Raw genomic sequence first — 52,125 nt, forward strand, 5'->3', positions numbered from 1 at the left:
AGGAACCGTGTTCCGCATCGCCGTCGACTGCTACCCCGGCGAGCCCGAGCGCAGCAACGCCCTGTACCGCGCCCACCCGTTGACCTGGGACGAACTGGACCTCGCCGCGCACTGTGGCACCGAACCGATGACCTGGACGGTCAAGCACGACCGCGATGCCTTCAAGGAGGTCTGGCTGGAGTTCGCCAACCCACGGGCCCGCTTCCCTCTCTACCCCAGCCAGGCCGCGGAGATCACTTACTCCTACAGCGTCAGCTCCGAGAAGTGGGGCCCCGGCCCGGGGCCGTGCGCCTGTGCGCCCCCGGAACACAACGCTGCGCTGACAGCACGGTGTTGTCAGCGTGGTGCTGTGTCGGGAAGGTAAGGAGCATGACGAACACCGACAAGCCGCTTCGTCCGCCCCGGCCGGTCCCGTACGTGATGGACGAGGACCAGGCCGGGCTGCTCGCCCGACTCTCCGAGGACTACGCCGACGCCCTCCCTGGGGTTCGGGACCGTACGCCGGAGGCATCGGTGCCCGTGCTGCTGCACACGGTCCACGCCCACCAGTTCCGCCGCCTGCTGGCGTCTGACCCGCGCTGGCGGGAGACCGCCGACGTCACGGAGGTGCCCGAGGACCGCGCGGAGGACATCGCCGCCGCGCTCGCGCTGCTCCAGGTCGCCCGCGCCGACCTGGAGGGCCTGGAGGGTGCCTTGCTGCTCGTGGCCCGCTCGACCAGCACCCGCACCGGCAAGCCCCTGCTGACGTTCAAGAAGATCGCCGCCGCGCTCGGCGTCGAGTCCGAACAGGCCGCTCAGGGCCGCTACCGGCGCAAGGTGGGCAATCTCAACGGCTCCGACTCCGGTATCGACGGCACCCCGTAGGGGCTGGCGGTCGGCTCAGGAGCCGGCCTCGCGCGGGGTGTTGCCGTACGCGGACCGCATTCTGCACGCGTGGCAGTACGCGCCGCCGGTTCTGGATGCTTCCGGGCTCGAGGAGTACACCCGGCTCAGCGGGCTCTCGGCCGACGAGGCCCGGGACTGGGTCTGGCGGGAGGCGGTCAGGGAGTGGGAGGGCGAGCAGCTCACCGACGATGAGCACGCCGAATTCAATGAGGTTGAACGCCCCATGAGCCTAGCTAGCCGCGACGATCATAGTCGCCGCGGTCACCGGGGAGACCTGGTATTGAGGTGGCTGCTAGGGGGCCCACCTGCGCAGCCGCGCGGCGCCCGTCCGCTGGGTGACGCAGGGGTGTGGGGACGCGTTCCAACAGCTCCCAGAGCGATCGACCGGAGGCCCACTGGGTGAGCACGTCCCGGCCGACCAGGTGGACACCGAGCCTCTTGGCCGAAAGGACGGCATTTCTGGTGAACCTGCCGTTGGTCACTACCATCGCGAACGTGGCCTTGTGCACCTCGCTGGCCGTGCCCTTCAGTTCCCGGACGACCCGGACATCGATCGCCTCGCCCTTCGTTCCGTCTCGGCGGTGTTTGCACTGCACAGCCCAGATCCGGCTGTCGAGATCAACGGCACGGACGTCGCACACGTCGTCGTTGGCTCCGCCGACGCGCTCTGCCGTGAGGCCGTCGCGTCGTAGCAGGTCCCGTATGGCGAACTCGAACTCCGCGTGATCCAAGTCGTCGAGGTCGTCGAGTGACATCTCGGCCCGCGGTTGGCCCGCACGGGCGGCATCCCACTCGTCGCGGTCGACGTGCCGCCGGGCCCACACGGCGAACGTGAGGAGCACCGGCACGCCGGCAACGTCGACCACCGTCCCATACGGCGAGGGCCACCAGCCCGTCCACCGCCCCGCGAGTAGGGCGAAGAGGCACCCGGTGAGCGCGACCAGGCACCATCCCGAGCCCCGGTACACCGCCCGCCACGCCAGCATTCGGACGTGGCGGACCCGGTCAACGGTCCCACGTTGCTTCACTTCAGCCTGGCGGTCTGAGCGAACACGGTGGCTATGGGATGTGAAGGTGGCTGAACTGGTAGAGCGAGTGCCGGTCTGTGGCGGGTCCTGGCTTGAGCTGGCGGCCATCAAGACTGCAGGCCGCCCCTTCGAGTATCGGCGCCATCGGGCCTGCTCCCGAGCCTGGCCGCCGACGCGCTGCGCCATGGCGATCCCCCTTCCGGTGGTGGACAACGACAGCAACATCCCACGGGGAATGACAGCACGCGCCACTGACCTGGGTGGCACAAAGTCGGAGCCCGACCGCCGGATTCTGCCAGTCGCTGACGCATGGGAAACGCGCCGCATGCCCAACCCAGCCACTGCCGCCGGTTCGTCGCTGGCCGGTACCCGCCTTGGCTGTGGATCCTTCAGTTCCACGTCTGCCGCTGCCGTCGGCTTCGTAGGCTGGACCAGCCCGTGGTCGTTCGCTGTCCGCGTCCTGGATACGAGAGGGATTGCCCATGACACCCCCTGAGCTCTCCACAGCGGAGACGCCTCCCCAGACGATCTGGGAGTGCTGTCTGGTATGGGCGGACTTGCTGATCAACCTCCATGTGGATGCGCTGGAGCAGTCCCGCCAAGACCGGCTCTCCGAGGAGGACACCGCCCTGTTCGCTGGCGTGGATCGCCCCCTGGTGTCGCTTCTGATCGCGGCGGCATTGCACGAGCGCGTCCGTCGGCTGGAGCTGTCCTTCACCGACGCCGTGTTCGTGCCGATCGCGGCTCCCCAGGAGGAGGGCGTCAGTGGCACGTTGCGACGATCGCCGTACAACGCGCTCGTCCTCAGTCCTGATCTCGAAAACCAAGGGCGTCCGTCCCGCGTGCTGTTGTTGAAGAACGCGCTCGCTTCCCATCCGGACGACCGACTGCTGTGGGATCGCGTCCGTACGGCTGCCTTGACCGTCGTGGATGCCATCGCGGCAAGCACTCGGGCGCGGCACACCGGCCCGCGCCACCCGGCCGCTTGCGCCGATGGCCCGTACTGGGAGCGTGGCATCACGATCGGGGATGTGCTCCTCGGGGAACAGGATCGGCGCCAGCTCGAAGGGCTCGCCGAGATTTGGGGTGATGAGCACTGAGCGGTGGCAACAGGCTCTGCGGATTCCGGGCTGCCTGCTGGGATGATCGTGTGCTCGCCGTGCGGGTGGTCGGGGTGTTCACAGGGGGATGCGGTTCAGCGAGTGCGGGCCGAGGAGGTGTTCGAGGCCGAGCGTCAGGGCGGGTTCTCGGCGGTCGCCGAGCACGCTGGCTGTGTGTTCGGTGCGCAGGTGGCGCCACAGCCGGGCTACGGGGTCGTCGGGGGCCTTGAGGTCGTGGCCGAGTGCCTGGAGCCGTGCGCCCCAGCGTTGCGGGACTTCCGCTGGTTCTTCGGCGGGGTTGTCGGCATTGTGCGGAGACCAGAGGGTGAGTACTTCGTTCTTCTCGATCTGGTCGACGCTGGTGTTGGCTTCGTGGGCAAGGATGTACAGGGCGAGTGTCAGGGCGGCGCAGCCGTCCGAGAGGCGGCCGTCTCCGACGCGGTAGTCCTCGTAACGGCTGGCTACCTTCAGGGTGCGGCCCCAGGCCGCCTGCCACAGGTGTGGGCCGCCTTCTTGCTGCCAGGTCCTCAGACGGGCGCCGACCGGCTCGCGGGAGGGCGCCCACCTGTCGCTTTCCTCCTTCAGGTCGTCCAGGAGGGAGCGCACGGTATCGGCCAGTCGCCGGCCGTCGTCGCTGTCGTGGACGGCTGGCGTGGACAGGGCGTCCTGGGCTTTGAGGAGGAGAAGGGTGAGCGCGCGTCCGCCGTGGCGGTCGGGCAGCCGTGGCTGAAGTGCCGCCGTGAGGGCCTGCGTCAGGTCTTCGGCGGCGGGGTCGATGGCCTCGGCCAGTGCGACGTCCTCGTCGTCCGGTCCCCGGTACCAGCTGTTGGCTCGCGACCGGTGGTTGTCTTCCTGGTACTTGGCGAGTTGGGGGATGAGGTGGCGGGCGGCGTAGGCGGGGTCAGCCTCGCAGAGGATGAGGCGCTTGAGCACTCGCCGTCCCAGGTCGTCGGGCCGGCTGTCGGTCGGCGACATCACCGTGACGCCGCAGCCGCAGTGCAGGGTAAGGGGATCGCCCCAGCGCCCTTCGACAAGGAACGGGCCGTGGCTGCCGCAGGCCGGACAGGCCAACGCCTCCAGCCCCGTCGTGTGCTCGTAGTCCGGATGGGAGATCGTGGAGTCCTCGGCGATGGCGTCGTTGAAGCGATCGATGTCGGCGTCGTACCGCTCCCACACGATCCGGTCGACGTTGATCTGCCAGATGTGGTCGGCGGGGAACCCCGCCGGGGCGCCCTCGACGGGCTCCTCCTCGCGGATGCCGATGCGGGGCAGGGCCACGCGCCGCCCCTCGGCTGTGGTGGGTGCGGCGACGGGGGCTCGTGTGCTGTCGGTCAGGGCTGGGATCCGGTGGGCGAGCGTGCACGCGTGGTCGGTCTCGCGCAGGCCGTGGGGACAGTTCTCGACGTGGAGCATGATCGTGTGCCGGGCGTAGGAGCACAGGTCGGAGAGGAATTGCGGCTCGCTGCGGGCGAGGCGTTTGACGGGACCGGTGATGCTGTCGTTCTCCGGGGGTGCCGCGAACGCCTTCAGGATGTCGCCGACCTCGGGCGGCTCTTGGAGTAGAGGCAGTGCGCGGGCGAAGACGAGATCTTGGAGCTGTTCCGCAGGGACGTCGTCCTGGCGGGCCTGGTGGTGGAGCACGGCACCGAGCAGCAGCGCCAGGGCGGGGATTCCGTTGCCCGGCAGTCTGGCTTCCCGCTGTCGTCCGGACGACCACTTCCGCCAGGTCTCGGAGAAGTGCCGCCCGTCCATCGGCGCGGCCGCGAAGCACCACTCCACCAGGAGCGCGCTGATCGCGCAGCACAGCTCGGCCAGCGTTTGTGATTCATCGCGCCCGAACGTGTTGGCCACCTTCAGCTGGCCGACGAGCATCTCGATGGCATCCCGGGCCGCCGCCCTCCGCTGCGCGGTCGTCAGCTGCTCGCACACCGCGGTCAGGGGTTCGGCCGCGGTAGCGGCCCGCACCAGGTGCTTGAGCTCCGGCATGGCCGGACCGGACCGGTCGTCATCATCCGTGAAGAACCCGGGGAGCTCGCCGCGGTGGAGCCGCAGCGCGGCCAGGCGGGCGACTTCCACCAGGCGCGCCACACTGGCCGGGGCATCGGCGATCTCGTCCAGGAACCGGTCCACGCATTCCGTGCAGTCCCTGATCGCCGCCGCTGCCAGGGCGCCGAGCAGCGGTTCGTTGACCGCGTGCCCATCGGTGGTGGTGGGACCACCAGGCAGTGGCACCGCCCCATGCTCGTGAGCTGCCATTGCAGGCCCCCTCTGGCTCATCTCAACATCCCCCGGTCACACAGAGCTTGCTGTCGGTACGGAGTGGGTTACGGGTGTCAGCCTTTCACAGCAGCCACGCCGGCATTCCTTCCCCGCTCCTCACGCCGTCTGCTCCGGCCCGGAGCCCAGAGCCCTTCCATCTGGCGGTTCCGCGTGGTCAGCACTGCCCGGCGCGCGCCCGCGGTAGCGCAGCAGCAGCCAGGAACCCACCAGGAGCGCCCCGGAGAAACCGAGCAAGGCTGCTCCCTGGCCGAGGATCAGGCCCATCCGCTCGCTGACCGGCAGAGCATCACCACCGGATGCCTGCGGGAGAAGCAGGTGGGTGATCAGCGCCATGGCCGCAGCAGCGACAATGGCCGTGCAGATGAGTGGTGTCGTCGCCAGCCTCAGTCTCGCTCGGGCCCGGCGGTAGGAACGCGCCCGCTCTATCCACTGCCGTTCAACACCAGCCCGCTGCTTGGCGAGCTGGCGGGCTTCCTGGATCGCTTCGCGTTTGGCGAGGTGCTGCTCGTGGATCTCGCGGAGGTTCCTGGGTTCGCGCTGTGCGGGCAGGAGCGCGAGAGCCAGATCCATCGCCTCCAGGGCCGCGTCGTGCTCGCCGCACAGGGACAGCCCGGAAGCGAGCCGGAAGACGAAGAGGTGGTTCTCGGGCCACTGGGTGGCCGCCTCGCGGGCACGGTCACGCAGAAGCTCGGCCTGGCCGTCGAACGGCACGGCGGCAGCGAGTGCGTGCAGGCACACATCGGTCGTCGGCATGGAGCGCGGACCGGAGTACCAGGCGTGATTGAGCAGATCGGTGGCGTACTCCACGGTGAGGCTGCGGCTGCCGAAGGCCGCGAACGCCCGCAGTGCGGTGAAGACCGGCTCGGCGCGGCGCGGGCCGGCCGCCAGCACGAGCGGCGAGGACTCGAGGAAGTGGTGCAGGTCGTCGAAACGGAGGCCCGCGCGGAGTTTCCCGGCGTGATACAGGGCGGCGAAGGAGGCGACGTCGGCCGAGCCACCGAGCTCAAGGCGGGCCTCGGCGATCTCGGCTGCGGATTCCACGCTGTCGCGGGTGATGACGGCGTAGCCCAGCGCCCAGGACTGCTCCACCTGCGCCCGGTGTGCGTGCCCGGTACCGTCCTCTGCTTCGCGCAGGTGTCTGTCGAGCCAGGCGGCGCACGCCGCGGCGGTGCGGACGGAGGGCTGACGAAGGAGCCGCACTCGCCAGTACCGGTCGGCGCAGAGTAGATACGGGTCAGCGGCGAAGTCCGCCGACCTGACGTCGAAGGGCGGTTCCTTCCCGGCGTCCAGCAACAGATGGGCCACGTCCGTGCACACACGGTCCAGCTCGCGCCAGTCCCCCGTGGCGACCTGGCTGAGGGGCGCGATCAGCCCGTTACCTTCCATACTCTGCTGCTTATCACAGGTGGGACGTGGAGCAGGCGGAGTTTAGGTAATCCTGGGCCCTCACCCGCGCGCTGCGGAGCGCTTCGCCGTCGTGGGCGGACCAGCCCCTCCCACTCCCGCCCGCCGGCGCGCCCTGTCGTGCGGCTTCGCCCTGGTCGACCTGATGTACAAGACGCCGTGGGAGATTCCAGGCGGCGCGGTGGAGGAGAACGAGAGCCCTTGCGAGGGCGCGGGCCGGTAAGCGAAGGAGGAACTCGGCGTCGTCCGCCTGCTGGGACAGCTGCTGGCCGTGGACTGGTCGGGCCCGGCCGGGACGTAGTGAGGGCATCGCGCACGTCTACGACGGCAGGCTGCTGGCGCCGCAGGACATCGCGGGCATCCAGCTGCCGTCTGCTTGATGATCTGGGCGGGTTGGAGTTCGTCGAGCTGGCACGGGTGGGCGAAGGGCTGATCGAGCTGCTGGCCCGCCGGGTTCAGGTGGCGGTGGCCGCCCGCCGCGAGGGGCGGACGGCGGAACTGCACAACGGCGTCCCCATCGATAGACATCGGTGTGGGCGCGGCCCACCCGGAGGCACGCAGCAGCGGCGGTTTCGTAACATGTTCGCCGAGGCGTCACCTAAGGCCTCCGGGGGCGTTGGCCGCTCAGGCTCAGGCTCAGGCTCAGGCTCAGGCTCAGGCTCAGGCTCAGGGGCGGAAGAGCGGAAGTGCTGGCTCACCGACCTGTGCGCGCAGCACAACCTGGTTCTCTGGTGGGCCGCCGAAGTAGGCCTGGTTCGTGACCAAGATCGAGTGGCCGGGGGTGAACGCTACGCTGGCTGGGGCGTCGAACGGGATATCCGCGGGCTGGCACGACGGATGGCTGGCGCTCTCGTCCGTACTGATCCGTTCGATCTCACGACCGTGCTTGTCCAGTACCAGCAGGGAGTTGTGGTTGGGGAGGGCAAGGGCGGCATACACCCGGCCAGACCGGCCGATAGCGAACCCGTCGATTCCTTCTCCTGGCTCGTCACCCTCCCAGAACAGCCCGAGCCGGCCGGGGCCCCCGTCCGGCTGGATAGGCAGTGTGTAGATACGGCCAGTGCCCTCGAAGATGTCCTCCGGATCGCTGACGTTGTGCAAGGACTGAGCGAACATCAGCGTGCGACCGTGGTCGACGAACCGGATGCCGTTCGGGCCAAAGACCGATTCCAACCGAGGGTCGGTGAACCACACCTCCGCTGCGCCACCGCCGGGCGGTATCCGCCAGATCAGCCCCTGCTCGATGTCCGTCACGTACAGCGTTCCGTTCGGGGCGAACGCCAGGTCGTCAGCGAACGCCGGACGATCCCCGGAGGTCGCTGAGCAGTTGGTCACTGGTCGACCAGCGGCGCAAGGGGGTACGTCGGCGAAGGTGGCGTAGCTGCGCTGGCGGCCGGTGCGCGGGTCGAGCGTTACGACGCGTGCGGGGTTCCGGTCCAGCAGATAGAGCAGCCCTTCACCGTCCAGGGCCATGCCGACCAGACCTTGGCCCTGCGGGGCTTGGCCTCGGATGACGTAGGTGTGCTTGAGTCGACCATGCCGGTCATAGGCGAAGACGCGTGACGGGCTGTGGGGTCCGCCGTCTATGGCCTGATGCGTGCCGACGTAGACGGTGCCGTCACGCTCAACCGCGATGCCTTCCGGATGGCCCGGGTACGGCACGGCGGCGAAGACGTCGACTGGGGTGCGGCTGTGCGAGGGCGAGCCGTGGGCGGCCAGCACCGGGACCGTCAAGGCAAGGAGTAGGGCTCCGGCGAGTGCGAGAAGGCGGGCGACGGGGCGTGGCAAAGTCATGAGCAGCCTCAAACATGTGTTCGGTTCTTCCGTTCACCGTAAGGCGATGTACGCGGCGCCCAGGGGCGGGGCGTGCCGACGAATGACGGCACTGGAGTTGACGGCCCACTGCTGGCGGGCTGCGGCAAGGCGCTGAACCCCGAAGATTCACCCCGAGAAACCGGGTGCCGCCGCTGTGCATGTTTCGCTACGGTTGCCTGCTGTGCCGCAGCTGACTGTGCCCGTGGTGAATGTGTGCCGGTCGTATCTCCGGGCGATCGAGGAGTATCAACGCGAGGGCGGTTACCCGGACTTCGACGATCTCGATGTGGGTGAGCCGAAAGCCTTCGCGGACTACGTCGCCCGGCTCCGGGACGACCCCCGCCGGAAGGTTGAGCCGTGGATGGCGCCGATGACGCTGTTGTGGTGGGTCGAGGGAGCTGAGTATCTGGGTCGGGTCTCGATCTGGCACTGGCTGGCCGGACCGCTGGCCGAGGCGGGGCATATCGGCTACGACGTGCGCCCTTCCGCTCGCGGACGGGGCCTCGCGACGCCGATGCTGGCCGCGGCGCTGCCCCATGCCACCCGGCTTGGCATTGATCCGGCCCTGGTGACGCCGCGCGTCACCAACGTGGCCAGCCGGAGAGTGATCGAGAACAACGGCGGACAGCTCGTGGAGGAACGGGAGGGCCGACTGTACTTCCACCTTCCTACCGCGGGCGGCAGTTGACGGCTGGCCCGGTCTGGTTGGCGAGCGCACTCTCTTGTGCCGCCCAACTCGGAATCAGCCCGGCGCCGATGCCCCGTGCACGCCTGTAGTACCGCCAGGCGGCGCGTGATCGAAGAACACTGGCGCATTCTGGCTGCGCGGCGATCGGTTGCGCTTCCGGTTTCCGGCCACCGGCGGCGGCCTGCATGACTTGGGCCCGCAGGACTACGGCTTCTGTCGCGTGCCTCGCCACCTCTTGGTTCTCACGAGGGCAGGTGGTGGTCCTGGTACCAGGTGAAGTCCAGATCCGCGCCGGGCAGGCTGCTGCTGCGGCGGGCCAGTAGGACCGGGTGGGTGGCGGTGCGTTTCGTGGGCGGGAACGTGCTGCCTCGTTCGTCCTTGACGCGGGACAGGCGCTCCTGCTGGGAGTGGCCGGCGAGGACTTCGCCGGCGAGGCGGCACCAGAGCTGCCAGTGCTGGTTGCTGGCGGCCTCCAGACGCGTGATGTCGGACAGCCGTAGCCGCCCTCCGTCGTTCCCCAACCCGAGCGGGCGGACACCGCGCAGCCGTGCTGCTCGGTCGCCCTCCAACTCGGCCATGGCCGCTTCGAGCGACAGCTTCCCGAAGTCGTGCTGTTCCTCCTGCCAGGCGGCCTCGTGGAGCGCCAGCGCGAGGACCACCTGGGTCATGTGGGCGTCCAGGGCGGATCCACCGGCCGGCGGATACAGGTGCTCGTAGATCTCTCCGTCGTGCGGCAGGCTCCACGCCAGCAGGCCGCGGGCCCAGCCCATCGCGACGACCAGGGGCGGGGTGTGCTGACGAACGACGGCGCTGGAGTTGATGGCCCACCAGGTGTAGGGGTCGTCGATCTCGGGATCCGGAGTGGGGTCGTCCTGAAGTGCCCTGCTGTCTCCGTCCATGTCCGGCACCAGAATGACCGCCACCCGGTGCCGGTCCGGTGTGGTCATCGTCTCGCCGTGGAGTTTGAGGTGATGCATCTGCCGGATCTGGGATGCCGAGAAGACGTCGTCGGCGAGCCACGCTCGCCCGCAGGCGTCGGCAGGGGGACAGATGGCGACCGTCACGTCATCCAGCGCTTCCAGGGTCAGTCCTGTCGAGGTGCCGCATTCCGGGCAGGCCACTGTCCGCTGCCACTCCTCACCGGCGAACGGATCATAAGCAGGGCGCTGAAGGGATCCGGTGACGGTCAGGCATACCCTGCCCCAGCCGGTCCGCTGCCGGTGGTCGCGCTCGGCAGCCTCAGCCATCGTCGGTCCGGGACGTATGGGTCGCGGCCACGTCCGCCCCGAGGCATCGAAATGCTCTGGCGGCCATCAGCTACGTGTCCCTTCGCTCGTTCCGTCATCCCGTGCGTGCCGAGCCGGACGGTCGGCGACCCGCCAGACAGCCAGGAGGGTCCTGGCTTGGTCCGCGGGGAGCAGGGCAGTGACGCGGTCACCGAGTCGGGGCTGGACCGCACCGGTGGTGTGCTGATTCAGGATGTACTTCAGCAACTCCGCAGGGGCTCCCTCGGCCGGCAGCAAGGCTCCGAGCGCTCTGTCAAGGTGCCGGGCCGCGATGTCCCGCGCGAGCCCAGCGATCTGCCATCGCACGAGGATCGCGTCAGCGCCGTTCTGCATGGCCTGCAGCTCCTCCAGTGTGCTGTCGGGGGCGGCGGCCATCGAGGCGGCCCGGTCCAGCATCTCCTGCTGTGGGCCCGGGAGCTCCTCCGCGAGGCGGTCGAGGACCGGAGTCAGCGGGACTCGGTAGAGACACGCCCCGTCGGGTGCATCGTGGCCCTCGGCATGGGCCACGTCACCCAGGGCCGCGGCCACCATCGCTCGGACCAGCGGCTCGCGCTCCGCGGGAGTGTCGGTCCAGTCTTCGGGGTGGTGTTCGCGGTGCCAGCGCACGAGGTCGGTCGCCCACGCGGTGCACGCCGTCCACACGTCGTCGAACACTTGCAAGGCGGCGGGCGTAGGAGAGCTCATCGGCAGGCCCCGCAGGCATCGGTCGCGGCCACGGCGAAGGAGATCATCGCGCCCCTGTCCTGGTCAAAGGCTCCCGGCACTCTGATCCCCTCCCCAAGCAGCTGGTCCGCGTTGGGAGACTAGCGGAACGAGCGGTCGGTCGGACGGTTCGGTCATCGGTTTCCTCCGTCAGCCGATGCGGCCAGAGGTCTGGCAGGGGTGAGGGGGCCGGGCCCAGTCGATGGGCGAGAGCGGTTCATGGCGTCAGCGCATACCGGGTTCGCCCGCTCTCTACGCCTCCAAGCTCCCGGCGGACCGGTGTCGATGGCCTGCGGTGACCGGGATATTCCGCGTCGGTCCCCCAGCGGCCGTCGTCACGGCATTCGCGCGACGCCTCCGAAGTCGTCGATCTCGACGGATTCGTTCGTGAGAGGCGACAGTTCGGGGCGCCAGCGGGTGATGGATACCAGGCCGGGGTCCAGCAGGTCCAGCCCCTCGAAGAAGCGGTGGAGTTGCTGCGGGCTTCGGTTGATCCGCGGGTTGTCGCTGGAGGAGTTCCACTGGTGGATCATCGCGCGCATGGCCTCAGGGTTGATGACCTCGGTGTCGTCGCACAGCACCAGGTAGCTGCCGGACGGGAGTGCGTTCATCAGGCGGTCCACGATGGTGTAAGCGGTGTCGTCGGTGATGTGGGCCGTGATGCCCAGCAGCATCAGCGCGATCGGGCGGGTGAAGTCCAGAGTCTTCGAGGCCTCGGTCAGGATGGTGTCCGGGTGGTGGATGTCCGCGTCGATGTAGTCGGTGGCGCCCTGGGGGGCGGAAGCCAGCAGGGCCCGGGCGTGCGCGAGGACAAGCGGGTCGTTGTCGACGTAGACGACGCGGGATTCCGGTGCCTCCCGCTGGGCGAGCTCGTGGGTGTTGTCGACTGCCGGGAGACCCGTGCCGATGTCGAGGAACTGCCGGATGCCCACCTCACGGGTCAGGAAGCGCACGGCGCGGGCCAGGAAGTACCGCTGCTCGCGGGCGATGGTGATGATCCCGGGATTCTGCCCGCTGATGATGTCGCCGACCTCCCGGTCGGCGGAATAGTTCTCCTTGCCGCCGAGCCAGTAGTTCCATATTCGTGCCGAGTGGGGCACGGTGGTGTCGATCCCGGACATGGCGTCTTCCCTGTTCGCGTCCATGCTTGTCCTCCTCGATGTGCCTGATGGTTCGGCCAGCAGTCTGACGGGTGGGCCGTGCCATGAGGACCCGGTCCGCGGTGGTTCAGTTGTAGAGGGTGACCTTCCCGGTGGTGGGGCCTGGTGTTCCATCAGCGTCACACCGGACCTCCGGCGGCGGGCAGTTCGGTGATGGGGCCGGGCGCCGGGGTGGGGATGCCCCAGTATTGGGCGGCGGTGCCGGCGGCGAGGGCAGCCTGCTGGAAGCCCTGGTCGCCCCAGCCGAGCAGGGCGGCGGCCTGGTCCGGGCTGGCCAGGAGCCGGGCGAAGGTCCGGCCGGTCGCCGGATCGACCGCGGCCGGGCCGATCTCGGTCACCGGGGCGGCCAGCCGGAGCCGGGCGCACGGGCCGATCCCCCCGTAGATCTCTCCCGTCTCGTCGTAGACCCAGCCCAGCCCGGTCGGTGCGCCGATGCGCAGTGCCGCCTCTTCGTATGCCTCCCGTTCCAACGCGGCCTCGGGCGAGGTGTCCGTGGCCTCGATCCTGCCGCCCGGCAGCATCGCCAGCGGCTCGTCCGGATCGACGACGAGCACCACACGGCCATCGGGCACGAACAGCCAGCCCCAGGCGTGGGGCACCGGCAGGTCGGCCGGGACCCGCCCCGGGTGCCAGGGCCGCATCGTCCGGGGCCGGGTGTGCACGCCGTGGCGCTCGAGCGCCGGCAGCGTTCCGTGGTGGCGGCTCTCGGCCAGATACGCGGTGCCGCTGCCGCCCAGCCGGGCTCGCAGCGCCGCCAGCATGAGCCGGGCGTCGGCCGGCAGCAGCCGGGAGGCGGCCGTGGCGGAGTCCACGAAGGCGTACTCGGACAGCTCGTCCTTCGGGAGCTGGATGGCGTCGATGTCCTGCTCGGTCAGCACACCGGCGTCGAAGACGTGGCGGCTCTCGCCCGGGAAGAAGGGCACCATTCCCGCCGGGATGGCCGGGTGGCCCGGCCCGAGCCAGCAGACCGCGAGGAGCGCGCCCGGCCCGCGGTCCAGGCGCAGTTCCTCACGCACCTCCCGGTGGCACGCCTCGTGCGGGCTCTCGCCCGGCTCGGCGGCGCCGCCCGGCAGCAGCCAGCGGCCGTCGCTGTGGTAGGTCGGCTTGACCAGCAGGACCCGGCCGAGGCTGTCGGTGAACAGCGCCGCGGCGCTCAGCCACGCCGCGTGCCGGGATCGCGCGTACTCGGCATCCGGCATCCGCGGCATTCCCTCTGGAGCGGCTGTCGGGCCGGGGAGGACTTCGTCCATCGAACGCACTCTCTTTCGTCAGTGGTCGGAGCGGGGAAGGGGCTGGTCACGGCGGCGCGGGTCAGCCGTCCGTGCCCTGTGCGGCACGGAGGCGGCTGTGTCACGATGCGGTCGGCGGGCTGTGGCGGGGTGGTGAACCGCGGGGATTCACCCCGGGGCGGGGGTGCCGACGGCGTGGGGGCTACGGCTGTCGCCCCAGGGGGACTTCGTGTACGCGCCGGAAGGTGTAGGCGTTGCGCGCGGGATCCTGGCGCTCCCAGACGAGCCATACCGAGGAGACGGTGGCCGAGGTGCGGATCCCCGGCCGGATGCCTCTGCCGAGTTCGGGGCGAGCTTGTCGGAGCGGGCCGCGAGCTCGGGGGTGTCCGTGTCCTGGAAACCGTATCCGCAGGACATGTGGCACCAGAAGTCGCGCTGTTCGGGAGGGAGGCTCATGCCTGCGTCGGTCAGGCCCGTGCGCACCCGGCGGTAGAGCTCCGCCGGGCCGGTCTCCGGCCAGATCTCGACGATCCCGGCGGAGCCGGAGGCCCTGGCGGGCCCGATCTCGATGTCGAAGGGCTCCATGCCGGCGAGTTCGCTGCGCAGGGCGGCGGCCGCGGTCGCCATCTGCTCTTCGTCGACCCGCGCGCCGGTCGCGTTGAGCTGGTTGACGGACTGGATGGTCATGTGGAGGTCGTCGTCGGTGATCGGGGTGATCACGTCCGGGTAGCGGGAGACGATCTCCCGCACGCGGCCGAAGTAGTCGAGGACCTGCGGGTCGCCCTGTGGCAGCCACAGGACGTGCGGGCGGACCCAGTCCTCGGCCGGTCCGCCTTCGCGGCCCCACAGCCGTCCGGGGTTCATGAACTTCCGCATCAGCTGTTCGCCTCTCGGCAGATGGCCTGGGGGGTGAACTCGGCGACGACCGGGAGGTGATCGGACGCCTCCTGCGCGGCGGCGCTGCGGTGGGTGGTGTAGCGGGTGAGCGCGGGCGCGACGGGCCGGGTGGCGAGGATGAGGTCGATGCGGCGCGGTCCCCAGGGGTCGGGGTCTCCCTGTCCGTCGTCCCAGTGGCCGACCGTGGGCTGCCAGGGCGCGTTGAGGTGGGCGGCGGCGTCGGCCATGTAGCCGCGGCGCAGCAGAGCGTGGGTCGGGGCCCGGTCCGCCCGTTGCCTTCCGCCGATCGAGGCGGCCGGTACCTGGAATTCGAGGTCGTCGTGGTGCTGGTCGAGGTAGGGCTCGTCGTCGTAGTACCGGCGCCCGCCGTGGCCGTCGTCGACTTCGGCGGCGGAGATGGAGTTGAAGTCGCCGACGCAGAAGCCGGGCTTGACTCCGCCGGTCTGGCGGAAGATGCCCTTGAGCCGGAGCGCCTCGTCGGCGCGGGCGTTCGGGCGGAACGGGTCACCGTGGTAGCTGGCGATGAGCAGCGGCTCTCGGGCCCCGACGTCGAAACGGCCGGTCGCGCAGCCGTGCCAGAAGTCCGGTGCTCCGTAGGGGCGGTAGCTGTCGGCGACGAGGTCGACGGTGCTGGGGTTCCACATGATCGCCGTCCACCAGGGCCGGTGCCAGTTCGCCGCCATGGCGACGCCGTGCGGCTGCCCGCTGGTGGCACCGGTGGCGGCCGTCAGGCCGCACTCCTCGGCGAGGTCCTGGACGACCCTCGCGGCGCGGTCCTCCCACAGCTTCCTGGGGGTGGTGCGTTCATCGACGAGCAGTTCCTGCAGTGCGAGGATGTCCGGGCTGATCTCCTGGATCGTCGTGATCCTGGCGCGCCACGCGGCGCTGCCGCGGGCGTCGGGGCTGAGCTTGTAGGCGTTCAGGTTCGCTATGCGCATTCGTGTCTCCAGCTGTGCGCGGAAGGGAATCAGGAGGGCGCGGGCTCGCCCGCACCCCAGGGTCGGCGGCCGCGGTCCGGTCAGGGAGGGGTGCCGTCGAGGGCCAGTTCGGTGATCGGCCGGCGTGCGGCCCGGGGAAGGTTCAGGTCGGCGCGGGCGCGGTGGACGGCGTCGAGCTGCCGGGCTGCGTCGGGGCCCCAGTCGACGAGTTCGGCCACTTGCTCGGGGGTGGCCAGGACCGCGGTGCCGGGGCTCGTGCCGGGTGAGGCTGCGGGCACGGGGGCGTGGCTGGCGATCACCGCTGCCATCCGCACGTGTGCCTCGCGCGCGGCGCCGTGGGCTGTGGTGTCCAGGTGGCCGAGGTAGGGCGGGAAGACCGGGTCGAGCACGGTGATCCGGGCCTGGGCGAGGGCCTGGCGGATCAGTGTGGCCGCTGGGTCCCCGTGGTCCTCGTGCTCCAGCGGGCCGCCGGGCAGGGACAGCGCTCCGGTTTCCCGGTCCATCAAGGCCACGACGCGCCCGTCGGGGGCGAACAGCCAGCCCCGGCACTGCGTGATCGGCACGCCGGCCGGGACGGGCACGGGGTGCCAGGTCCACCGCTCGGGAGTGCGTGGCCGGCTCAGCGCCTCCAGTCGGTCCAGCAGGGTGGGCGCCGTCGGGTAGCCGTCTTCCAGGATGGCGGCGCCGGCTCCGTTGATGCGTGCGCGCAGTGCCGCGAGGGTACGGCGGGCGCTGCGTCCTCCCATGTGACGGGCCAGGGCGGCCGGTTCGGCCCAGTGGGTGCGGGTGATCTCGTGGTCGGGCCGGATCGAGCGGATCTGGTCCTCGGAGAGGGTGCCGCCGTCCATCACCTGTACGATCTGGGCGGGGATGCGCACCGCCGGATCGTGCTCCGAGGCGCGGGGAGGATTCCAGTCGATCGCCAGGCAGCGTCGGAACTCCAGCTCGAGGCCGATCTCCTCGCGGACCTCGCGAGCCGCTGCGGCCGATGGCGACTCGCCGGCCTCGACCGCGCCGCCGGGCAGCAGGCTGGTGGTGCGGTAATCCGGATCCACTATGAGGGCTCGGCCGTGCGCGTCGGTGAACAGTGCGTTCGCGGCGAGCCAGATCGCCGCGCGCGAGGCCGCGTACGCGGCTGGGGCCCGGAATGTGCTGGGCGCGGGCCGGCTGGCCGCGTCGTCGGGGTGGGAGCATCCGTTGCCGCTCACACCACGCTCCTGACGGCCAGGGCGGCGATGGCCTTGTCGTCGGACAGCTTGTAGCGGGGCCATCGCAGGCCCTTGGGGTCGCTGAGCTCGGCGTCGTGCACCATCCGCACGACCTGTTCGGGGCCGCGGGTGCGGCACTGCTGGGCCAGTTCGGCCCAGGACAGCAGTCCGTACTCCTCGACGGCCGCGCTCACCCCGTCGGTCATCACCAGGACGTCTTCCAGGTCCGCCGCCGGCCAGGACCGGACCACGGCCTGCCGTGCGGCTTCGGGAACGGCCTCGGCGACCCAGTAGGCGCCCGGAACGTCGCGGTTGACGTGCCGCAGCTGGTGCTCGCGCAGCCGCAGCAGCAGCTCGCGGTGCTGCGGGGCGTCGAACCCGCCGCCGGCCCGCAGCCGTGCCCGGTACTGCGCGTATTCGGGCAGGCCGGTGACCAGCCGTGCCAGGCGGTCATCACGCAGTGCCGACACCATGCCGTTGGTCGTGACGGCGATGACCGGGCTGTCCGCCAGGACGAGCGCGTCCACACGGTCACCATGCCGGCGCACGATCGACACGGTCGCGGCGGGGGAGGCGCCCGGCACCAGACCGTGCTGATCCGCCACGGTCGCGATGGCGACTTCCAGGGCCTCGCGCAGGTCGGCCCCCGGGGAGAGGGTGAACTCGGCGGCCAGCCGTTCGCCCAGGAGCTGGGCGTACCAGCCGCCGCGTGGCGTTTGGTCGGCGACGGTGGAGACCCCGTCGAGCACGATGACGGCCCCGGGTGTCTGGAAGATCCGGTCTTCCGTGGGACGGCTGCTGGCCCCCGGCAGCTCGCCGGTCGTGACGGACATGCCCGCGCTGATCATCAGAAGGCTCCTTTCCGAAAGTGGACAGGTGGGTAAGGCTGTGGTGTATACCGCCGCATGCCCCGCGTCAGGAGGGTTCCGCCAGCGGGATCTCGGCGAGCGGGAGCCACAGGATCTGCTTGGTGCGGTGGTCGGGCTGGACGGCGACAAGGTGCACGGCGCTGATCGTCAGCGGCGCGTGGCTGGGGCGCACGCGCCGCAGGCGGCTTTGCAGCAGGTCGGAGTCGGCCTCCTCGTGCGCGTAGGCGAGCGTCAGATGGGCGGGGAGCACGCGGTAGTTGGTGGCGTCCGCGCCGCGGACGTTGTGGACGGCCTCACGTACGCGGTAGTGCAGGGTGTCGACCTCGTCGTCCGGTGACAGGTCGAGGAGGACGCCCGCCCGGTTGGCGATCGGGGAGCCGGCCACGAGACTCAGCGGCGGGATGTCGGCCAGGTGGCTGCGGAGGGAGTCGGCCAGTTCATCGAGTTCGGCGGGGCTGTAGTCCGATGCGGGCTGATCCGTGATCTGTTCCAGGGTGATGTGCAGCCAACGGTCATCGACGGGAGTGACCGGGAAGGATGCGCCTGCGGACCGGCAGCCGTGTATCAGCGAGGCCAGCCCCGCGTCCCGTGCCGGATCGACCAGGGCGTAGACCTGAAGCGCGCTGAGCCCTTCGGGCCAGGGCTGACCGCCGTACTGGAAGGTGAACGGCTTCACCGGGACTCCTCAGTCTGTGGGTTGATGGGGCCTGTCGGGCGGGGGTTTCACACCGCGAGGGTCAGGGCCTTGCGCAGCCCCGTGAGGCTGAAGGTGGCCAGCAGCAGGGCGTGGTCGGACGCGGCGCGGACCTCGTCCGTGTCGATGACGTCCAGCCGGGTCAGCGCCGCAGCGACGTTCGAGGTCGCGTACATCCGGTCGATCCGCTGCGGGGCACCCTGGTCGGCGCGCCACAAGCTGGCGGTGGGCGTCAGTGCCCGCGGCTGATCCAGCTCGACGGCCGCGTACTGCCCGAGCTCGGTGAACAGGCCCTGCCGGGTGAGGAGGTCATCGGGTCCGGTGTCGGCCACTCGCCGGCCGTCGTGGTCGATGCTGCTGCGGCGCTCGCGGTGGCCCGCGTCAGCGATGGTGTCCCACTCGGGCAACGGAAACGGATCGCGGCACGGATAGCTGTTGAAGTCGCCGCCGAACAACGCCGCTTGCTGCTCGGCCAGCACGATCAGCCGCCGGGCCTCGCCGGCCCGCCTGAGCGGGTCCGCCGTACTGAAGTGGACACTGGCCACCGAAACGGGGATGGGGCGGTCGGTTCCCCTCAGCCGCAGGACGGGGTTGCACATCAAGGGCCACACCGTGCCGGCGTGTTCGTAGTACGCGACGGTCTCGAAGACACCCGGGTCGAACAGCACCCCGGCCGGATGGGGCCAGTCCGAAGTCGGCGGGGTCATGAACGGGACGAGCCCCAGGTGACTGGCCTCCTCATACAGCGTCCGGGCGCCGTTCTCGTGAGCCCCGGTGAGCTCCTGCCGCAGGACGATGTGCGGCCGCAGTCCGGCCAAGACCGTGAGCGCGACGGGCCGCCGGTCGGCGCCGCCCTTCTTGGGCAGGCCGTTCGTCTCCAGGTTCCAGCACACGATGCGCAGTTCGTCATCCAAAGACGTGGTCACGTGACTCGCTTCCTCTCGCTTCCTCTGGCGGCCCGGCGGCCGGGCCTTCGCCGCCCGGTGCCGGGTCTCGGGTCAGGCCGGTACGCCCCCGGCGGTGCCGGCGTCGGCGGCTGGGATCGCGCCGCGCCGGGCGGCGCGAGACGGCTGGCACCCGGTGGCGCGCCCGCGGGACGTGCCGGCTCGGCCGGTGGGCGCGGCTGATGAGGGTTCGTCTTCATCGGCTCACGCCCCCGCCGCGCCGGTGCGGGCGGCGAACGCCCGCTCCTCGGCCGGCCGTGCGGCGGAGCCGACCAGCCGTGCGGTCAGGGCCCGTACAGCGGGCCGGCGGGCGTCCTCCGGGGAGTGGGCCTCGATCTGCAGCAGTGCCGCGAAGGCCCGGTGATGCTCGCCGAGCCCGTGCCACATGCGGGCGGTGTCCGTGTGGTAGCGGGCGCGGCGCTCGGGCGTCGCGAAGTCCCCCAGGCGGAGGCCCTGAACGGCATGGACGGCTTCGCCGGGCTCGCCGAGGACCGTGTGGATCCCGATCCGGTACAACGCGCACTGCGCCGGGCCTGCGGTGATCAGCCCTCCGGCGCCCGGCGCGGCGGCTGCCCGGGCGGCGAGTTCCTCGGCCTGCCCGGCGAGTTCGAGGGCCGTTCCCCGGCTACCGGCCTGCGCGGCGGTGTAGGCGGCGGTCAGCAGCATCCCGGACCGGGTGGCCGTCAGCCAGGGACCGGCGCGCCGGGTATCGAGGTCGGTCGCCGTGTCGATGAGCAGGGTGACGGCCGCGTCGGCGTGTCCGGTCTTCCGCAGGGTGACGGCGCGCGCTCGGGCGGCTGCTGCCACCGGTACCGCCAGGCCGCTCGCCCGGGCGGCGGCGAGCGCGCGTTCACCGGCCGCCGTGGCGTCGCCCAAGGCCGCTGTCTTGACGGCCAGTTCGCAGAGCAGGACGTAGCTGCGGGACAGGAGTGCTTGCGCGTGCGCGCCGGGGGACGGATGGGCAGCGGCCGTTTCCGCCGCCGTGATGAGCGCGGGCAGGCTCGCGGCCAGGTCGCGGTAGCGCCCGTCCGAGAAGGCGCGTTGGGCTCTGGTCACGGCCCGCTCCACATCGTGCAGGCGCCCGGCGGGCGGATGGGCCGTGCGCGGCGGCATGGCCAGCGCGGTCCCGGCCATGCCGCCGAGGAGCCGCCGGAGAACAACCCTGCGGTCCACGTCTGCTCCTGCCGAAGGGGAGGCCGCACCACCGGACGTGAGCCGACCCGGCCGGAAGCCGTTCACCGTTCCTCCGAGTCGGCGCGCCCCAGGCCACCGGGATCAAGGCCGGGGCGGCTGGGCTTGGAGGAGCGGAGGAGTTCTTCGACGGCGTCCAGCTCGGCGTCGGTGCAGTACACCCAGCCGAAGAGGTGCAGCCACCGCACCCACACCGGCTCGCAGCCGGGCCGGTCGGCGAACTGCCCGTCACTGACCTTTCCGTGGGCGTAGGCGATCGTTCGCCTCACCAGTGCGGCGATCTCGACGCGGGAGACCCAGCGGGCATTCCGTGTCTCCCGTCGGCTCGGTGACAGCTCACCCGAGACCTCCAGGGCCTCGAAGACGCTCCACCGGTGCCCTGCCGAAGGCCCACTGGGGGCGCGGCGGCAGCGGTTGTCGCGCCAGCGGCCGACGTCCAAGGGGGCGAGCCGGTTGATGGTCAGGCCCGTCTCCTGCCGGGCCTCCGTGATCGCCGCCTGCTGAGGAGTTCCGAACTGGTCGATATGGCCTGCGGGCGCAGCGACGCCCCAGGGCCAGGTGGCGCGCTCGAACATCAGCAACTGCCCGTCCCGGTTGATCAGCACCCCGACCGAGGTGTGATCGCACACCGCCGGTATCAGCTCTTCCACGTACACCTATCCCTTCATTCTCGTGCGGCTGTCGATTCGGATGCGGGTGTTCACATGCCGCACGGCTCGCTCGGATTCCAGGCCGGGTGCACCGAAGGCCGGCCCGTGGGGCGGCTGAGGTCCAGGTGCATGGCGTGCTCGGGCACGAACCCCAGCGCCGTGAGCAGGTGGCGGGCCTCGGGAGGCGGCGCGGTGGTGAGGGTGATGCGTTGGCAGCCGGCCTCCCGCGCGGAGCTGATGAACGCGTGCGCGACGGCGCGGGCATAGCCGCGGCGACGCAACGACGGCGCGGTGGTGATGCTGGTGAGGTGGACCACGTCGCCGTCCGGGCCGATCGGGCTGCACAGGTCCTCGTAGAGGTAGCCCACTGCGGCGCTGGCGAGCCCGGGCTGATCAGGGGCGTCGATCACCCAGGCCAGGAAGTACCGGTCCACGCTGAACAGCCGCTGGGACAGCCGGGCGCCGTCCACCGGCTTTCCCAGGCCGTCGGCGTACAGGCGGGTCAGGTCTTCGGCGTCGCGAGGCGTCGCGCGGCGCGGCGCGGCCGTTTCCGGGGTCACTGGGCTGTCTCCCGTTCGGCCGGGAGGCGCGGTGCGGTGGCCAGGGCGCGGGCGGTCGGTCGGGCCTGAGGGCTGGCGGAGCCCAACTCGTCGTGCATGCTTGCCCGGTATTCCTTTCGGTGGTGTTGGCGCAGGGTGGTGCTGGTGGCGCTTCGGGGTGTCAGCTGTGGCCCGCAGCGGGTGTGTGGAGGGGCCAGCTCGGTCCGTCGGGGGTCTGGTACCAGACGTGCTGGCGGTCGAGGGTGGCGCTGATGCCGAAGTCCTCGCGGGCTGGGGGGACGGGGAAGAGGTCGTCGAGCTCGGCGACAGTCGGCCACAGGCGGCGGGGCCCGGCCTGCCACACGGCGCCGGAGGTGTCGACCACGAGGGTGGAGCCGTCCAGGGTCCACATCCGCACCGTGGCGATCTTGCCCTCCTCGTCGTCACGCCTGACGTGCAGCATGTGATCCGGCAGGGCGAAGGACAGCGGGATGGCCAGGTCGGTGACCAGCCGGTTCACGTCCATCCCGGTGCGTTCAGGGGTGGAACCGCGCACCGCCGCCTCGGGTGGGGGCGGTGCGGGGGTGGTGAGCGTGATCAGCGGGGGCATGTCGGCGGGGGCGGGCAGGAACCGGCCCTCTGCCCGGCCGCCGTCGACACACAGCCGGGCGATGCCGCGTCCGAGCGGGGTGAGGATCAGCCCGCCGTCGACGGTCTGCCGGATCCATGCCGGCGGCAGCCAGGCCGGCCGGCCGGTGGCGAGGATCCGGTGGAAGGGAGCCTCGCCCGGGGCGCCGGCGTGACCGTCGCCGGTGACCACGTGCGGGTGGTACCCGATCCCGGCGACGGCCCTCCAGGCATGGAGCGAGCGACGGGGGTCGATCTCGACGGTGGTGACGCGGTGGCTGCCCAGCCGGTGGGCGAGCAGCGCGGGCACGTATCCGGTGCCGGTACCGATGTGCAGCACCGGGTCGCCCTCGCGTGCGTCCAGTGCGCCGAAGAGCGTCAGCACGTCCGAGGGGCGGATCGCCAGTGGCACGGCATGGCCCTGCTCGTCGAGGTCGGCGACCAGGTCGGCGTCGCTGTAGACGTACGCCAGCCACTCCCGACTCAGGTGTTCGGGGATCTGCCAGATGTGGTCGTAGACCGTGAACGCCTCCTGCTCCAGGAGTCGGTGGCGCGGAACCTGCTGGAGCGCGTCGTGCCACGGGTCATCCGCATCGGTCAGACGATCCGCCAGCCGACGGCGCAGCGCGGCCGCTTCCGTTTCCACGTCGCTCACCGAGCTCGTGCTCCGTTCTTCGTCACTGGGCGTGAGTGGGCTCATCCGGTGTCGAGCACCGGCCCGGCCGCCCGGGCAGTTCCTCCTGGGCGGCCGGCCCGCAGGGTCAGGCCGCGACGGCCAGGTCGGCGAGGATGCTGATCAGGACGGCGCGGTCCAGGGAGACCACCACCGTGTGGTGGTCGCTGTACTCGCGCATGTTGATGACCTCGACGTCGGCGACGGCGGGCAGCAGCTTGCGCGAGAGGTAGATCCGGTCGATGCGCGTGGCTGGCCCGTGGGTCGGGTAGGCGTCCACGGTCGGCGCCAGGATCCTGGCCCGATCCGTCTCCCGGTCCGGCACGGTGGCCAGGTGACGGGCGGCGTCCTCCAGGCCCGCCTCGCGCAGGTTGTTGTCCGGCCAGATGTCCAGGACCCGCGGCTGCCCGGGGATGATCAGGCGGCTGCGGTGGTTGCGGTGGGGCTCGTTGCGGATGGCCAGCGGGTGCGAGTCGGGCACGTCGAGCCGTGGGAGCGGCACGTCGCCGGGTGTACCGGGCTCTGGGTAGCTGTTCGTGTCGCCGCCGACGATGCATGGCAGCACGATCCGGCGCTTCTTCAGCGTCACCGTCTTGTCGTTGAGCCGCGTCAGCCAGTTGGCCTCCGACTCGCGGCGCACCGGGTTGTCGTAGACGTGGTGGTGGGAGCAGCAGACGATCGGGATGGTCGTGCCGGTCAGTTCCAGGCTCAGCGTCGTCGGCGGCATCTCCCACCTGGTGCCGACCTCGTTGGCCCAGTTCCGGCGGGGCGTGAACACCTTCGGGGCCCAGTACAGGGCGGTGGCGCCCATGCCGGGGCCGAGTTCCCCCTTCATTCCCAGCGCCGTCTGGGAATCGAGCCACGCCTGCGAGTCCCGGCCGGAGACACCGAAGCCGATCATCTCCTGCCGCATCAGCAGGTCCAGCTTCAGGTCGCGGAGCCGATGGTGCAGCCTCGCCCGTAGCTCGACGTCGTCGTTCCCGTTGAGCTCGAAATTGCAGGTGGCTATGCGAATGTGCTGGTTCACGCTTTCCCTTCCCTTCTTCACGTTGGTCAAGCTGCCGGGGTCAGTGCCTGCCGCAGGCCGGGCAGGTTGAACCGGGCGATGATCAGGGCGTGATCGGACGCCAGCCGCACCGCGCCGTCCGTGACGACCTCCAGACGCTTCAGGGCGCTGGCGATGTCGCTGGTGGCGTACATCCGATCGATCCGCTGCGCCGCGCCCTGGTCCGTGCGCCACAGGGTCGCGGTGGGCGTCAGCGCCGCCGGCTGGTCCAGCTCGGTGGCCGCGTACTGGCCGAGTTCCCGGTAGACGGACCGCCCGCCCGGGGTGACCCCGGCCAGAATGCGGTCCGGTTCGGTGTCCGACACCCGCTGGTCACCGCGCCAGATGGTGCGGTGCTCGTAGTGCACCGGGTCCTGCACCGTCCGCCAGTCCGGCAGCGTCCCGGGAGGGTCGCTGTGCGGGTAGGAGTTGAAATCACCGCCGACCAGGGCGGATTTGCCGTGGTCCGCCAGCGTGGTCAGCCGCTGTGCCGCGATCTGCCGCAGCTGCGGGCTGAAATGGGACAGGTGGACGGAGACCACGGCGAACGGCGTGGGCGCATCCGCCAGGCGCAGGACGGGGAACCGCGTGGTCTTCCACATCGCGGTCTGCCAGACCCGCTCCTCAACCGGGGCGAACAGCTCCTCGTCGTAGAGGACGGCGACCGGGTTGCGGCTGTCGGTGCCGACCTCGGACAACACCGACCGCAGGCCCAGCCGCTCGGCCTCCTCCTTGCGGAGATCCGCGTCGTTGTCCCAGGCCCGGGTCTCCTCCTGCCGCAGCAGGATGTGCGGCCGCAGTTCCTCCAGCACCTCCAGCGCGGTGTCCCGGCGCTCCCGTGCGCCGTCCTCGTCGATCCCGTTCTGCTCGATGTTCCAGCAGGCGACCGCGAGCTCATCCGGCCCGGCCGCCGTCAGCGATGACGTCACCACGTCCCCCTCTTCCTGTTGATCGATCGGCTGGTCATGCGGCGCGGGTCAGGGCCTGGCGCAGCCGCGTCGCGCTGAACTCGGCGACCAGCAGGGCGTGATCGGACACCTCGCGGACGTCCTCGCTGGCGACCACCTCGAAACTGGTGAGCGCCGCGGCGATGTCGGGGGTGGCGTACATCCGGTCGATCCGGCTGCGGTGCCCCTCATCCGCTCGCCACAGGCTGGCCGTCGCGTCCAGGGCCTGCGGCTGACCGAGTGTGGTCGCGGCGTGATGGCCGAGTTCGGCGTAGACCCCGGGCTGCACCCGGCCGCCGGCCAGGACGCGCTCGCTCGCGAGGATCCGGTCCGGCTCGACATCCGACACCTGCTCGTCGCCGCGCCAGACGGTGCGCCGTTCGAAGTGGCCGGTGTTCTCGACCCGGGACCAGTCGGGGAGCGGTACCGTCTCCGCCTGGGCGCGGTGCGGGTAGGAGTTGAAGTCGCCTCCCAACAGCACGGAGCGGTTCTGGTCGGCGAGGAACAGGAGCCTGCGTGCCTCGCGGGCCCGGGTAGGCGGGTCGTAGGAGCACAGGTGCACGCTCGCCAGCGATACGGACCTGGCCGTGCCCTTGAACTTGACGACAGGGTTGCAGATGGGGTGCCACCCGTTGGTCACGTGGTGGTACTCCGCCTGGACCTCGAACACGTTCGGGTCGAGCAGCACCCCCGTGGCGTTGGGGGACTCCGGCGTCGCCGGTGCGAGAAAGGCGACCAGACCGAGCCGGGTGGCCTCCTCCCACAGCGGGCGCCTGCCGTCGGCCTCGGCGCCGGTAAGCTCCTGCCGTAGCACCAGATGCGGACGGTACGAGGCCATGACGTCATGCGCCAGGTGCCGACGGTGCACCGCGCCGTCCTTGTCACGGCCGCCATGCTCCACGTTCCAGGTCAGCATGCGGATGGTGTCGTCCTGCGCGATCGTGCTCATGCCGATTCCCCTGCCTTCTCGATGCCGAGGTACGGGAGGAGCTGCGAGAGGTGCGAAAGGGCGAGGGTGCCGTCGACCATCACGCCCGGCGGCGAGCCCGGCGTGGCCCGCCGGTCGATCCAGGCGGCGAGCATCCCGGCGCGGATCGGGCCCACGACATCCCGGGGCAGCTCGTCCCCGGTGAACAGGATCTTGTGCGGGGCGTCCACGCCGGCCTGGTGGAGGACTTCGCGGTAGAAGCGCGGGTCCGGTTTGCCCGCGCCGACCGTCGACGAGCAGACCAGGCGCATGAAGTCGAGCCCGGCGTCGGCCAGCGTCTTCGCCCGGTGGGTCTCCGGGCGCACCATGTTGCTGGCCAGGACGCAGGTGAAGCCGGCCTCGTGGACGGCCCGGACGGCGTCCGCCGCTTCGGGGTCGATCGGGTGGTCGCCGCACTCCGTCCAGATGGCGGTGATCAGCGGTTCCATGTCCGGCAGGTTGACTTCGTGCCGGGCGGCGGTGGCCTTCAGCAGGTCCGGGATGGTGTCGGCGACCGGGTCCGCGTAGAAGCGCGGCAGCGAGACGTCGAAGCTCCGCGCGAAGTCGTGCTGTACCGCAACGTCGAAGCGGCGCTGGAGGATGCCCCGTACGAATTCGCCATCGGGCTGGCGCCGGGCATCGCCTGTCAGCGTCCCGTAGTAGTCGAAGGCAACCGCTTCTATTCCTGAATGGATCATGATCCCCCTCTTTGTGTGTCAGGCGTGCATGTGTGGAATTCCGGACCGCACCTTGTGAGCCCCCCTGATCACCTCTGACGCGCAGCCGGGAAAGCCCGTTGGTGGGCGAGAAGAGGCAGCTGCGGCACTGCCGGAGCGGATGTCCGTGTGTGGCTTCGGCTACCGGGTCCGGGGTTGGAGCAGGTCGACGGTGAGCTGGGAGAGCCGTGAGAGGACCAGCGTCCCGTCGGCCATGCGCTCCGGCGGCGAGCCCGCGTCCCTCTTCGTGTTGACATGGGCGGCCGCCATCCCGGCATGGATCGGGCTCACGACATCCCGGTGCATGTTGTCGCCCAGGAAGCAGATCGCGGCCGGCGCGACGTTGGCGAGCTCGATGACCCGGTCGTAGAACGCCACGTCGGGCTTTGCCGCCCCGATGTCACTCGAACACACCGGGATCATGAAGCTCAGCCCCGCGTCGGTCAGCGTCCGTGCTCGGTAGGCGCGCGGCCTGCAGGTGTTGCTCGCCAGCAGGCAGGTCAGGCCGGCGCCGTGCAGTGCACGGACGGCTTCGGCGGCCGCCGGGTCGATGGGGTGGTCGCCGGTCGCCTCCCACACGGCATTCACCACCGCGTCCATCCCGGGCAGGCGCACACCCTGGTCGTCGGCGACCGCGGCCAGCAGTTCGGCGAACGAGTCCGGCAGCGACTCCTCGTACCACCGCCACATCGACCGGTCGTAGCAGGGCGCGAACGACTCGGGTACCTCGAGCCCGAACGTCTGGAGCAGGACCTGCTGCACCAGCGGGCCGGTGGGGCGGCGGCGCTCCTTGGGCAGGGTGAGGGTTCCAGCGAAGTCGATGGCCACGGCTTGTATAGGGCTATGAACGCTCATCGAGTTCCTTTCTCAAGCAGATCGGCAAGGGCATGGATAATGGGTTCGTGAGTCTGGTCGATCCAGCCCCATTGCCCGTTGGCGTTGACGTCCACCAGATAGTGGACATTCTGAGTGTCAACAATTATGTCCAGCGTTGCGAAGACGAGTCCAAGGCTGTGCAGGAGAGTGTGAATTCCCTCTTCCACGGCTGTCGGCAGCGTGGTCGATGTGTAGTTGAGGTTGTCGATGTCGCGACGCCAGTCCAGGCGGCCGGGCCCTTCGGGGGCACGGATGACGACCGGGAAGAGCCGCCCGTCCACTGCCGCTACCCGTATCTCGTAGGCTTTATCGGTAATTTCACGCTGGAATAGATGTGCGGTCAGTGAAATCCGGGGATCATTCCACCGGTGAGGCGGCACCTGAGACGTGTAGAGGCGGCCGTTCTTCCCTTCCCCTGAATACCTGATACTCCCCAGGGACTTGGTGACGACTCGGCCGCCGCACCGCTCGGCGAATTCCGCGACATCCCCCGGTCTGTTGGTGATGAGCGTCTCGGGCACCGTGAGTCCGGCGGCGGCCGCGGCCGACAGCTGCCTCGGTTTGGTGCAGTCAGCGATGGCCTCGGGCCGGTTGACCCACAGCACCTCGGGCGAGGAACCGAGTATCCCGCCGACAGCCCGCCTGGCCTGCGACTCCGCGAACGCGCGCTCGGGGCCGGACATGCTGCTGGGAAAGCCGAAGGGCGTGGGCTTGCGCCACCACACCGCCCTCAGCCCCTCCAGCGCGAGCGCCCGGCTGGCACCGGTCAAGGCCCCGCGCCAGGAGCCCTCTGGACGCAGTTCCGCAGACAGCGCGGTTCGGAGGGGGAAATCCGCCACATCGGTTCTCATGAAGGGCACGCCGCGGCGGTTGAGTTCGCGCAGTACGTAATCGGCCGTCTCGTCCCTGGCGCGCGTCAGGACGAGCACGCGAGGCTCCGGGGTCCAGGTCACCCGTCTTCGTCCTCCTGCCCGCCCGGCCTGGCGCTGGTGTCCGTGAGAAGGGAGCCGCTGGATCGGAACTCGGGCGACTCGATGCAGATCTGATCGCCGATCTGGGAAAGCTGCGAGACGGGGTGGACGGTGACCACCGGTTCGGACCAGGAATCTTCCGGAAGGACCGTCAGCAAGTCGAGCCCGAAGGGGCGCGTCGCCAGCGGCCCGGCTTCCTGGTCACCGGCCTGGAGGGAGGAAATGGGGAGGCGGGAAACAGCGAGAGAGTGCATGAACCGATCCTGAAGTCCTCGGGATAAGGTTACGGTTTCGGGCAGTCGTGGCCTGCCGATGGGTTTCCGTGAGACCGCGGCAGATTCGAGTGGTGTGGCCTGGTATCAGGCGCTGACGGATTCTTGTGGCGGGTATCAATAGGCGGGCGGGAGGAATTCATGGACGCCGGTGGCGCGAGCTTTCATCGCCACTCGGATACGGCGGGCCAGCGGGGGAGAGGCCCACTGACCGATGTCATCCAGCGGCGTGAGCCGTTTCGCCTTCAGTTTTTCTGAGGGCAAGCGGACGCTGTCCCACTCGCCCCGTACCAGGGGCGCGACAGCGAAGATCAAGTTCATGCCTTCCGGCTCGGAGCGCGCCGGATCAGGCCGCATCCACTCGGTGACCAGGAGTTGGCCGGCCACGCGCGCCAGCCCGGTGTCCCTGTGGATCACACGGGTGAGCGCCTCGCGTGGATCCTCGCCCTCCTCGACCGCTCCACCGACGAGGTTCCAGACCTGGTCGTGGGAGACGGGCTCCACCAGTGCCACGCGGTCAGCCGAATCGCACAGCAACGCGAGAGCGCCGGCGGCACGGCGCGGCCAGCGCTCGTGCACCGGGGTCTTCGTCTGCTGTGTGACTCTCGTCGACCGGGGCCAACGCATCGGTGGTGATCTCCTTCGTCCGTGCGGCTGGACGGCTGATGGGTGCAGGGCGTCGCTGTAGTGCCTGCCCGCGGTTGGATGGGCCGGTGCTGAGAGGGGCGTTCGACTGGCAACGTCGAGCGCCTCCCGGCGGGTCTCTAGGTCTGGATCGTGGTGCGGTTGGCGGCCACGACTTCGAGGGGGGTTCGCAGGGTCGGCGGGTCGCTGAACCAGGTGCTGACGTCTCTGGGGGCACGGATCCAGCGCAGGCCGATGGGGTCGCTGTCGGTTGAGTGGGGCGGTGGGAGCGTGACCGTGGAGCCCTTGCCGAGGTGCTGGGCGATGGCGGGCCACGGCTCTTCGCTGCTGCCGGGCGGGAGAAGGATGTACCACTGGTCATGCTTCGCGGAGATGAGGCCGATCCTGCTGTCCAGGTCGAAGCTCAGCAGGCGATTGATGACCGCTTCGCCGTGGTGCTGGGCCAGTTGGAGCGCGTCGAAGTTGGTGCCGGTTCGCAGGGTGACGGTCTCACCGGAGAACCAGGCGGCGGAAATGATCATGTACGTCTCGAAGGTGCTGTGAGGCTGCTCGGGGCAGGGGAGCGAGTACTGGAGTTGTTGTTGGCTGGTCGGCAGCACGCGGTGCGGCGTGGGGGATCACGGCCGGGGGTGGAGGTGGACGGGGAGGGCGCTGACGGAGTTGGAGACCAGGGACGGAACCGGGATCAGGTCGGTCAGGGGGACGGCGAGGGTCAGGTCGGGGTAGTGATCGAAGAGGGCGGGCAGGGCGATGGTGGCTTCGAGGCGGGCGAGGGGCGCGCCGAGGCAGACGTGGGGGCCGCCGCCGAAGGCCAGGTGGCGTCCTTGCCCTCGGGTGATATCGAACAGATGGGCGGCTTCGCCGTGGTGGTCAGGGTCGCGGCCGACCGCGCTGTAGGGGGCGAGGATGGGTTCGCCGGCGGGGATGGTGACTCCGGCGATCTCGATGTCCGTCAGGGGGTAACGGGCCAGGAAGTTCCCGATGGGGGCGTCCCAGCGCAACACCTCCTCCACCACCGCGGCCCAGGTGTCGTGGTCGCCGGCTCGGGCGAGGGCGAGTTGGTCGGGGTGGGTGAGCAGGGCGCGGACGCCGTTGACGATGAGGCTGAGGGTGGTCTCGTGTCCGGCGGAGATCATCAGCCAGAGGGTTCCGGCGAGTTCGTCCTCGGTGAGGGCGTCGGGGTCCTGCTGGCGGGCGGCGATGAGCGCGCTGGTCAGGTCGTCGGCCGGCTGGTGGGTGCGCTCGCGGATGATGCGGCCCAGGATCGTGTAGATGTCGTGCTGGGTCCGGATCACCTCGTCGGGCTCGGTGGTGGAGCGGAAGATGGAGTCGACCAACTCGCGCATGCGGGGCCGGTCCTGCTGGGGGATGCCGACCAGGTCGCAGATGACCTGCATGGGCAGCGGGTACGCGAGGTGAGCGCGCAGGTCAACGCTTCCGTCCGGCCGGGCGTGGGAAGGGAGCGCGGTCAGCAGGTCGCGGGTGAGGGCGGAGATGCGGGGGGCGAGGGAGCGGACGCGGGCGGGGGTGAGGGTCTGGGTGACCAGGCGCCGCAGCCGGTGGTGCTCGGCCCCGTCGGCGGTGACCATGTTGTCGACCTTGACCATGCCGGTCAGCGGCCAGCCGTCAGGTATCAGCCCGTCGCGCATGGCCGGCCAGTTGTGCCAGTTCTTGCTGATCCTGGGGTCGGTCACGAGCTGGGCGAGCAGGTCGTGGCGGGTGACGGTCCAGGCCGGCACATTCCCGGGCAACTGCACGCGCACAACCGGGCCAAGGGCGCGCAGCCGGGCGGCTTCGCCGTGGTGGTCGGCCGCGACGGGATCCAGGGCGACGGGTTCGGTTGCGGGCTGTGGCATGGGCGGTCCCTTCAGCTCAGCTGTGTGGTGCGGGCGGGAACGTCACGGGCAGGGTGGTGGGGCAGCGGGTCCACGGGGAGGGGCGGGCGGTCAGCTCGGCCGAATCGGCGGCGAGCTGGATGCCGGGCAGGCGCTCGAGCACGGTCTGGACGGCCGTGTGGGCGATCACCCGGGCCGGATCGCGGGCCGGGCAGGCGTGCGGGCCGGCGCTCCACGCGAGGTGGGCGCGGTTCCCGAGGCGGGCGTGCGGGTCACCGTTGTGGATGCGGGGGTCGTCGTTGGCCGCGGCCAACCCGAGGATGAGCGCGTCCCCGCGGCGGATGGTCTGGCCGCCGAGTTCGGTGTCGGCCATGGCGTAGCGGGCGGGCATGTGGGTCATGGGCGGGTCCGACCACAGGACTTCGTCCAGGGCGTCGGTGATGCCCAGGCGTCCGCCGCGCAGGCGTGAGGCGAAGCGGGGATCGGTGAGCATCTTCTCGATCGTCTTGGCGATCCAGATGGTGGTGGTCTCCTGGCCTGCGGAGATCATCACGACCATGCTCTGCATGATCTCGTCGCCGCCTGTGAGATCGGCGTGGTCGAGGAAGAAGGTGGTCATGTCGTCGGCCGGCGTCCGGGCACGTTCGTCGCGGATATCGGCGAGGATCTCCTCGAAGTGCCGGTTACCGGCCTGGGAGTCGTCGCCGGATCCAAACAGGGCCGCCAGCGCGGCCAGCAGCTCGTGCCCTTCGGCGCCGTGCAGGCCGAACAGGTCCGCGATGGCCAGCAGCGGAATGGCCTGGGCGTACTCGGCGATCAGGTCCGCGCTGCCCCGGCTGGCGAACGCGGCGATGAGGTCGGTGCAGATGCGTTCGACCGCGCGCCGCATCGTGCGCTGGTCGATCCAGGCCACGCCGTCATCCAGCGGCCTGCGCAGGCGGCGGTGCTCCATACCGTCCGCGCCGATCACGTTGGCCCGCCAAAACATCATCGGCCCCAGACCCGAATCGGGCGGGACGACGCCGGTCTGGAAATCCCCCCAGTTGCGGGCATCCCGTGAGAACAGGTACTCGGTGCGGGTCAGGTCCAGCAGCTCGCGGTAGCCCATCACCAGCCACGCCCTCACCCCCGGCTCCAGCTCCACCGGGGCCACCGGGCCCCACTGCTGGCGCAGGCGGCGGTAGATGGCCTGGGGGTCGGGGCTGGCGGTGATGTCGGACAGCGCGACCAGGCCCGCGGTGGTGTGCGGGTCACGAGCCGGGGCGTGGGCCGGGCAGCCCGGCGGCGGGACAGGCGCGTTGGTGGCGGAGGACGGGTTGGTGGTCATCGGGCGGCAGCTTCCTTGGCGGTGAAGGCGTGCTCCACCAGGGCGATCAGGGCGTCGATGCACGAGTTCGGGTCCTTGAGGGCATCGCAGCGCACCAGCGGCGTGTCCTCCAGCAGGTCCAGTGCCTCGCGCAACTCGGCGTCGGAGTGTGGCTCGGAGTTCGGGAACTCGTTGATGGCCACCGCGAAGGGGAGGCTGTCGCCCCGCAACTCCAGCTGGTCCAGGACCTCGAAACTGCCCTGGAGACGGCGGCTGTCGATCAGGACGAGGACCCCGATGGCGCCCTTGGCCAGCCCCTCCCACATCGACCAGAACCGGCGCTGCCCCGGCGCCCCGAACAGATACAGCACCAGCTCGTCGTTCAGCGTGCGACGGCCGAAGTCCATCGCCACCGTGGTGTGCGTCTTGTCCGGCAGGAGCGACAGGTCGTCGATACCCTCGCTGGCCTTCGTCATCAGGGCCTCGGTCCGCAGCGGCCTGATCTCCGATACCGATTCCACGAGCGTGGTCTTGCCGACGCCGAAGTCTCCGGTGACCAGGATCTTCGTCGATCGCTCGACCGTGCCGGGCAGGTAACGCTCTGGCTCAGACCTTGTACTTGCGGAGACCATCGAGCACCTCCTTCAACAACTCGATACTGGGGCCCTCGGCCCGGGGGGAGGATCGCCACGTCAGATGCCCGGAGCGGATCAGGTCGGAGGCCAGGACCCGGACGATGTTCACCGGGAGCTTCAGATGGGCGGCGGCCTCCACCAGCGAGATCCGCTGCTGGCACATCTGAAGCAGGTCGCGCATCTCGGCTGATGCCGTCACCGGCAGGGGCTGAGGCGGATCGGCGGCGGACAGCAGCGTCTCCAGGGCCAGGTTGAGCTCGGCCCTGGCCCGCCCGCCCGTGATCACATACGGCCGCAACGGCGTGTCCCGGTATCCGTCCGCCGGCCCGCTCATGACGTCGGGGGATCCTGCCGGGCCGGTGTCGTCAACGTCCGCTCGCCCATGCGCTGCACGAGCGACTGCATTTCGGTGGCGATCACCCCCGGGTCGATCTGCGGGTCGGCCAGCACGGCCAGATGGCTGCCCTCCGCCGCCCGGCGAACGAACAGCATGCAGCCGTCAAGCTCGAACATCAGCTGCCGCGTCTGGCCCGGCGGCGACCCGAACTCCTCCGCAAGGCTGAGCCCCAGCGCCTGCAACCCACTGCACGCCGCCGCCAACCGGTCCGCCGCCTCCCGCTCCAGCGACGGCGACTTCGCCCGCATCAACCCGTCACTGGCCAGCACGATTACATGCCGGACTCCCTTGAGACCATCCAGCCCCGCGATGACCCAGTCCATGTCCATGTCCATGCTTTTCACTGCTCACTCCGCTCCGTGGTCTCTTCCGCCTCACTGCCCGGCCCGCGGCCGGCGGTGAGGAACGCGTTCATCCAGGCGCCGGCCTCCTGCGGCGTCTGCTCCACCTGCCGCCGACCCGCAGCGGAAGCCCCAGGCTCCGCCTCCCCCTGGCCGCCGCCTTCGCCGCGCCGCGACCGGCGCCGCGGCAGCCGCGACTCCTTGTGCGCGCCGCCTGCCTCCGCAGCCGACCGCTGCTCCACCGGCGCGGCCGGCATCGCCCGCTCGTTCCCGGGAAGCGTCCGCGGCGGGACGGGCATCACCCACCTGTCCGGGATCAGCACCACCGCGCGAATCCCTCCGTACGGGGACTCCCCGAGATCAACCCGGAACCCATGGCGGCGCACGTACTCACCCACGACCGCCAGGCCCAGCTTCGGCACCTCGGACAAGGCGCCCAGATCCACCGGCCGCTCCCCGGACACCCGGGCACGCGCGGCCTGCAGCGAGGCGTCCTCCATCCCCGCACCGCTGTCGTCGACCTCGATGACCACGCCCCGCTGCACCAGACGCACCGTCGCCCGCACCTCGAACGCCGGCGGCGAACACGCCGCGGCGTTACTCAACAGCTCGGCGAGAAGGTGGATCAGCGGCTCCACCACCTCCGCCGCCACACCCACCTCGTGGTGCCCTTCCACCCGCACCCGCTGATACGCCTCGATCCGGCCCGACGCAGACCGCACCGCATCCACCACCGCCAGCGGCTCCTGCCAGCGCTGCCCCGGGAACGCCCCGCACACGATCCGCAAGCTCTGAGCCAGCCTCGCCTGGACCGTCGTCGCGTGATCAACACGCAGCGCCGCCTCTGCCGCCTTCTCCCCGACAGCCGGGTCGTCCAGCAACGGCGCAACGGCCTCCTGGATACGGTGCGCACCCGCCTGCACGCGTTCACCCACCGCGACCGTCACACGGCGGAGAGACTCCTCACGGTCGTGGACCACAGCGACGACATGCCCAGGGATCTTCTCCAGCCAGCCGGCCACAGACTCACCCAGGAAACCGGCCCGCAGTTGAGGCGGCACATCACCACCCGCCGCGGCAACCGGGAGCCGCACCTCCACCAGGTGCCGCAACTCCTCCTGCAGCGCCGCGGCTGCTGTATCCCTCTCCTGCTGCCAAGCTGCGTCACGACGGCGCATCTCCGCCAACTCGGTCTCCCGTGCACGGATGTCGCCCCGTGCCGTCTTCAGGGCACGTTGCCGCTGCCGAGCCACCCACGCGAACCACACGGCCGCCATGGCACAGGCCACAGCAGCCGCGAGCAGGAGATACGGCGTCATCGAGTCCTCACAGTCAGCGTCTACAAAATGGGGGTGAAGGGCCGCCGGGGCACTCCCCGTCCCGTTCCCGACGGGGGGCGGGCACGGAAAGAGGAGTTCGTCTCTTCCCCGGCGGCCGGTCGAAAGGTGAGCTGCGCTTCAGGCTTCGGGAATGGTCACGGTTTGAAGCCGACACCAGCCCACAAGCTCACCGTGGCGTCATTGACCTCCGGGCCCGGGAAATGGCGGCGAGGCACCTCCTCGGGGTCCGGACGCCACCGGTGCGCGACCTCCAACCCGGGCTCCGCCAAGTCAAGTCCCTCGAAGAACCGCTCGACCTCGCTTCGGCTGCGGACCTGCGCTGGCGTGCCCCCGGCACGGTAGATATCGACGACCCGCGCCCAGGTCTCCGGATCGAAATCAGGCGTGCAGTGGCTCAGAGCCAGCGCCGAGCCAGAGGGCAGAGCGTCCAGCAGTCGCCGGACGATCCCGTACGGGTCCGATTCATCAGGCACGAAGTGCAGCACCGCGTGCAGGCTCAACACGATGGGCTGGCACAGATCCAAGGTCGCGGTGAGCTGCGGTGCGGCGAGGATCCGCTCCGGATGACGCACATCGGCCTGGATGTAAGCGGTACGTCCCTCCGGCGAGCTGTTCAGCAGTGCGCGAGCGTGCGCGAGGACGATCGGGTCGTTGTCGACGTAGACGACGCGAACCTGTGGTTCGACGTCCTGGGCGACCTCGTGCAGGTTCGGGCTGGTGGGGATACCGGTGCCGATGTCCAGCCACTGGCGCATGCCGTGCTGGGCCACGAGCATCCGGGTCACCCGGTGCATGAAGTGACGGTTCTCCCGGGCACAGACGGAGATGCCCGGGAAGACCGCTTCGACCTGCCGAGCGGCCTCGCGGTCCGGGGCGTAGTTGTCCTTGCCTCCGAGGTAGAAGTCGTACATGCGGGCGGAGTGGGGGATGTCCAGCCTCAGGTCCAGGGGCATCGTGGCGTGCGTGCTGTCGGGTGTGTCCGGCTGGTCGTTCATGCGGGTACCAATTTCGTGATCGTGGTATCGACAGCCGACGGCGCGAGGGGTGGCCGGGAAGTGGGCCGCAGGCGGGGGTACTCGCTCGGGCCGCACCGCACGAGCCGGGGAGCGGAGGAGCATAGGCCCGACCGCCAGCAGCACACGAGTCACAACCGCGGCCCGAATCCAGCGGGCACGATTCCCCGGAAGAAACGCGCCTCCGCCTGCCGCTCGGACCCGGTCGCGAACAGGGCCTCGGTCAGGCCGTAAGGCTCCGTCAGCCCGGGGCACTCCCTGGCCGGTCCAGGCAGCAGCCACATCTGCGCGTCGCACCGACGACCACCGCCGCACTCCAGGACCGGCCGACTCCGCCACCGGCCGACCGGCACAGGCTCCTCGACCGGTACTGCCAGCGTGCGATGCCTGCGGCACAGCCGCACCGGCCCCACGGTCCCGCCCCGCCCGCGTAGCCAGCACAGCGCCACCATCCCCTCCGATTCGCCCAGGTGCACGACCTCGGGCTGCCGTCCGTCCAGCACGCTCGGAAGCGCTATGTAGTCGGGCGGAACAAGCCAGTCGATGGCAGTCATCAGGAATCAGCCCAGACAGAAGAGGGGGTATTCGGCGCGCACGGATGCCGACCGCCGCGCCGCGCCGGCGGAGCGGCCGCGCGTTCAGCGCTGGCATCCGGTGTCGCTTCATCACAACAAATCCCTAGAAAAGGAAGGAAGAGAGGGAAGGGAAGGCCGCCGGGACAGGGGTGCGGCGCTCTGCCAAGGGGGACTTGGGAGCGGTCCCGGCGGCCGGTCATACGGGGTGGTGCTGCGCCTACTCGCCGGCTACGGATCCGTCTGCGGGAACGGAGTGCCGAACACACGCCCTTCGGACATGAGGTCCAGCGCGTTCAGTGCCGGCGCCCGGCTCCGCATCCAGCGTTTTCGCCGCCTATCCCCGGCCGCCAGCGAGATGACCACCTTGTGAGGGGGGGCCACCGCGCCCCGGCCCGCGCTCTCACTGGTCACATTCGCCCCTTCCACGGTGAGGAGTGACTCGCTCCGGCCCGAACCGGCCGGAAACCAGGTCAGTAGCGTTACCGACTCGCACCGTGGGCGGAAGCGGTTGCCCGGCGCCAACCAGTGCCGGAAGGCGCCCCGCCTCAGGCAACCCCTGGCTGCCAGGCGCCTGGTGTTGCCCGGCGCCCCTGCGGCCGCGCCTCGTGGCGGCAGCCCTGTCAGCCTCGCGGCGCCGGTCGCCGCACTGCGGCGATGGATGCCTCCGGGTGCAGCCGGGTCGTGGTGCCTCATCTCAAGGTCCTCACACGATCGCGAATGACGGGGGTGTTGACTGGCGGCGGGACGTTCCCTGGTGGAAAGGCAGTTGAGTCGAGCACGGTCTCAGCGGCCGGTCGGAGGTCGAACCAAGACGGCCCGCCGAAGCCGTCGTCACGACGGATGCCATGCGGCCTCTCGGTCCGGGACGTACAGCCAGCGTTCGCGCCACGGACAGGGTGCTCACCTGCGACCAGGTGATGACGAGACCGGTCACGGCACCCTCCCCTCCTCGTTAACCGACAGGGGGACGACATCCCCCGGCAGCCATCCGGAGCGAAGGCGGAGGTGGTTGGCGGTCGTGACGCAGAGCGTCTCTTGCTGTCCGCTGACTGGTGTGACGCTCGCCTGTTCACCGCAACCCACGCCTCACATGGAGTGACTGCGCGACGGCTCATAGCTAACCGGAGGCGTGCCAAGGGGGCTAGTGCCGGGTTGTCTTCTCCTTGTCTCCTCTTCGCGCACGGCGTCGTATCGGCAGACCAGCCGTGACGTAGGGCGTTAGAGTCGTCACGCGAAGGGAAGGGGGAAGGGATGTCGCGCCTTGCGCAGGTGACTTCGGGAATCTACGTGCACCCGCTCAGTTATGTACGAGCCGAGCGGGGCTGGACCCAGCAAGATGTGGTTGACGTCATCGCCGAACGGGTCGGTGGCTCTGCCCGACGCAACAAGGCGTGGCTCTGGGAGAACCGGAACGTCGTACCCGACTGGCCCAGTCAGGTGGCGCTGGCCGCCGAACTCGGTATCCCTGAATCCCGGCTTGTGGAAGAGCCCTGGCCGCAGTGGCTGCCTGATGGGGACCCCATCCGCACAGACTTCGCATGGTCGCAGACGGGCAGCATCCAAGCCTTGGAAGACGTACTGGAGCACGGTGTGCGTGATCGCCGCGGATTCATGAAACTGACCGGTTCCGCCCTGGTCGCCCTGGCACACGACTGGCTGCGAGCCGAACCCGCCGAGCTGGTTGCCGCCCTCCGCGGCGGCCGCGTGGCCGACACATTCGTGGACCGCCTGGAGGAAGGGCTTCCACGCCTACGCTTCCTGGAAGCGGAACGCGGCGGCCAGGAGGCACGCCGGTTGATCGATGCCGAGTTGGGCCTGGTGGCCGAGGTACTGGCCAACTCCTCCTACACCATCGAAACCGGCAGGCGGCTGTACGCCCTGGCGGGCGAACTCGGCCGGATGGCGGGCTGGGCGAGCTTCGACGCCGGCCTGCACGCCGCCGCCCAGCGGTACTGGGCGGCGGCCATCCACGCCGCCCACGCTGCGGATGACCGTCCGCTGGGCGCGAACATCATGAAGAGCATGAGCCTTCAGTGCTACGACTTCGCCGACCCCGCCGAAGCACTGGCCTTGGCCCGAAGCGCCTACGAGGGCGCCAGCGACACCACCCCGCGCACTGTGGCCATGTTCGCTCTGCGGGAGGCCCGGGCCCACGCCGCCCTCGGCGATCTCTCGGCCTGCGAACGCTTGCTGGGCGAGGCGGAGAGCGCCGTCTCGCGGGCGGACACCGCGGTGGACCCTGATCCCGCGTGGATCGGCTACTTCGATGACGCGGAATTCTATGCACAGATCGGTACCTGCTACCTCGACCTCGGCACCAGGCACGGCGACCGCAGGCAGTTCACCCGGGCCGACACCTATCTCGCGAAAACGCTCCGCCTGCTCCCCGAAACGAAGGTGCGCGACCGCGCGACCTACCTCACCCGCCGCGCCTCGGCCCAGACCCAGCTCGGCAACCTCGATCGGGCCTGCCAGCTCCTGACCGACACCATCCCCCTCGTCCATTCGGCACCCTCCCAGCGCAACATCCGGCGCATGTTCACGGTGCGCAACCGCCTCCCTCTGAACAGGCGTGACGCGCGAGCCCGCGCCCTGGACGAACACCTGCGGGTGTTGACGAACGCCTCATGACCGAACTCCAGCGCGTCGCCCTGGTGACCGGCGCCAACCGGGGCATCGGTCTGGCCATCGCCCGCGGCCTCGCCCAACGCGGCCTGCACGTCGTACTCGGCGCCCGAACCGAAGCAGCTGCCGAAACGGAGGCCGCCGCGCTGACCGCCGACGGCCTCGCCGCCTCCGCGCACCAGCTGGACGTGACCGATCCCGTCAGCGTCGCCCGTGCGGCGGCCGACACCGCCAACCAGCTCGGCCGCCTCGACGTCCTGGTCTGCAACGCCGGCGTCGCCATCGACCGCGGGCAACCCGCCAGCAGCCCGGACTTCGAGAAGGTACGCGCCACCTTGGAGGTCAACCTGCTCGGCGCCTGGCGCTGCTGCGCTGCTGCCATACCCGAGATGCGCAAGCACGACTACGGCCGGATCGTCACCATCACCAGCCACCTCGGCTCGATCACCACCATGGCCGACACCAACGTCGGCTACCGCGTCTCCAAAGCCGGCCTGAACGCCCTCACCCGCATACTCGCCGCAGAACTGGACGGCAGCGGCATTCTCGTCAACGCCGCGTCGCCGGGACGTACCGACACACGCATGGCCTACCGCGAGACCGACCGCACGCCTGAAGAAGCCGCCGATACCCCGATCTGGCTGGCTACCCTCCCCGACGACGGACCAAGCGGCGGGCTCTTCTACGAGCGAAAGCCCCTGGCCTGGTAACGCTTACCGCCATCTCACGCACCATGGCAAACCAGCCGCCGCAACAAGGCGGTGATGTTATCGATACCATCTGTAACAGAAGCAGCGGTCAGCGTCTGCGGCCAGCGAGCAGAGCGATGTGCTTGCGGGTCAGCGGGGGCGGGGTGAACCCGGGGGGGGATCATGGCGGAGACCTTCGGCCAGGCACTGCGGCGCCTGCGCGGTGATCTCTCGCAACGCAGACTGGGGGAACGCGTATTCTGCCATAAATCGCACATTTACCGCCTAGAGGTAGGGCTGCGGGGCCCGTCTCCCGACATGGCCGAACGGCTGGACCGCGAACTGGCGGCCGGAGGACACCTCATCCAACTCGCCTGTCAGATGGACGAAGAAGTCCCGCCGCAGCCCATGCCCGTCACTGCGGAGACAGCTGTTGCGGGCCGCGCAGCCCGCCGGCCACCGGCGGCGTCGCCGTCCTCGACGCGGTCGGTGGCACTTCCGGCCGATCACGGACTGGACCTACCCTGGAGCAGGCAGCTTCCGACGCAGTGGGTGGTGGACATGCTGGGGCGACGGGAGTTCACACAACTCTCCGGCGCCACCCTCACCGCACCGGCCTGGAAGCATCTCGACCAGTCGGCCCCCGGCCCGGCACTGCTCCCTGCTATGGATCTCGTCGGCCGCATCGGCGAGCCCGTGGTCCGGCTCGTTGAGGAAACCGCGACACACGCGCAGCGACTTGACGACCAAGCGGGCGGCGGAGCTCTCGGCTACATCACCGACCAGGCCCACGCGGTCGCCAGAATGCTGCGCCGCGACAGCTACGACGCCCCCACCGGCCAGCGCCTGGCCACCGCCCTCGCTCGCCTCGCGCAGACCGCAGGGTGGATGGCCCACGAGTCACTGCGAGACGCCGAGGCCCAGCGGTGGTTTCTCATTGCTCTCCGCGCCGCTCAGGCTGCCGACAACCGCTCGTTGGGCGCCAGCGTGCTGGCGCTGATGTCCAACCAGGCCGCGGCCCTGTCCCAGACCAAGGAATCCCTGCAACTGGGCGCCGCCGCCCAGGAAGCCGCTGCCGACGCGCCCGCCGTCGTACAGGCCCTGGTGACCGCGCGCAGCGGCCTGGTCTACGCGGCCGCAGGCGATCTCTCTGGCTTCCGCCGTAGCCGCGACGACACCCTCGCCCTGCTCGACCAAGCGGCCGCAGACGCGCAACCCGCTCCTCCCTGGGCCTCCTACGCCAGCAGCACCGAGCTTGACGCCATCGCCGGCCGGTGCCTGGCTGACCTCGCCGGGCGGATACCCACCGTCCGTCTCCAGCAGCGTCTCCTGGCCCAGGCCGAGAAACTACTACTCCCCCGCGCGATGGACGACCGGCCCGAAAGCCGGCGCTCCGCCGTGCGCCACAGCACCTGGCTCGCCCTCGCCCACGCCCGCGCGGGCGACCTCGACCAGGCCATCGAGACCGGCGAGCGGGCCCTGGACCGTCTGCCCGAGATCACCTCCGCTCGCATCACCGTGCTGCTGGGCCAGCTCCGCGACGATCTAGCCCTCAGGGCCGACCGCCCCCCCATCCGCGCCTTCATCGACCGCATGAACAGACAAGGGGCGTGACCGGTCCGCTACCGCGCCCTCCTCGAACAGTCCGGACGGCTCGTGTTGGACCGCTGCTTCCTCAGCGAGACACCAAACTGTCCCACCCACGTCCACCGGCAGCTACGAGGGCCTGCCCTCGGCGTCCCAGCTGCCCCACCGCGCGGAAGCACGTCCCGGCAACACCCATCTTCAGCTGAGTGAGCACAGCAGCCACCCGTTCCCGATTCCAGAAAACTTGTGCGAGGTTGAGACATCCGGTGTCCGACGATTCCACTGTCCTGGCCCGCTACCTGGATGAGCTGGGGTGGTCACCCCGGCAGCTCGCCTCCCGCATCAACGCCATCTTCGGGGCTGGCACTGTGTCAGCCACCGCGGCGTACTACTGGCGCCGCGCCGGAAACGCCCCGCGCGCACCGCTGCCCGCCATGATCGCGATCGTGTTCTCACAGTCCCTCGGGCGAACCATCACCGTGGAGGAGCTCTGGAACGGTCAGGCCGTCGACTCCCCCCACATCGTCCCCGCAGCCCCGGACATGGACGTTCCCTGGACCCTCTCGGGTACCGTCCAATTGGTAGAGGACTGGGTACAAGGGGGTCTTATGGACCGCCGGACGTTCGTCGCCGCATCCGGTGCGGCACTCACCGCGGCAGCCCACGCCTACCTGGAGCTGCCGCGCCTGACCGCCGCGCTGCGAGGCGACACCGTGAGCGGCACCCTGATATCGCAGATCGAGGCGACATTGCCCGAGTTACGAGACGTAGACCACCGCCGCGGTGGGCTGCACGCCAAGACGTACGTTCATGGCCAGTGGCTCACCATCGGTGCGCTCGTCCGTGACGGCCATCATCAGAACGCGATCTCAAAACGACTGCTGAGCGCCCTCGGCGAAATGGGCGATCTCGCTGGATATATGGCTTTTGATGCCGGAGAGCACGGTCTGGCTCAACGCTACTGGATCACGGCCCTTCGGGCGGCTCAGCACGCCGAGAACACGGCACTAGCTGCCAGCATCCTGAGCAACATGTCCTACCAGGCCGCGACCCGTGAGCACGGCCGCGATGCTGTTGAGCTCGCCAACGCAGCAACCCGAGCGGCGCGCACCGCCCCGGCCGCGGTGCGCGCATCCGTCGCCAGCCGCCTAGCCACGGCACATGCCGCAGCCGGCGAGGTACAAGCCTTCCGGGCGGCTCGTGACCGTGCCCAGGACACCCTGGCGGAAGCTTCACCTGCCGCCCAGCCTGTCCCTGACTGGGCAAGCTTCGTCTCAAGGAGCTACCTCTCCAGCCAGTCCGCCTGCGCACTCATCCAACTCGGCCGTACGCAGATGAGTGAGAACCGTAGGGTCGCCCGCGCACTTCTGGAAGAAGGACAAACGCTCCTTGCTCCCTCGATGTCTTCGACGCCGAGCGGCTTTCAGCGCTCCGGAGTCCTGCGCACGGTCTGGTTGGCCCTTGGCTACACCGCATCGGGCGAGCTGGAGGAGGCGTGCTTGGCAGGGCGCGTCGCAGCCCAAAGGCTCAGCGATGTCGAATCCCCCCGGTGTGCCTCTTTGCTCACCGACCTTCGCAAGGCTCTCGCCCGCGGCCGGCACCAGAATGCAGCGGTACGGGAGTTCATCGCGGACCTGGATCAGGTCCTGGGCCAGACCTGACAACCGCACACGCCGCTGTCACGGTGCTCCGGCGGGCAGTGACCTTCCCAGCCGTCTCTCGCTAGTCCCCGCCCCAGACGAGCGGCAGCCCTGAGTTGTACACCGCGCTAGCTGTTCTGTCCATGGAAGGTCAATCACGTAACGCCAGCTACTCGCTGTTAAAGCAGAGTTGGGGCACACGTGCGTGTGCGCCCCCGGGGTGGGGGCGCACGGCGGGCGGGCTACGGGTGCGTAGGCAGGTTGGGCACGGGTGTGATGGCGGACGGCCCGTCGAAGTCCCGGGCGAGGGCGTCCATGTAGACCTCGTCGCAGACCTGTCCGAGCCAGTACCCGGACTCACGCAGGACGCCAGCATGGCGGAAGCCCGCGCCCTCGTAGGCGCGAACGGCGGGCTTGTTCGGGGCGAGGACCTTCAACCAGACCATCCGCAGGTTGCTGACGTGGAAGGCGTAGTCGAGGGTGAGCTTCGTCGCGGTGGCGCCCAGGCCTCGGCCACGGGCTTCGGGGGCGAGCATGATCTCGAATTCCGCGGTCCGGACGCTGTCATCAGGCAGGAGTGTGCTCACCCCTGCCAGGACAGGCTTCTCGTGGTTCGTCAGGTCGTAGATGCTGAAGCGGATGTTGGAGCCGAGTTGCTGAGCGGCCATGCCCTCGGTCCTGGCCTCCAGGGACTCCGGGGCCTGGCGGCCGTATCCGACCAGGAGCCCGGGGTCCTGCTCCCATTGCCAGTAGGTCTCGACCAGGTCGGTTCGGTACGGGCCGAGCCCGCAGACGGCGTTCTTGACCCACAGGATCGGGTCAGGGTTGGTGGTGATGAGTGCCTCCAATGGTGAGAACGGGCGTGTAAGCACGGGTTGTTGGTGGTTCGGCCACTGGGTCGCCATCAGCTGTTTGCACCCAGGCGTGCAGCCGGACAGGGTCGGGGGCGACGCCGTGGCACCAGGTGGCGGACAGGCGCCGCGACGCGAGCAGGAGGGTAGCGGCGGCTGACTCTTCCAGGCAGGCGGTTCGCCCGGGGGAGAACCAGCCGACGCGTCGTACGGCGAGGACAGCGGCGTGGATCTGCTCGCCGGTGGCCGCATGTTCACCGGTCACTGCGGCGGCCATGAGCGCGGTGGTGACACGTTGCATCGCCAGCGCGGCGTCCCCAGCGTGCTTGAGAGCGAAGACGGCGGCGAGCGCGGTCGCTGCCGCGGCGCTGGCGCGCAGCGGGGCGCGCGGGGGGCGGCTGGCTCCGGCGAGGTATTCGGTGCCCGCGCTTCGCCGAGCCGTTGGGGCTGCGTCGGCCGGTGTCGGCCACGGCGTCGCGGTCGATGTCGGGGTGAGCATGCCCGTGTGCAGCAGCCGCTGGAGCAGAGCCGGCGTCATGCCGTCTGAGGTGCCGGTTCGGGCCGCGCGGGTCCACTGCGCGGCTGCGGCCGGCAGCAGACACTGGACTCGGCCGGTGCGGTAGTCGACGAGGACCAGTACGTGTCTGAAGTCGATCGCACGGACGTGGGTGGGACAGGTGAGGTTGGTGGGCAGGTCACTCACCGGACGCTCCCGACGGGGGCGTCGGTCCAGGCTGGGGCGGGGTGTGTGTGGTGGGCGTGCAGCCATGCCTCGGCGCTCAGCGCCTGTTCGACGGGACCGAGCGAGGTGGGGATGCCGGCGGCGGCCTCGCGAAGGTGGCGCCGCAACTGCGGCGGGTCGAGAAGCCCGAGGGCGGCGAGACGGCCGTCGGCCAGCTCCATCAGGACAGAGAGGTTTGCGCGGAGCCCGGCGTAGTGGCTGGCGGTGGCGCTGTCCTTGGTGGTGCGGCGGGCGAGGGCGGGCGGCAGCCAGGGGGCCATGGCTCGGCGCAGGACCGGCTTGTAGGCGTGGACCGCCGGTCGGTGGTCGATCGATGTACGGAGCACGGCGTCCACTAGGAGCCCGTCGAGGAACGGGTTGTGCAGGTCGACGCCGACCGATGCGGCCAGCGCCGCATCAGCGACGGCCGAACGGGCGGTCTCCCGTATCTCGTCCACCAGGGTGCGCACCGCGATGTCCGTGCCCGGCAGTTCCTCGTCCCTCTCGGCCGCGCCGAGTGCCGCGCCGGCCACCAGCCGTAGCGTCTCGGGTCGGGCCCAGCTGGGCGCGGGCGAGAGGGAGAACCAGCTCAGGTCGCCCAGGTGGGGGCCATGGCCGAGGGAACACGAAAGCATCGGGGAGAGGGCGGCCAGTGCATCACGGCGACCGGTGCGGGCCAGTGCGGCAGCCTCGCGCAGCAGCGGCGCGAGCGGCCGATGCCGCAGGCGGGCCAGACCCACGGCCTCGGTCACGGCCCGCAGCCACCGGCCCTTGCGTATCAGGTCGGCGAGGTGGACTGGAGGCATGCCCATCACGCTGTCGCCGCCGTCGCCGGTCAGGTGCAGACGGCTGCCCGTCTGGTGCACGAAACGCATCTGCCTGATCAGTTGAACGTGGCTGAGAGTGGAAGGGGCCGGTTCGTCGCTGGCAGGGACGGCGGTGAGGTCGCTGTACGGCAAGTGCTCGGCAGTGACCGGAAGGACTTGGTGGTCGATCCGGTCGCGGTGGTACTCCTGAGTCAGCCGGGCGTAGCGCAGGTCGGCGGCGCTGTCATCGCCGTCGGGGTGCATCGTGACCGCAGTCAGGGGCTGGGGCCGGGGGCGGCAGGTCGCGGCCAGGACAGTAAGACTGGTGGAGTCCAGGCCCCCGGACAGGTCGCTCGATAAGTCTGGGCCGGCGTCCACGCGGAAGGCGACTGCTGCCGCCAGGGCCTCGCGCAGGCGGTGGTCCGGCGGGCCGGGCACCGGATCGGGACGCCACCGCGTGCTGCAGTACGGGCCGCTGCCGTCGGCGGGAAGTTCTATCCGGCTGCCCGCCGGGAGGTGCTGCACACCGGAGAAGAAGCTGCGGGTCTCGGCCAGAGCGGGCACAGAAGGCGCGAGGATCGAGCAGGCCAGCCGCTCGACATCAACACTCGCTGCGGTGAGCCTGGCCAGCAGGCGGGCGGAAGTGGACCACGCCCAGCCGTCACCCCAGCGGGTCGCATACACCGGCGCGGCGTCAGCGGGATCGGTGTGGAGCACTACGCGGTCGGCTGTTTCCTCCACCGCCGTGTACGTCCCCGGCCAGCGCCAGGCGACATCGGTCGGCAGCGCAGGGGCCTCGGCCGCACGCCGCAGTTCGTCGGTGGAGGCACCGCACCAGCCCAACAGCATCAGCCGCCTGCTGGGGGCCTCAATCTGGCGGGCGGGGGCGTCGCCGAGTTGCCACACCGACGACACGGGCGGCGCGAGCGGCGCGGCGCCCTTGGGGCGCGGGAAGGCGCCGCGAGCGGCGCTGAAACCGCCGAAAGCCATGAACTTCCTTCCGTACAGGGGGAGTGCGTGTCGTACCTGCGGTGGTGCGGCCACCGGGCCAGCAGTGAGCCAGCGCCCGGGGGCCGCACCACGTCTCGGGGTAAGTCAGCCGTAGATGCGGCGCTTGTTCTCCCGGCCGAAGCCGTCGCCGCCCCGGGTCAGCGTCGTGGCGTCGCCGATCTCGACCAGTTCCTCGTCGATCGTGGTCGTCTCGGTGTTCAGCAGTTCGTTCACTGGTTCACTCCTCTTTCCAGAAGGGACATACGGGAATCCATTGCAAGGCGGAGCGGAAACGAATGATCGCTCCGTGTGATCATCAGATCGTGTCGCCGACGACTGCTGCCAGAAGGCTGGGGCGTAAAAGCTGTAAAAGTGCGCGGGAATCTTTCTCCTGGCATGCGAACCAGGAGCCCCTGCCAACCCAGCGCCCGTGCAGGCGGACGGCCGTGCCGTGCTGCTCGGTGGTTCTGGTGGGAAGGGAGGATCCGGCGATGACCGGGCGGCGGCCCGCGAGGGAGAGTCGGAGGAGGGCTGTGCTGCCCGTACCGATCTTGACCTGCCCGCCGCCAGACCGCAGCCGATCACCGAACTACCGGCGGAAGGCGACGTGCCGTGACCGCGCCTGACGGCGCCCCGACGCCGGGGATTGCACACCTGGTCCGTCCCCGACGGGGGCGGGCACGGACCGGAGCTTCCCCGGCGGCCAGTCGAAGAGCGAGCTGGCGATCGCTTCCCGAGGCGAATCAGGGTTTGAAGCCGACGCCAGCCCACAAGCTCACGGTGGCGTCATTGACCTCCGGAACCTGAAGGTTCGGAAGCCAGCGGTGCGCAACCTCCAACCCGGGGTCGACCAGGTCGAGTCCCTCGAAGAACCGCTCGACCTCGCTGCGGGCGCGTACCTGCGCCGGCGTGCCCCGTCGCGGTAGATTCCGGCAACGCGCGCCCACGTCTTCGGATCGAAATCGGGCGTGCAGTGGCTCACGGCCAGCGCCGAGCCGGAGGGCAGAGGGTCCAGCAGGCGCTGCACGATCCCCAAGGTCCTCTTAGCTCAGCGAAGATCGTTGACGCAGCAGACGGCTGAGGAGGCCGAAGTCCAGAGTGCTTAACGCCGCGCGCACCCCCGAGTCCTCCCACACATGACCGGGAAGTCTCGCAGGAGTTACCCGTGGCTGACTCGCCGTCTCCCCAGCGTGCTTCGGTGGCCGGAAGCCAAGCTCGATGCACGGCTTCCCGAACGTGGCCTCCAGCACCACGCGCACCGGATGACGTGGCCAGGGCGGGGACCGAGACCGAAAGGGTGAAGGCCAGGGCCTGCGTCGTGCGCTCCCACCGTTCACGGCTGCCTTCGTCTTCCGAAGGCTCCGTACACACCCCTACCCTCCTTGGCCGCAGATCGGCAGAAGGAGGCCGGGGTGTCGAGTCAGCGCGCGCAGGAGAACACCGGAACGAACGAACCAGCGGGTCGCATTCTCACCATGGCGATCGAGACGGTTGCCATGGACGCTATACGCCCCTACCCGGGGAACGCCCGTCTGGGGAACCGGAAGGTCATCGGCACCTCGCTGAGCAAACTCGGCCAGTACAAGCCGGTCATCGTCCAGCGCTCTACCGGCCACATCCTCGTCGGCAACAACACCTATCTGACCGCGCAGGACCAAGGCTGGCAGGAGATAGCGGTCCAGTGGGTGGATGTGGATGACGTACGCGCCCGCGAGATCAACCTCATCGACAACCGGTCCAACGACCTGGCGACTGGGTACGACGAGAAGCTGCTCCTTCAGCTCTTGGAAGACGTTCCGGACCTGTCCGCCACCGGCTATGCCGAAGAAGACGTCGAAGCGCTGCTGCGCGCCACCGACGCCATCGGCAACTCGGCCACCGACTTCCTCACGCCCTTCCTGACGCCGGCCGCCCCCGCTGCCCCAGCAGCGGGCTCAGCCACGCGACCCGTCGGTCCAGACACTTCCAGCGGTCAGCCCCGTTCTGCGGAAGCCTCACCACAGGACGGGACCGACACGGCCACCGAGCCCGACGGCACCCCGGACTCACCAGCGCAGCAGAACCTCTACGTGCCGGTCTCGTGGACAGTCAGCGTCGCCGAACGCGATGAGATCCGCGCGGCCCTGCGTGCCGCTCAAGGCCACTGGCAGCTCGCCACCGCCTCCGATGCCCTTCTCGCCGTCGTCCGCTTCTTCACCCAGCGCCAGGAGTAACCCGTGCCGCTCAAGATCGTCAACCTGGAGAAGACCGCCCTGCGCATCCTCACTGAAGGGCTCGCCGCCTTCGGAGCGGACGCGACCTTCACGCCGTTGCATACCAACGGTGCGCTCGGCGCGGACATGCTGCGGGTGGCTCCCGGCGATGCCTTTCCCGTGCACACGCACCCGGGCGATCACCTGCTGCTGTGCGTGAAGGGCACCGGCACCATCAGCGTGGGCGGCACCACCTACACCGTCGGGCCCGGCGACCTGTACATGGTGCCGGGCACGGTCCCGCACGCAGTCGGCGCCGCGGAGAACGACGAGCACATCCTGCTCGCCATCGGCGCGCCACACTTCCCTGTCGATTCTCCGGAGCGCCTGATGTACACGGACTGGCAGGGCAACCCGCTCACCGAGGCGTACTTCCACCAGGACGACGTCAGCGAGGGGCGGCGGCACCCGTGACCTCCTCGCCGTCGTCCCTGCGACGCAAGCAGGGCATCCCGGACCCGGCCGCCTGGCTCCAGGCCCGTGCCACAGCCCGCGAGCTGTGGCCGGATGACCGCCTCGACGCGCTGGTGGACCGCACAGCTGCGGAGATCACGCGGACGATCCGCGGCAAGCGCACCGCCCTGGCCTGGTCCGGCGGCAAGGACTCCCTCGCGCTCCAACTCGTCGCCGCACAGGCCGGGATCACCGAGGCGGTGCTCGCCATCAGCGAGCTGGAGTATCCGGCGTTCCTGCAGTGGGTGACCGACTACATGCCGGACGGCCTAACGGTGGTCTCCACCGGCCAGGACCTCGACTGGCTCGCAGCCCACCCGGAGATGCTGTTCCCCCAAGGGCGTTACGGCACGCGCTGGTTCACGATCGTCAACCATCGCGGCCAGGAACGATACTTCCGCGACCAGAACCTTGACCTGCTGCTCCTTGGCCGCCGGCACGCCGACGGCAACTACACCGGCCCCAAGGGCTCGATGATCTACACCAACAGCCGCGGCATCACCCGCTACTCACCGCTGGCGGCATGGCCGCACGAGGCTGTCTTCGCGCTGCTGGAGCGCCACCAGGTCGTGCTGCCGCCCTGTTACGACTGGCCGCGCGGCTACCAGGTCGGCACCGGAGCCTGGCCCGCCCGCCAGTGGACCACCTCCGTCGACCACGGGTTCGACGAGGTGTGGCAGATCGACCCGGAGGTCATCCGCCAGGCGGCACCGACGCTGCCCCAGGCAGCTGACTGGCTGGCGCGCACCGGAAGGGCGTGATCATGTGCGGGATCTTCGCCTACACCGGCCGCCGGGCACCGGACGTCGAGCTGCTGACCGAGGCCGCCCGCTACGCTGCCCGCCGCGGCCCGCACGCCCACGGCTGGGCTGGCCCGGACACACCTCCGCACCGGGCTCTCGGGCCACTCGACCCCGAGGACTGCCGCAAGATCACCGGCCGTGCTGTACTCGGCCACGCCCGCATGGCCACGGTCGGCCCTCCGACCCTGGTGGACGGCATCCAGCCCATCGACGCCGACGGCCACCTCATCGCGTACAACGGCACCGTCACCAACCCCGGCGACCTTGCTCCTGAGCTGTGCCCGACAGACACCATCGCCGTGGCCCGTGCTTACGCCCGTCACCGCGCCTCCGGCGAGGGGACGCGGGCCGCCCTATCCGCTGTACTCGAGGTCGCCCGCGCCCGCTCTTGGGCACTGGTCATCCTCGACCGCACAGGCCAGGTGCTCACCCATCGGCACCGGCTGCCGCTGTTCCGATGCACCACGACGGACGGGATCTACCTTTCCTCCGGCCGCTTCACCCCAGAGGCCACCCCCACGCCCGAGAACACGATCACCCAGGAATGACCGATGCGCGGCACCTCTCACGTACGTCCCCGGATCGAACTCGATAAGAACGTCTACGACCTCGCTTTGGAGCGCACCGCCTATGTGATGGATGTCTTCGACGAACCCATCGTCGCCTTCTCCGGCGGTAAGGACTCGACCGCGGTGCTCAACATCGCCCTGGAGGTCGCGCACTCGAGCCCGCGCTACCGCCGGCACCTGCCGCTGCGCGTCGTGCACTGGGACGAGGAGGCGATCCCGTACGAGACCGAGGAGTACGTCCGCCGCATCGCCCAGCGCGACGACGTGGCACTGGACTGGTTCTGCCTGCCCGTACAGCACCGCAACGCCTGCTCACGCACGCATCCCTACTGGTGGCCCTGGGCTCCAGAAGACCGCGACAAGTGGTGCCGACCACTTCCTCCCGAGGCCATCACCCACCTCGACGGCTTTCCCCTGAATCCCCCGGAAGCCCGCCCTTCCGCACCAGCCATGAACGGTCTCCTCGCCCCCGGCAAGGCGTCCACCGTCATGCTCATGGGTATCCGCGCGCAGGAATCCATCACCCGGACCCGCGCAGTCAGCCGCAAAGCCGTGGACAACTACATCATCCCGTACAAGGACGGCCCCTCCAACGGCAACCTGTCCAAGGCGTACACCGTCTACGACTGGAGAACAGAGGACGTGTGGACCGCTCCGGCGCTCCGGGGCTGGGACTACAACCGTGCTTACGACCGGATGGAGATGGCCGGGGTATCCGCCTCGCAGCAGCGCTGCTCACCCGCCTTCGGCGAGGAGCCGCTGCAGAAGATCCACACCTACGCCACCTGCTTCCCTGATGTCTGGGAACGCATGTCCGAGCGCGTGCCTGGCATCGGCGCTGCCCACCGTTATGCGCTGACCGAGCTGTACTGCTACCGGGATCGGCCCGAGAAGCCCGTGGGCATGGCCTGGCCGGACTTCCTGGCCCACTACGTCGCCAAGTTCACTCCCGAGGCCCAGGCCAAGGTCTCCGACCGGCTGCGCTTGATCATCCGTCGCCACTACCGCAAGACGACCGACCCGATCGTGGTGAAGGCCAAGCATCCGGAGACCGGTGTCTGCTGGGACTACCTGCTGATGATCGCGATGCGGGGAGACTTCAAGAACCGCAAGCAGGAAGGCGCTGGCTTCGGTGTTCCGATGCCCCGCCTGTGGAGCCGCTACGCCAGCGAGCTGGTCCGGCTCATCGATGATGGAGCCGGGCCCGAACTGGGCCACCCCCGTCCCCTGCCGAGCGACCCGTACGCACTCATTCCGCCCGCGTACCGGGCGGGAGGGCAAGATCCCCGAGATGGGTCGCCGGACCGGTAACCCACCCCCTGGTTGCCGCCGCTTCTCATGGGCCCGTGGCCTCCTGAGCGGGAAGGAGACCGGGCTTCGAGATGTCCATCAGGAGGCGACTCCCCGGACCTGGTGCCTTGACGTCTTCGTGGCTGGGTGCGTGAACATCT

The 52,125-nt window shown here is 69.9% G+C and carries 51 protein-coding genes and 3 pseudogenes; 14 read left to right on the forward strand and 40 right to left on the reverse strand.

What is annotated here, in order from left to right:
* Together STBA_RS19465 and STBA_RS19470 are read left to right on the forward strand one after the other, a co-directional pair.
* A pseudogene (locus STBA_RS19465) lies at positions 1 to 364 on the forward strand (hypothetical protein); the annotation flags it as partial.
* Positions 365 to 369: 5 nt separating this feature from the next.
* Positions 370 to 864, forward strand: a complete 495-nt coding sequence (locus tag STBA_RS19470; RefSeq protein ID WP_077060476.1) for a hypothetical protein — start codon at positions 370 to 372, stop codon at positions 862 to 864.
* Between the two features lie 254 nt (positions 865 to 1,118).
* Here STBA_RS19470 and STBA_RS37860 read toward each other — a convergent pair whose 3' ends face one another.
* Positions 1,119 to 1,751, reverse strand: a complete 633-nt coding sequence (locus tag STBA_RS37860) for a restriction endonuclease (RefSeq protein WP_171987735.1) — start codon at positions 1,749 to 1,751, stop codon at positions 1,119 to 1,121.
* 644 nt (positions 1,752 to 2,395) lie between these two features.
* Here STBA_RS37860 and STBA_RS19480 point away from each other — a divergent pair.
* Positions 2,396 to 3,013, forward strand: coding sequence for a hypothetical protein (locus tag STBA_RS19480; RefSeq protein WP_077060478.1), 618 nt, complete (start codon positions 2,396 to 2,398; stop codon positions 3,011 to 3,013).
* A 78-nt stretch (positions 3,014 to 3,091) separates the two neighbouring features.
* On the opposite strand, the gene STBA_RS19485 is transcribed toward STBA_RS19480, so the two are convergent.
* The 3 genes from STBA_RS19485 to STBA_RS36630 all read right to left on the reverse strand — a co-directional run bounded on the left by STBA_RS19485 (position 3,092) and on the right by STBA_RS36630 (position 8,431).
* Positions 3,092 to 5,245, reverse strand: a complete 2,154-nt coding sequence (locus STBA_RS19485; RefSeq protein ID WP_077060479.1) for a hypothetical protein — start codon at positions 5,243 to 5,245, stop codon at positions 3,092 to 3,094.
* A gap of 144 nt (positions 5,246 to 5,389) precedes the next feature.
* On the reverse strand, positions 5,390 to 6,679 hold the full coding sequence (locus STBA_RS19490; RefSeq protein WP_077060480.1) for a hypothetical protein: 1,290 nt from the start codon (positions 6,677 to 6,679) through the stop codon (positions 5,390 to 5,392).
* A 684-nt stretch (positions 6,680 to 7,363) separates the two neighbouring features.
* On the reverse strand, positions 7,364 to 8,431 hold the full coding sequence (locus tag STBA_RS36630) for an SMP-30/gluconolactonase/LRE family protein (protein WP_171987736.1): 1,068 nt from the start codon (positions 8,429 to 8,431) through the stop codon (positions 7,364 to 7,366).
* 262 nt (positions 8,432 to 8,693) lie between these two features.
* On the opposite strand from STBA_RS36630, the gene STBA_RS19500 reads away from it, so the two are divergent.
* On the forward strand, positions 8,694 to 9,200 hold the full coding sequence (locus tag STBA_RS19500) for a GNAT family N-acetyltransferase (RefSeq protein ID WP_077060482.1): 507 nt from the start codon (positions 8,694 to 8,696) through the stop codon (positions 9,198 to 9,200).
* Positions 9,201 to 9,442: 242 nt separating this feature from the next.
* Here the strand turns inward: STBA_RS19500 and STBA_RS19505 are convergent, their stop codons facing one another.
* The 31 genes from STBA_RS19505 to STBA_RS19655 form a co-directional block, all read right to left on the reverse strand.
* Positions 9,443 to 10,447 carry a hypothetical protein gene (locus tag STBA_RS19505; protein WP_143659529.1) on the reverse strand — a complete coding sequence of 335 codons (1,005 nt, stop codon included), beginning with the start codon at positions 10,445 to 10,447 and terminating at the stop codon, positions 9,443 to 9,445.
* A gap of 66 nt (positions 10,448 to 10,513) precedes the next feature.
* Positions 10,514 to 11,170, reverse strand: a complete 657-nt coding sequence (locus STBA_RS19510) for a hypothetical protein (RefSeq protein ID WP_143659530.1) — start codon at positions 11,168 to 11,170, stop codon at positions 10,514 to 10,516.
* A gap of 353 nt (positions 11,171 to 11,523) precedes the next feature.
* Positions 11,524 to 12,333, reverse strand: coding sequence for an SAM-dependent methyltransferase (locus tag STBA_RS19515; RefSeq protein WP_077060485.1), 810 nt, complete (start codon positions 12,331 to 12,333; stop codon positions 11,524 to 11,526).
* Positions 12,334 to 12,467: 134 nt separating this feature from the next.
* A complete protein-coding gene (locus STBA_RS19520) occupies positions 12,468 to 13,547 on the reverse strand; it encodes an NUDIX hydrolase (protein WP_077060486.1) in 1,080 nt (359 codons plus the stop codon).
* 198 nt (positions 13,548 to 13,745) lie between these two features.
* Entirely contained in the window at positions 13,746 to 14,453 is a 708-nt protein-coding gene (locus tag STBA_RS19525; protein ID WP_253194838.1) for a hypothetical protein, read from the reverse strand.
* Complete coding sequence (locus tag STBA_RS19530; RefSeq protein WP_077060487.1) at positions 14,453 to 15,412, reverse strand: endonuclease/exonuclease/phosphatase family protein; 960 nt, start codon at positions 15,410 to 15,412, stop codon at positions 14,453 to 14,455. Before STBA_RS19530 ends, STBA_RS19525 begins: the two co-directional genes overlap by 1 nt.
* 80 nt (positions 15,413 to 15,492) lie before the next feature.
* Complete coding sequence (locus STBA_RS19535; protein ID WP_253194840.1) at positions 15,493 to 16,620, reverse strand: NUDIX hydrolase; 1,128 nt, start codon at positions 16,618 to 16,620, stop codon at positions 15,493 to 15,495.
* The gene (locus STBA_RS19540) at positions 16,617 to 17,468 is read right to left on the reverse strand and encodes a protein phosphatase 2C domain-containing protein (RefSeq protein ID WP_253194842.1); all 852 of its coding nucleotides are present in this window, start codon (positions 17,466 to 17,468) and stop codon (positions 16,617 to 16,619) included. The genes STBA_RS19535 and STBA_RS19540 overlap by 4 nt, the downstream gene beginning before the upstream one ends.
* Before the next feature lie 67 nt (positions 17,469 to 17,535).
* The gene (locus STBA_RS19545; RefSeq protein WP_077060488.1) at positions 17,536 to 18,165 is read right to left on the reverse strand and encodes a 2'-5' RNA ligase family protein; all 630 of its coding nucleotides are present in this window, start codon (positions 18,163 to 18,165) and stop codon (positions 17,536 to 17,538) included.
* 47 nt (positions 18,166 to 18,212) lie between these two features.
* Complete coding sequence (locus STBA_RS19550; RefSeq protein WP_253194844.1) at positions 18,213 to 19,109, reverse strand: endonuclease/exonuclease/phosphatase family protein; 897 nt, start codon at positions 19,107 to 19,109, stop codon at positions 18,213 to 18,215.
* A gap of 222 nt (positions 19,110 to 19,331) precedes the next feature.
* Positions 19,332 to 20,300 carry a hypothetical protein gene (locus STBA_RS19555; RefSeq protein WP_077060490.1) on the reverse strand — a complete coding sequence of 323 codons (969 nt, stop codon included), beginning with the start codon at positions 20,298 to 20,300 and terminating at the stop codon, positions 19,332 to 19,334.
* A gap of 62 nt (positions 20,301 to 20,362) precedes the next feature.
* Entirely contained in the window at positions 20,363 to 20,968 is a 606-nt protein-coding gene (locus tag STBA_RS19560; protein WP_253194846.1) for an NUDIX hydrolase, read from the reverse strand.
* Positions 20,969 to 21,018: 50 nt separating this feature from the next.
* Positions 21,019 to 21,528 (reverse strand): GNAT family N-acetyltransferase, encoded by a 510-nt coding sequence (locus tag STBA_RS37865; protein WP_077060492.1) that lies wholly within the window; start codon positions 21,526 to 21,528, stop codon positions 21,019 to 21,021.
* A gap of 160 nt (positions 21,529 to 21,688) precedes the next feature.
* Positions 21,689 to 22,789 (reverse strand): hypothetical protein, encoded by a 1,101-nt coding sequence (locus STBA_RS19570; protein ID WP_077060493.1) that lies wholly within the window; start codon positions 22,787 to 22,789, stop codon positions 21,689 to 21,691.
* A 106-nt stretch (positions 22,790 to 22,895) separates the two neighbouring features.
* A complete protein-coding gene (locus STBA_RS19575) occupies positions 22,896 to 23,834 on the reverse strand; it encodes an endonuclease/exonuclease/phosphatase family protein (protein ID WP_079252037.1) in 939 nt (312 codons plus the stop codon).
* A gap of 26 nt (positions 23,835 to 23,860) precedes the next feature.
* Positions 23,861 to 24,784, reverse strand: a complete 924-nt coding sequence (locus STBA_RS19580; protein ID WP_253194848.1) for an endonuclease/exonuclease/phosphatase family protein — start codon at positions 24,782 to 24,784, stop codon at positions 23,861 to 23,863.
* Between the two features lie 31 nt (positions 24,785 to 24,815).
* Positions 24,816 to 25,748 carry an endonuclease/exonuclease/phosphatase family protein gene (locus STBA_RS19585; RefSeq protein ID WP_077060494.1) on the reverse strand — a complete coding sequence of 311 codons (933 nt, stop codon included), beginning with the start codon at positions 25,746 to 25,748 and terminating at the stop codon, positions 24,816 to 24,818.
* The gene (locus tag STBA_RS19590; protein WP_077060495.1) at positions 25,745 to 26,464 is read right to left on the reverse strand and encodes an HAD family hydrolase; all 720 of its coding nucleotides are present in this window, start codon (positions 26,462 to 26,464) and stop codon (positions 25,745 to 25,747) included. The genes STBA_RS19585 and STBA_RS19590 overlap by 4 nt, the downstream gene beginning before the upstream one ends.
* Positions 26,465 to 26,623: 159 nt before the next feature.
* Entirely contained in the window at positions 26,624 to 27,337 is a 714-nt protein-coding gene (locus STBA_RS19595) for an HAD family hydrolase (protein WP_079252038.1), read from the reverse strand.
* Positions 27,334 to 28,287, reverse strand: coding sequence for an MvdC/MvdD family ATP grasp protein (locus STBA_RS19600; protein WP_216355944.1), 954 nt, complete (start codon positions 28,285 to 28,287; stop codon positions 27,334 to 27,336). Before STBA_RS19600 ends, STBA_RS19595 begins: the two co-directional genes overlap by 4 nt.
* Before the next feature lie 20 nt (positions 28,288 to 28,307).
* Positions 28,308 to 28,583, reverse strand: coding sequence for a hypothetical protein (locus STBA_RS19605; protein ID WP_077060498.1), 276 nt, complete (start codon positions 28,581 to 28,583; stop codon positions 28,308 to 28,310).
* 135 nt (positions 28,584 to 28,718) lie between these two features.
* Positions 28,719 to 29,180: an NUDIX hydrolase gene (locus tag STBA_RS19610; RefSeq protein ID WP_171987737.1), complete on the reverse strand. Its 462-nt coding sequence runs from the start codon at positions 29,178 to 29,180 to the stop codon at positions 28,719 to 28,721.
* A 185-nt stretch (positions 29,181 to 29,365) separates the two neighbouring features.
* Entirely contained in the window at positions 29,366 to 29,845 is a 480-nt protein-coding gene (locus STBA_RS19615) for a hypothetical protein (protein ID WP_077060500.1), read from the reverse strand.
* A gap of 18 nt (positions 29,846 to 29,863) precedes the next feature.
* A complete protein-coding gene (locus STBA_RS19620; protein WP_077060501.1) occupies positions 29,864 to 31,102 on the reverse strand; it encodes a cytochrome P450 in 1,239 nt (412 codons plus the stop codon).
* Between the two features lie 16 nt (positions 31,103 to 31,118).
* Positions 31,119 to 32,408, reverse strand: coding sequence for a cytochrome P450 (locus STBA_RS19625; RefSeq protein ID WP_171987738.1), 1,290 nt, complete (start codon positions 32,406 to 32,408; stop codon positions 31,119 to 31,121).
* The gene (locus STBA_RS19630; RefSeq protein ID WP_077060502.1) at positions 32,405 to 33,019 is read right to left on the reverse strand and encodes an ATP/GTP-binding protein; all 615 of its coding nucleotides are present in this window, start codon (positions 33,017 to 33,019) and stop codon (positions 32,405 to 32,407) included. Before STBA_RS19630 ends, STBA_RS19625 begins: the two co-directional genes overlap by 4 nt.
* Positions 32,994 to 33,356 carry a DUF742 domain-containing protein gene (locus tag STBA_RS19635; protein WP_077060503.1) on the reverse strand — a complete coding sequence of 121 codons (363 nt, stop codon included), beginning with the start codon at positions 33,354 to 33,356 and terminating at the stop codon, positions 32,994 to 32,996. The genes STBA_RS19630 and STBA_RS19635 overlap by 26 nt, the downstream gene beginning before the upstream one ends.
* Positions 33,353 to 33,754, reverse strand: a complete 402-nt coding sequence (locus STBA_RS19640; protein ID WP_077063440.1) for a roadblock/LC7 domain-containing protein — start codon at positions 33,752 to 33,754, stop codon at positions 33,353 to 33,355. Before STBA_RS19640 ends, STBA_RS19635 begins: the two co-directional genes overlap by 4 nt.
* A gap of 5 nt (positions 33,755 to 33,759) precedes the next feature.
* Positions 33,760 to 35,079: an ATP-binding protein gene (locus tag STBA_RS19645; protein WP_077060504.1), complete on the reverse strand. Its 1,320-nt coding sequence runs from the start codon at positions 35,077 to 35,079 to the stop codon at positions 33,760 to 33,762.
* A gap of 155 nt (positions 35,080 to 35,234) precedes the next feature.
* Positions 35,235 to 36,053 carry an SAM-dependent methyltransferase gene (locus tag STBA_RS19650; RefSeq protein ID WP_077063441.1) on the reverse strand — a complete coding sequence of 273 codons (819 nt, stop codon included), beginning with the start codon at positions 36,051 to 36,053 and terminating at the stop codon, positions 35,235 to 35,237.
* 191 nt (positions 36,054 to 36,244) lie between these two features.
* Positions 36,245 to 36,667: a hypothetical protein gene (locus STBA_RS19655; RefSeq protein WP_077060505.1), complete on the reverse strand. Its 423-nt coding sequence runs from the start codon at positions 36,665 to 36,667 to the stop codon at positions 36,245 to 36,247.
* A 1,272-nt stretch (positions 36,668 to 37,939) separates the two neighbouring features.
* Here STBA_RS19655 and STBA_RS19660 point away from each other — a divergent pair.
* The 5 genes and pseudogenes from STBA_RS19660 to STBA_RS19675 all read left to right on the forward strand — a co-directional run bounded on the left by STBA_RS19660 (position 37,940) and on the right by STBA_RS19675 (position 43,250).
* A complete protein-coding gene (locus tag STBA_RS19660) occupies positions 37,940 to 39,319 on the forward strand; it encodes a transcriptional regulator (protein WP_077060506.1) in 1,380 nt (459 codons plus the stop codon).
* Entirely contained in the window at positions 39,316 to 40,023 is a 708-nt protein-coding gene (locus STBA_RS19665; RefSeq protein WP_077060507.1) for an SDR family NAD(P)-dependent oxidoreductase, read from the forward strand. The genes STBA_RS19660 and STBA_RS19665 overlap by 4 nt, the downstream gene beginning before the upstream one ends.
* 162 nt (positions 40,024 to 40,185) lie before the next feature.
* Positions 40,186 to 40,356 (forward strand): annotated as a pseudogene (locus STBA_RS39525) (helix-turn-helix transcriptional regulator); the annotation flags it as partial.
* Between the two features lie 207 nt (positions 40,357 to 40,563).
* Positions 40,564 to 41,616 (forward strand): hypothetical protein, encoded by a 1,053-nt coding sequence (locus STBA_RS19670; protein ID WP_143659532.1) that lies wholly within the window; start codon positions 40,564 to 40,566, stop codon positions 41,614 to 41,616.
* A gap of 179 nt (positions 41,617 to 41,795) precedes the next feature.
* The gene (locus tag STBA_RS19675) at positions 41,796 to 43,250 is read left to right on the forward strand and encodes a transcriptional regulator (protein ID WP_143659533.1); all 1,455 of its coding nucleotides are present in this window, start codon (positions 41,796 to 41,798) and stop codon (positions 43,248 to 43,250) included.
* A 221-nt stretch (positions 43,251 to 43,471) separates the two neighbouring features.
* Here the strand turns inward: STBA_RS19675 and STBA_RS19680 are convergent, their stop codons facing one another.
* From STBA_RS19680 to STBA_RS19695, 5 genes and pseudogenes are all read right to left on the reverse strand, one after another.
* Positions 43,472 to 44,101, reverse strand: a complete 630-nt coding sequence (locus STBA_RS19680) for a GNAT family N-acetyltransferase (protein ID WP_253194850.1) — start codon at positions 44,099 to 44,101, stop codon at positions 43,472 to 43,474.
* Positions 44,049 to 44,783 carry a lasso peptide biosynthesis B2 protein gene (locus STBA_RS19685; RefSeq protein ID WP_077060510.1) on the reverse strand — a complete coding sequence of 245 codons (735 nt, stop codon included), beginning with the start codon at positions 44,781 to 44,783 and terminating at the stop codon, positions 44,049 to 44,051. Before STBA_RS19685 ends, STBA_RS19680 begins: the two co-directional genes overlap by 53 nt.
* A complete protein-coding gene (locus STBA_RS19690; RefSeq protein WP_077060511.1) occupies positions 44,780 to 46,597 on the reverse strand; it encodes an albusnodin/ikarugamycin family macrolactam cyclase in 1,818 nt (605 codons plus the stop codon). The genes STBA_RS19685 and STBA_RS19690 overlap by 4 nt, the downstream gene beginning before the upstream one ends.
* 105 nt (positions 46,598 to 46,702) lie before the next feature.
* Positions 46,703 to 46,831 (reverse strand): albusnodin family lasso peptide, encoded by a 129-nt coding sequence (locus tag STBA_RS37870; RefSeq protein WP_171987740.1) that lies wholly within the window; start codon positions 46,829 to 46,831, stop codon positions 46,703 to 46,705.
* 509 nt (positions 46,832 to 47,340) lie between these two features.
* Positions 47,341 to 47,630, reverse strand: a pseudogene (locus STBA_RS19695) (SAM-dependent methyltransferase); the annotation flags it as partial.
* Between the two features lie 442 nt (positions 47,631 to 48,072).
* Here STBA_RS19695 and STBA_RS19705 point away from each other — a divergent pair.
* Genes STBA_RS19705 through STBA_RS19725 form a run of 5 tightly spaced genes read left to right on the forward strand, consistent with a single transcriptional unit; the run spans position 48,073 to position 51,985 of the window.
* Positions 48,073 to 48,810: a hypothetical protein gene (locus STBA_RS19705; protein WP_143659534.1), complete on the forward strand. Its 738-nt coding sequence runs from the start codon at positions 48,073 to 48,075 to the stop codon at positions 48,808 to 48,810.
* Between the two features lie 3 nt (positions 48,811 to 48,813).
* Complete coding sequence (locus STBA_RS19710) at positions 48,814 to 49,263, forward strand: cupin domain-containing protein (protein ID WP_077060514.1); 450 nt, start codon at positions 48,814 to 48,816, stop codon at positions 49,261 to 49,263.
* Positions 49,260 to 50,063 (forward strand): phosphoadenosine phosphosulfate reductase family protein, encoded by an 804-nt coding sequence (locus tag STBA_RS19715; protein WP_077060515.1) that lies wholly within the window; start codon positions 49,260 to 49,262, stop codon positions 50,061 to 50,063. Before STBA_RS19710 ends, STBA_RS19715 begins: the two co-directional genes overlap by 4 nt.
* A gap of 2 nt (positions 50,064 to 50,065) precedes the next feature.
* Entirely contained in the window at positions 50,066 to 50,653 is a 588-nt protein-coding gene (locus STBA_RS19720) for a hypothetical protein (protein ID WP_077060516.1), read from the forward strand.
* Between the two features lie 3 nt (positions 50,654 to 50,656).
* Complete coding sequence (locus tag STBA_RS19725) at positions 50,657 to 51,985, forward strand: phosphoadenosine phosphosulfate reductase family protein (RefSeq protein ID WP_077060517.1); 1,329 nt, start codon at positions 50,657 to 50,659, stop codon at positions 51,983 to 51,985.
* Positions 51,986 to 52,125 lie beyond the last annotated feature (140 nt).

It is taken from the genome of Streptomyces sp. MP131-18 (genome assembly GCF_001984575.1).
GTDB lineage: Bacteria > Actinomycetota > Actinomycetes > Streptomycetales > Streptomycetaceae > Streptomyces > Streptomyces johnsoniae.

Coding starts and splice junctions, on each gene's coding strand:
- STBA_RS19690 (WP_077060511.1), bottom strand. CDS start 46,597: ATGGCTTTCGGCGGTTTCAGCGCCGCTCGCGGCGCCTTCCCGCGCCCC.
- STBA_RS19670 (WP_143659532.1), top strand. CDS start 40,564: ATGCTGGGGCGACGGGAGTTCACACAACTCTCCGGCGCCACCCTCACC.
- STBA_RS19470 (WP_077060476.1), top strand. CDS start 370: ATGACGAACACCGACAAGCCGCTTCGTCCGCCCCGGCCGGTCCCGTAC.
- STBA_RS19630 (WP_077060502.1), bottom strand. CDS start 33,019: ATGGTCTCCGCAAGTACAAGGTCTGAGCCAGAGCGTTACCTGCCCGGC.
- STBA_RS19490 (WP_077060480.1), bottom strand. CDS start 6,679: ATGGAAGGTAACGGGCTGATCGCGCCCCTCAGCCAGGTCGCCACGGGG.
- STBA_RS19650 (WP_077063441.1), bottom strand. CDS start 36,053: ATGCCCCTGGACCTGAGGCTGGACATCCCCCACTCCGCCCGCATGTAC.
- STBA_RS19725 (WP_077060517.1), top strand. CDS start 50,657: ATGCGCGGCACCTCTCACGTACGTCCCCGGATCGAACTCGATAAGAAC.
- STBA_RS19510 (WP_143659530.1), bottom strand. CDS start 11,170: ATGAGCTCTCCTACGCCCGCCGCCTTGCAAGTGTTCGACGACGTGTGG.
- STBA_RS19480 (WP_077060478.1), top strand. CDS start 2,396: ATGACACCCCCTGAGCTCTCCACAGCGGAGACGCCTCCCCAGACGATC.
- STBA_RS19660 (WP_077060506.1), top strand. CDS start 37,940: ATGTCGCGCCTTGCGCAGGTGACTTCGGGAATCTACGTGCACCCGCTC.
- STBA_RS19540 (WP_253194842.1), bottom strand. CDS start 17,468: ATGATCAGCGCGGGCATGTCCGTCACGACCGGCGAGCTGCCGGGGGCC.
- STBA_RS19655 (WP_077060505.1), bottom strand. CDS start 36,667: ATGACTGCCATCGACTGGCTTGTTCCGCCCGACTACATAGCGCTTCCG.
- STBA_RS19590 (WP_077060495.1), bottom strand. CDS start 26,464: ATGATCCATTCAGGAATAGAAGCGGTTGCCTTCGACTACTACGGGACG.
- STBA_RS19530 (WP_077060487.1), bottom strand. CDS start 15,412: ATGCGCATAGCGAACCTGAACGCCTACAAGCTCAGCCCCGACGCCCGC.
- STBA_RS19505 (WP_143659529.1), bottom strand. CDS start 10,447: ATGGCTGAGGCTGCCGAGCGCGACCACCGGCAGCGGACCGGCTGGGGC.
- STBA_RS19720 (WP_077060516.1), top strand. CDS start 50,066: ATGTGCGGGATCTTCGCCTACACCGGCCGCCGGGCACCGGACGTCGAG.
- STBA_RS19605 (WP_077060498.1), bottom strand. CDS start 28,583: ATGCACTCTCTCGCTGTTTCCCGCCTCCCCATTTCCTCCCTCCAGGCC.
- STBA_RS19620 (WP_077060501.1), bottom strand. CDS start 31,102: ATGCCACAGCCCGCAACCGAACCCGTCGCCCTGGATCCCGTCGCGGCC.
- STBA_RS19525 (WP_253194838.1), bottom strand. CDS start 14,453: ATGCGGAAGTTCATGAACCCCGGACGGCTGTGGGGCCGCGAAGGCGGA.
- STBA_RS19635 (WP_077060503.1), bottom strand. CDS start 33,356: ATGAGCGGGCCGGCGGACGGATACCGGGACACGCCGTTGCGGCCGTAT.
- STBA_RS19585 (WP_077060494.1), bottom strand. CDS start 25,748: ATGAGCACGATCGCGCAGGACGACACCATCCGCATGCTGACCTGGAAC.
- STBA_RS19640 (WP_077063440.1), bottom strand. CDS start 33,754: ATGGACATGGACATGGACTGGGTCATCGCGGGGCTGGATGGTCTCAAG.
- STBA_RS19520 (WP_077060486.1), bottom strand. CDS start 13,547: ATGCCGGATGCCGAGTACGCGCGATCCCGGCACGCGGCGTGGCTGAGC.
- STBA_RS19665 (WP_077060507.1), top strand. CDS start 39,316: ATGACCGAACTCCAGCGCGTCGCCCTGGTGACCGGCGCCAACCGGGGC.
- STBA_RS19595 (WP_079252038.1), bottom strand. CDS start 27,337: ATGAGCGTTCATAGCCCTATACAAGCCGTGGCCATCGACTTCGCTGGA.
- STBA_RS19515 (WP_077060485.1), bottom strand. CDS start 12,333: ATGGACGCGAACAGGGAAGACGCCATGTCCGGGATCGACACCACCGTG.
- STBA_RS19625 (WP_171987738.1), bottom strand. CDS start 32,408: ATGACCACCAACCCGTCCTCCGCCACCAACGCGCCTGTCCCGCCGCCG.
- STBA_RS19645 (WP_077060504.1), bottom strand. CDS start 35,079: ATGACGCCGTATCTCCTGCTCGCGGCTGCTGTGGCCTGTGCCATGGCG.
- STBA_RS19705 (WP_143659534.1), top strand. CDS start 48,073: ATGGCGATCGAGACGGTTGCCATGGACGCTATACGCCCCTACCCGGGG.